The organism is Stenotrophomonas sp. WHRI 8082 (genome assembly GCF_040223995.2).
In the GTDB taxonomy this organism is placed as follows: Bacteria; Pseudomonadota; Gammaproteobacteria; order Xanthomonadales; family Xanthomonadaceae; genus Stenotrophomonas.
This window is the reverse complement of the sequence record NZ_CP167826.1, coordinates 57,672-115,342: the sequence shown is the minus strand read 5'-3', so window position 1 is coordinate 115,342 and position 57,671 is coordinate 57,672. Positions and strand designations below refer to the sequence as shown.

48 protein-coding genes (2 of these 48 cut by a window edge) are annotated in these 57,671 nt (G+C 66.7%); 28 read left to right on the top strand and 20 right to left on the bottom strand.

Translation table 11 applies throughout. The features are described from left to right. Together flgB and ABRP17_RS00480 are read right to left on the bottom strand one after the other, a co-directional pair. A protein-coding gene (flgB, locus tag ABRP17_RS00485) for a flagellar basal body rod protein FlgB (protein ID WP_188324092.1) crosses the window boundary here: on the bottom strand, positions 1-124 show its 5' portion. It extends 272 nt beyond the left edge of the window; 124 of the gene's 396 nt are visible here — the first part of the coding sequence; the start codon lies at positions 122-124; its stop codon lies beyond the left edge, outside the window. A gap of 253 nt (positions 125-377) precedes the next feature. Next, on the bottom strand, positions 378-1,316 hold the full coding sequence (locus ABRP17_RS00480; RefSeq protein WP_192079358.1) for a chemotaxis protein: 939 nt from the start codon (positions 1,314-1,316) through the stop codon (positions 378-380). A gap of 103 nt (positions 1,317-1,419) precedes the next feature. Here ABRP17_RS00480 and flgA point away from each other — a divergent pair, with 103 nt between their 5' ends. From flgA to ABRP17_RS00460, 4 genes are all read left to right on the top strand, one after another. Continuing rightward, complete coding sequence (gene flgA, locus ABRP17_RS00475; RefSeq protein WP_188324090.1) at positions 1,420-2,076, top strand: flagellar basal body P-ring formation chaperone FlgA; 657 nt, start codon at positions 1,420-1,422, stop codon at positions 2,074-2,076. 75 nt (positions 2,077-2,151) lie between these two features. After that, positions 2,152-2,454 carry a flagellar biosynthesis anti-sigma factor FlgM gene (gene flgM, locus ABRP17_RS00470; protein WP_188324089.1) on the top strand — a complete coding sequence of 101 codons (303 nt, stop codon included), beginning with the start codon at positions 2,152-2,154 and terminating at the stop codon, positions 2,452-2,454. Next, a complete protein-coding gene (locus tag ABRP17_RS00465) occupies positions 2,451-2,789 on the top strand; it encodes a flagellar protein FlgN (RefSeq protein WP_188324088.1) in 339 nt (112 codons plus the stop codon). The genes flgM and ABRP17_RS00465 overlap by 4 nt, the downstream gene beginning before the upstream one ends. A gap of 91 nt (positions 2,790-2,880) precedes the next feature. Next, positions 2,881-4,101, top strand: a complete 1,221-nt coding sequence (locus ABRP17_RS00460; RefSeq protein ID WP_349986565.1) for an ATP-binding protein — start codon at positions 2,881-2,883, stop codon at positions 4,099-4,101. 627 nt (positions 4,102-4,728) lie between these two features. On the opposite strand, the gene ABRP17_RS00455 is transcribed toward ABRP17_RS00460, so the two are convergent. Both ABRP17_RS00455 and ABRP17_RS00450 read right to left on the bottom strand, forming a co-directional pair. Further along, positions 4,729-6,504 carry an EAL domain-containing protein gene (locus tag ABRP17_RS00455; RefSeq protein ID WP_349984167.1) on the bottom strand — a complete coding sequence of 592 codons (1,776 nt, stop codon included), beginning with the start codon at positions 6,502-6,504 and terminating at the stop codon, positions 4,729-4,731. After that, complete coding sequence (locus ABRP17_RS00450; RefSeq protein ID WP_349984168.1) at positions 6,504-8,615, bottom strand: PAS domain S-box protein; 2,112 nt, start codon at positions 8,613-8,615, stop codon at positions 6,504-6,506. Before ABRP17_RS00450 ends, ABRP17_RS00455 begins: the two co-directional genes overlap by 1 nt. A gap of 160 nt (positions 8,616-8,775) precedes the next feature. Between ABRP17_RS00450 and ABRP17_RS00445 the strand changes: the two genes are divergently transcribed. Then, a complete protein-coding gene (locus ABRP17_RS00445) occupies positions 8,776-11,547 on the top strand; it encodes an EAL domain-containing protein (protein WP_349984169.1) in 2,772 nt (923 codons plus the stop codon). Positions 11,548-12,143: 596 nt separating this feature from the next. Here the strand turns inward: ABRP17_RS00445 and ABRP17_RS00440 are convergent. From ABRP17_RS00440 to ABRP17_RS00415, 6 genes are all read right to left on the bottom strand, one after another. Continuing rightward, on the bottom strand, positions 12,144-12,383 hold the full coding sequence (locus ABRP17_RS00440; RefSeq protein WP_188324086.1) for a hypothetical protein: 240 nt from the start codon (positions 12,381-12,383) through the stop codon (positions 12,144-12,146). A 6-nt stretch (positions 12,384-12,389) separates the two neighbouring features. Beyond that, entirely contained in the window at positions 12,390-13,580 is a 1,191-nt protein-coding gene (locus ABRP17_RS00435) for a methyl-accepting chemotaxis protein (RefSeq protein ID WP_188324085.1), read from the bottom strand. A gap of 285 nt (positions 13,581-13,865) precedes the next feature. Then, positions 13,866-14,480, bottom strand: coding sequence for a high frequency lysogenization protein HflD (hflD, locus tag ABRP17_RS00430; RefSeq protein ID WP_188324084.1), 615 nt, complete (start codon positions 14,478-14,480; stop codon positions 13,866-13,868). Beyond that, positions 14,477-15,616, bottom strand: a complete 1,140-nt coding sequence (gene mnmA, locus ABRP17_RS00425) for a tRNA 2-thiouridine(34) synthase MnmA (RefSeq protein ID WP_349984170.1) — start codon at positions 15,614-15,616, stop codon at positions 14,477-14,479. Before mnmA ends, hflD begins: the two co-directional genes overlap by 4 nt. Then, complete coding sequence (locus ABRP17_RS00420) at positions 15,613-16,074, bottom strand: NUDIX hydrolase (RefSeq protein WP_349984171.1); 462 nt, start codon at positions 16,072-16,074, stop codon at positions 15,613-15,615. The genes mnmA and ABRP17_RS00420 overlap by 4 nt, the downstream gene beginning before the upstream one ends. Position 16,075: 1 nt before the next feature. Then, positions 16,076-16,546 (bottom strand): hypothetical protein, encoded by a 471-nt coding sequence (locus tag ABRP17_RS00415; RefSeq protein WP_188324081.1) that lies wholly within the window; start codon positions 16,544-16,546, stop codon positions 16,076-16,078. 97 nt (positions 16,547-16,643) lie between these two features. Between ABRP17_RS00415 and clpS the strand changes: the two genes are divergently transcribed. Both clpS and clpA read left to right on the top strand, forming a co-directional pair. After that, a complete protein-coding gene (gene clpS / locus ABRP17_RS00410) occupies positions 16,644-16,970 on the top strand; it encodes an ATP-dependent Clp protease adapter ClpS (RefSeq protein WP_188324080.1) in 327 nt (108 codons plus the stop codon). 327 nt (positions 16,971-17,297) lie between these two features. Beyond that, complete coding sequence (gene clpA / locus ABRP17_RS00405; RefSeq protein ID WP_188324079.1) at positions 17,298-19,577, top strand: ATP-dependent Clp protease ATP-binding subunit ClpA; 2,280 nt, start codon at positions 17,298-17,300, stop codon at positions 19,575-19,577. A gap of 63 nt (positions 19,578-19,640) precedes the next feature. Here clpA and ABRP17_RS00400 read toward each other — a convergent pair whose 3' ends face one another. The 4 genes from ABRP17_RS00400 to ABRP17_RS00385 form a co-directional block, all read right to left on the bottom strand. Then, positions 19,641-20,549, bottom strand: a complete 909-nt coding sequence (locus ABRP17_RS00400; RefSeq protein ID WP_349984172.1) for a hypothetical protein — start codon at positions 20,547-20,549, stop codon at positions 19,641-19,643. Between the two features lie 131 nt (positions 20,550-20,680). Then, positions 20,681-20,899, bottom strand: a complete 219-nt coding sequence (gene infA / locus ABRP17_RS00395; protein WP_005409596.1) for a translation initiation factor IF-1 — start codon at positions 20,897-20,899, stop codon at positions 20,681-20,683. Between the two features lie 144 nt (positions 20,900-21,043). Then, positions 21,044-21,787: a leucyl/phenylalanyl-tRNA--protein transferase gene (aat, locus tag ABRP17_RS00390; protein ID WP_349984174.1), complete on the bottom strand. Its 744-nt coding sequence runs from the start codon at positions 21,785-21,787 to the stop codon at positions 21,044-21,046. A gap of 168 nt (positions 21,788-21,955) precedes the next feature. Then, a complete protein-coding gene (locus tag ABRP17_RS00385; protein WP_349984176.1) occupies positions 21,956-23,089 on the bottom strand; it encodes a GNAT family N-acetyltransferase in 1,134 nt (377 codons plus the stop codon). 287 nt (positions 23,090-23,376) lie between these two features. On the opposite strand from ABRP17_RS00385, the gene ABRP17_RS00380 reads away from it, so the two are divergent. Then, entirely contained in the window at positions 23,377-24,237 is an 861-nt protein-coding gene (locus ABRP17_RS00380; protein WP_349984177.1) for a hypothetical protein, read from the top strand. Between the two features lie 281 nt (positions 24,238-24,518). Then, on the top strand, positions 24,519-25,910 hold the full coding sequence (locus ABRP17_RS00375; RefSeq protein ID WP_349984178.1) for an N-acetylmuramoyl-L-alanine amidase: 1,392 nt from the start codon (positions 24,519-24,521) through the stop codon (positions 25,908-25,910). 53 nt (positions 25,911-25,963) lie between these two features. Here ABRP17_RS00375 and trxB read toward each other — a convergent pair whose 3' ends face one another. Next, positions 25,964-26,935, bottom strand: coding sequence for a thioredoxin-disulfide reductase (gene trxB, locus ABRP17_RS00370; RefSeq protein ID WP_188324074.1), 972 nt, complete (start codon positions 26,933-26,935; stop codon positions 25,964-25,966). A gap of 254 nt (positions 26,936-27,189) precedes the next feature. Here trxB and ABRP17_RS00365 point away from each other — a divergent pair, with 254 nt between their 5' ends. The 11 genes from ABRP17_RS00365 to fusA all read left to right on the top strand — a co-directional run bounded on the left by ABRP17_RS00365 (position 27,190) and on the right by fusA (position 42,258). After that, positions 27,190-29,547 (top strand): DNA translocase FtsK, encoded by a 2,358-nt coding sequence (locus ABRP17_RS00365; RefSeq protein WP_188324073.1) that lies wholly within the window; start codon positions 27,190-27,192, stop codon positions 29,545-29,547. A gap of 69 nt (positions 29,548-29,616) precedes the next feature. Then, positions 29,617-31,560 carry a DUF3857 domain-containing protein gene (locus ABRP17_RS00360; RefSeq protein ID WP_349984180.1) on the top strand — a complete coding sequence of 648 codons (1,944 nt, stop codon included), beginning with the start codon at positions 29,617-29,619 and terminating at the stop codon, positions 31,558-31,560. A gap of 79 nt (positions 31,561-31,639) precedes the next feature. Beyond that, positions 31,640-32,278, top strand: coding sequence for an outer membrane lipoprotein chaperone LolA (lolA, locus tag ABRP17_RS00355; protein ID WP_188324071.1), 639 nt, complete (start codon positions 31,640-31,642; stop codon positions 32,276-32,278). A 144-nt stretch (positions 32,279-32,422) separates the two neighbouring features. Further along, positions 32,423-33,718: a replication-associated recombination protein A gene (locus ABRP17_RS00350; RefSeq protein ID WP_349984544.1), complete on the top strand. Its 1,296-nt coding sequence runs from the start codon at positions 32,423-32,425 to the stop codon at positions 33,716-33,718. Next, positions 33,718-34,119, top strand: coding sequence for a fluoride efflux transporter CrcB (gene crcB, locus ABRP17_RS00345; RefSeq protein ID WP_192093655.1), 402 nt, complete (start codon positions 33,718-33,720; stop codon positions 34,117-34,119). The genes ABRP17_RS00350 and crcB overlap by 1 nt, the downstream gene beginning before the upstream one ends. A 271-nt stretch (positions 34,120-34,390) precedes the next feature. Continuing rightward, positions 34,391-35,386 carry an alpha/beta hydrolase-fold protein gene (locus ABRP17_RS00340; protein WP_349984182.1) on the top strand — a complete coding sequence of 332 codons (996 nt, stop codon included), beginning with the start codon at positions 34,391-34,393 and terminating at the stop codon, positions 35,384-35,386. 121 nt (positions 35,387-35,507) lie between these two features. Continuing rightward, complete coding sequence (locus ABRP17_RS00335) at positions 35,508-36,884, top strand: ATP-binding protein (protein WP_349984183.1); 1,377 nt, start codon at positions 35,508-35,510, stop codon at positions 36,882-36,884. Positions 36,885-36,938: 54 nt separating this feature from the next. Beyond that, positions 36,939-38,012, top strand: coding sequence for an ABC transporter substrate-binding protein (locus tag ABRP17_RS00330; RefSeq protein WP_349984184.1), 1,074 nt, complete (start codon positions 36,939-36,941; stop codon positions 38,010-38,012). Positions 38,013-38,065: 53 nt separating this feature from the next. Next, on the top strand, positions 38,066-39,070 hold the full coding sequence (locus ABRP17_RS00325) for an iron ABC transporter permease (protein ID WP_349984545.1): 1,005 nt from the start codon (positions 38,066-38,068) through the stop codon (positions 39,068-39,070). Beyond that, positions 39,067-39,828, top strand: coding sequence for a heme ABC transporter ATP-binding protein (locus tag ABRP17_RS00320; protein WP_188324065.1), 762 nt, complete (start codon positions 39,067-39,069; stop codon positions 39,826-39,828). The genes ABRP17_RS00325 and ABRP17_RS00320 overlap by 4 nt, the downstream gene beginning before the upstream one ends. A gap of 402 nt (positions 39,829-40,230) precedes the next feature. After that, on the top strand, positions 40,231-42,258 hold the full coding sequence (fusA, locus tag ABRP17_RS00315) for an elongation factor G (protein ID WP_349984185.1): 2,028 nt from the start codon (positions 40,231-40,233) through the stop codon (positions 42,256-42,258). Positions 42,259-42,392: 134 nt separating this feature from the next. Here the strand turns inward: fusA and ABRP17_RS00310 are convergent, their stop codons facing one another. Then, entirely contained in the window at positions 42,393-44,597 is a 2,205-nt protein-coding gene (locus ABRP17_RS00310) for a TonB-dependent siderophore receptor (RefSeq protein ID WP_349984186.1), read from the bottom strand. A gap of 275 nt (positions 44,598-44,872) precedes the next feature. Here ABRP17_RS00310 and ABRP17_RS00305 point away from each other — a divergent pair, with 275 nt between their 5' ends. Together ABRP17_RS00305 and ABRP17_RS00300 are read left to right on the top strand one after the other, a co-directional pair. Further along, positions 44,873-45,145 (top strand): hypothetical protein, encoded by a 273-nt coding sequence (locus ABRP17_RS00305; protein ID WP_188324062.1) that lies wholly within the window; start codon positions 44,873-44,875, stop codon positions 45,143-45,145. 115 nt (positions 45,146-45,260) lie between these two features. After that, a complete protein-coding gene (locus ABRP17_RS00300; RefSeq protein ID WP_188324061.1) occupies positions 45,261-46,007 on the top strand; it encodes a SapC family protein in 747 nt (248 codons plus the stop codon). A gap of 201 nt (positions 46,008-46,208) precedes the next feature. On the opposite strand, the gene ABRP17_RS00295 is transcribed toward ABRP17_RS00300, so the two are convergent. From ABRP17_RS00295 to ABRP17_RS00280, 4 genes are read right to left on the bottom strand one after another with little or no spacing between them, the layout of a single operon-like run. Continuing rightward, entirely contained in the window at positions 46,209-46,559 is a 351-nt protein-coding gene (locus tag ABRP17_RS00295; protein WP_349984187.1) for a DUF2894 domain-containing protein, read from the bottom strand. Next, complete coding sequence (locus ABRP17_RS00290; RefSeq protein WP_188327277.1) at positions 46,549-47,181, bottom strand: OmpA family protein; 633 nt, start codon at positions 47,179-47,181, stop codon at positions 46,549-46,551. The genes ABRP17_RS00295 and ABRP17_RS00290 overlap by 11 nt, the downstream gene beginning before the upstream one ends. A 2-nt stretch (positions 47,182-47,183) precedes the next feature. Then, positions 47,184-49,394, bottom strand: coding sequence for a hypothetical protein (locus ABRP17_RS00285; RefSeq protein ID WP_349984189.1), 2,211 nt, complete (start codon positions 49,392-49,394; stop codon positions 47,184-47,186). After that, on the bottom strand, positions 49,384-50,097 hold the full coding sequence (locus tag ABRP17_RS00280) for a DUF3348 family protein (protein WP_349984190.1): 714 nt from the start codon (positions 50,095-50,097) through the stop codon (positions 49,384-49,386). Before ABRP17_RS00280 ends, ABRP17_RS00285 begins: the two co-directional genes overlap by 11 nt. 155 nt (positions 50,098-50,252) lie before the next feature. Here ABRP17_RS00280 and ABRP17_RS00275 point away from each other — a divergent pair, with 155 nt between their 5' ends. From ABRP17_RS00275 to ABRP17_RS00250, 6 genes are all read left to right on the top strand, one after another. Continuing rightward, the gene (locus tag ABRP17_RS00275) at positions 50,253-51,755 is read left to right on the top strand and encodes an MFS transporter (RefSeq protein ID WP_349984191.1); all 1,503 of its coding nucleotides are present in this window, start codon (positions 50,253-50,255) and stop codon (positions 51,753-51,755) included. Between the two features lie 4 nt (positions 51,756-51,759). Continuing rightward, positions 51,760-52,311, top strand: a complete 552-nt coding sequence (locus tag ABRP17_RS00270; RefSeq protein ID WP_349984192.1) for a TetR/AcrR family transcriptional regulator — start codon at positions 51,760-51,762, stop codon at positions 52,309-52,311. An 81-nt stretch (positions 52,312-52,392) separates the two neighbouring features. After that, positions 52,393-53,136, top strand: coding sequence for an ABC transporter ATP-binding protein (locus ABRP17_RS00265; protein ID WP_372487037.1), 744 nt, complete (start codon positions 52,393-52,395; stop codon positions 53,134-53,136). Continuing rightward, the gene (locus ABRP17_RS00260) at positions 53,133-54,572 is read left to right on the top strand and encodes a DUF3526 domain-containing protein (protein ID WP_349984194.1); all 1,440 of its coding nucleotides are present in this window, start codon (positions 53,133-53,135) and stop codon (positions 54,570-54,572) included. Before ABRP17_RS00265 ends, ABRP17_RS00260 begins: the two co-directional genes overlap by 4 nt. After that, entirely contained in the window at positions 54,569-55,825 is a 1,257-nt protein-coding gene (locus tag ABRP17_RS00255; RefSeq protein ID WP_349984196.1) for a DUF3526 domain-containing protein, read from the top strand. The genes ABRP17_RS00260 and ABRP17_RS00255 overlap by 4 nt, the downstream gene beginning before the upstream one ends. Before the next feature lie 61 nt (positions 55,826-55,886). Next, positions 55,887-57,671, top strand: the 5' portion of a protein-coding gene (locus tag ABRP17_RS00250) for a TonB-dependent receptor (RefSeq protein WP_349984197.1). Its footprint extends 261 nt past the window's final position; only the first 1,785 of its 2,046 coding nucleotides appear in the window; its start codon is at positions 55,887-55,889; its stop codon lies beyond the right edge, outside the window.

The window sequence follows — 57,671 nt, the reverse complement described above, 5'->3', positions numbered from 1 at the left end:
CCTGGGCCTTGTAGCCCGGGGTGTCAGCATTGCCGAGGTTGCTGGCGATCAGCTTCATGCGCTGCTCGCGCAACGGCATGGCCTGGGCGTGGACACCCAGGTAGTCGGAAATCAGGTTGGACATGGCGCGCTCCCACGGAACAGTGCCGGGAAAGCTGCAAGCGCCGTGCCAAAGCGGAGCTGCGGTGAGCGTGGTTGCGCGCTTGAGTCGTGGGGCGGGCCCGTGCGGGACACGCCGTGAACCCATCCATGGGGGCTCGTTTCCGCCCGTCCGGGGCTCCAACGGTCCCGCACGGGCCCGCCCCACGCCTCAGGACGGCCCACGTGCGCGGTCAGGCAGGGCAGGGTGGCGCCGGGCCACGCTTGGGATGCCGGGGTCAGGCGGCTTGGGCGACCTTGCGCAGGCGATCCAGGACGAAATCGGCGAGTTCGTGCGGTGAGTACTTGGCGACGAAGGCGTTTGCGCCCACGCGTTCGACCATCGCGTTGTTGAACACGCCCGACAGGGAGGTGTGCAGCAGCACGTACAGGCCGGCCAGTCCCGGGTGGCGCCGGATTTCCGTCGTCAGGGTGTAGCCGTCCATCGCGGGCATTTCGATGTCGGAGATCACCATCGCGTACCGCTGGGCGGGATCTTCACCCGCCGCGTGGATCTGCAGCAGGTGGTCCAGTGCCTGCTTGCCATCGGACAGCAGGGTCGCGCCCACGCCGAGCTGGTCCAGCACGCTGCGGATCTGCTGCCGGGCGACGCGCGAGTCATCCACCACCAGCACCTGCATCTGCGGACCGTCGGCCGGCATGGCCAGGGCCGGGTCCAGCACCGCTTCGCTGCGGGTACCGGCAATGTCGGCCAGCACGCTTTCCACGTCGATCACCTGGATGAGCTCGCCCTGGAAGCGGGTGACGGCTGTCAGGTAGCTGGATTCGGCGCCCAGTTCCGGCGGCGGGTGGATGTCCTGCACGGCGATGTTGACGATGCGCTCCACCCCGCTGACCAGGAAGCCCTGGATCGAGCGGTTGAACTCGGTGACCACCAGATAGCCGGGGCCATCGGCATTGTCACGCTCGGGATGACCGATGGCCACGCCCAGGTCCAGCACGGGCACCGAGCGGCCCCGCACATCGGCCACCCCGGAGAACTCGCTGGGCAAGCCGGGTACCTGGAACAGCTCCGGTCGGCGCAGTACTTCCTGCACCTTGAACACATTGACGCCAAAAAGCTGGCGTCCGCCAAGCCGGAACAGCAGCAGCGCCAGGCGGTTGTGGCCAGCCAGGCGGGTACGTTGATCGATGCGGTTGAGCAGGTCATGTGACATGGGAGAGGTATCGGCGCTGGCGGTCCTTACTTGAGTCGTCGTGCGTGCGTGATCTGGCACAGCACTTGCAGCGGGCCTGTCGAACTTTGCCGTGGGGGGTTGCATGCCTACCTTTAAATCACTGTGCTGGCTGCTGGCCCTTGCCAGCGCGCCGGTCGCGGCCGCACCTTCGTGGCAGCCGGTGGACACCATCCGCACTGCAGCGCTGTCTCTGCTGGGCGAGGGGGCGCAAGGCGAGGCCGTGGTGGCCGATGCGCTGCGTTTGCCTGCCTGTGGCCAAGGGCTCACTGCCCAGCCCACCGCCAACACCACCGTGGAGGTCAGCTGCCCGGATGCCGGCGGCTGGCGCCTGTTCGTGCCGGTGAAGGTGCGCCGGGAGCAGACCGTACTGGTGCTGTCGCGCGGTATCGCTGCTGGAGAAACCCTGTCTGCGGCCGATATCGGGACGGCGCAGCGGGACGCCGCGCGGATTGCCGGTGCCGTGCTGGCCGATCCTGCCGCGGCCGTGGGGCGCGTGGCGCGGCGTACGCTGTCGGCCGGCAGCCTGCTGTCCGCGTCGGACCTGGTCGCGCAGCGGCTGGTCCGGCGTGGCGACAACGTAGCGCTGGTGTCACGCCGGGGCTCGGTCGAGGTACGGGTGGTCGGCAAGGCACTCGGTGATGCCGGCGAGAACGAGCGGCTGTCGGTGGAGAACCTGGCCTCCCGCAAGGTGGTACAAGGGACCGTGGCCGCCAACGGCGACGTTTTAGTGACGCGCTGAGAAAGTGCAGAAATCCCCTAAAGATCACGGTCGGGCGGCCGTTATCGATATTGAACGGCAACCCGAGGAGCTCCCATGAGCCAAAAAATCGACGGCACGATGCAGGCAGCGCAGACGCTGCGTGCGGTGGGCCCGACCAGTCGCGCCGGCGTCAGCGCCGATACGCCTGCGCGCCCGATTGAAGCAGCGGACAGCCTCAAGCTGACCGGTGAAGCGACCAACCTGCAGGCGCTCGAGCGCAGCCTGAGCAGCGCCCCGGCCATTGACGCCGAGCGGGTGCAGGCCGTGCGCGAGTCATTGCAGAACGGCAGCTACCGGATCAACCCGGAAGCGATCGCCTCGCGCATGCTTGATCTGGACCAGCAGCTGCAGGGATGAGCACGCTGATGAGCGAGCCGATGCAACGCCTCAGTGACGCGCTGGATGCAGAGCGTCTGGCCTTGGTCGCACATGACGTGCAGGCCCTGATCCGTGCCACCAGCGCCAAGCTGGATGCGTTGCGGACGCTGGACCGTGCGCCGCCGATGGGCGAATCCGCGCAGCTGGAAGTCCTGGCTGAGCGCAATCGCGCCAACGGCGTGCTGCTGTCGCGACGCCGTCGCGAGGTCAACTGGGCTCTGCGCCAGCTGGGCCGCAGCGAAGATGCACCGGCGTATGACAGCAAGGGCCAGTCACAGCAGTTGACCGCGCGCAGGCCGTTGGCCGTCGCCTGATCTGATGCGTGCTGGCGCTGCGCGCAGCGCGGCCGGCAGGTGCGCGCTCGTCGTATAGTGGGGGCCGTTTTCCGTAACGCCGGACGCCCCTGTGCCTGCAGCCGCCTCGAACGCCCCCGTCCCTTTCCCTTCGCCACAGCTGCTGCAGGTCCTGCTTGCGCCGGTACGCGAGGGACTGCTGCTGTTCACCGACGACGATGCGGTGGTGCTTGCCAATCCAGCCGTCGATGCACTGCTGGCCGGCAGCGAAACCGGCGAGGGCGGCGCGCCGCAGCGCCTGCGCGCCCTGCTGCCCCCCGATGCCATGGCCGTGGCCCGCAAGGAAGGCCAGTGGAGCGGCAGCCTGGTGATGGGCGAGGGCGTGGTTACGGCCCAGCTGTATCACCACCGCGATCAGGCCATCGGCTACTACCTTGGCCTGTTCCGTCGCATTGAAGGGCAGGAAGACTACGAGCGCGAACTGCAGCAACGGCATGCGGAACTCCGCCAGGCCTACCTGCGATTGAACGGGGCGCAGGAAAAACTGCTGCAGTCGGAGAAAATGGCCTCGATCGGCCAGCTGGCGGCCGGCGTGGCGCACGAGATCAACAATCCGATCGGCTATGTCCACTCCAACCTGGGCAGCCTGCAGGAATACCTGCGCAGCCTGTTCACGGTGATCGAGGCATACGAGCGCGCGTTGCGCGCACCGGACCCGAAGACGCTGATCCCGGAGATCGACGACATCCGTCACCGCCTGGATATCGATTTCATCAGCCGCGACCTGCCGCAGCTGATGGCCGAGTCGCGCGAGGGCATCGAGCGCGTCACCCGCATCGTCCGCGACCTGAAGGATTTTTCGTATTCCGGCCGTGATGAGTCGTGGAAGCTGGTGGATCTGCATTCCGGTCTTGAATCGACGATCAACATCATCTGGAACGAGCTGAAGTACAAGGTGGAGCTGCACCGCGAGTTCGGCCAGTTGCCGCTGGTGGAGTGCCTGCCCTCCGAGCTCAACCAGGTGTACATGAACCTGCTGCTCAACGCCGGTCACGCGATCGCCGACCGCGGGGTCATCACCGTGCGCACCGGCGTGGACGGCGAGCATGCGTGGGTGGAGTTCGAAGACAGCGGTGGCGGCATTTCGCCCGAGCTGCGCCAGCGGATCTTCGATCCGTTCTTCACCACCAAGCCGGTGGGCAGTGGCACGGGCCTGGGCTTGTCGATTTCCTACAGCATCATCAACAAGCACAACGGCCGCATCGACCTGGACAGCACGCCCGGCGTGGGGTCGACTTTCCGCGTGGTACTGCCGATCAAGCAACCGCGATAGCGGGGAGTATGCCGGGCTGCGCCCGGCACCTGCAGAGGCAACTGCAACTGCAACTGCGAGGGCAACTGCAACAGCAACTGCAACTGCCGAAGCAACTGCAAAGGCTGCAGAGCTGTGGGCTGGCGGGGCGGGGTAGGTTGGCGGGGGACGGCAAGGGCCGCATCCATGCGTGCCTCGTTTCGTGCCATCCATGGCACTCAACGCCCCCGCCAACCCACCCCGCCCCACCTTCGACAGGTCCATGGCGGCCATGGAACCGTTGGCATGCGGTCATCGGTAGCGCCGACCCATGGTCGGCGAGCGCAGCGGGCCGTGGGCGGGAACACTCCGCCGAGCACGGCTCGGCGCTACAGATGGCGGCAATCCGTCGGGTGGAGGGAGCCCCTGAGTCAGGGGCGGCCGCGAAGCGGCGGGGTGTGGGTGCTGGTGAGACGGGGCCCACGGTTTGCGAAGCAAAGCGTGGGAGCGGCAGCGCGAATGCGATGACGTGAACCCGCGCCATGGATGGCACGAAACGAGGCACGCATGGATGCGGCTCTTGCCGTCCCCCGACCAGCCCCACCGCCCGGCCCCAAGCACGTAGCCTTGAAGCAGCCCGCCGCGAGGGGGTCCCACCCGTTCGACCATCTACCGCAGCAGGCGATCTTCCGCTGGGTCCAGCACATCCGCCGCCGGTGCACCGCCGCCGTTGCCGCGCCGCTGCTCTTCGTAGGTGCGGAATGCCTGGTGGATGTGCTTGCGCAGCTCGTCGTCGTTCCAGGGCTTGGTCAGGAAACGGTAGATCGCGCCGCGGTTGATGGCGTCGGTCACCGTGTTGAGATCGGTGTAGCCGGACAGCACCAGGCGGATCGTGTCCGGGTACAGCATCTTCACCCGACCCAGGAACTCGGTCCCGCTCATGTCACTCATGCGCTGGTCGGACAGGATCACCTGCACGTCGTTGATCGCCAGCAGGTCGAATGCATCACGGACATTGCCGGCTGCCAGGATCCGATACCCGTCGCGGCGGAACAACCGCACCAGGGAGCGCAGCACGTTCTCTTCATCGTCCAGCAGCAGCAGCGTGCGGTCCGGGCGGGTCTCGGCGAAGGCTTCCGGACGCAGGTAGCGACGGCGCAGGGTCATGCCGGCCGCATCGGCTGACATGGGCTCACCGAACAGGTACCCCTGGAACACGTCGCAGTCATTGCGGCGCAGGAAACCCAGCTGTGCCTGCGACTCGACGCCGTTGGCGATCACCGTCATGCCCAGTTGGTGGCCCATGGCGATGATGGCGCGGGCGATGGCGGCCTCGCGGTTGCCGGCCGGCGCACTCTTGATGAAGCTGCGGTCGATCTTCAGCTTGTCCACCGGATAGCGCACCAGTGCACTCAGGCTGGAATCGCCGGTGCCGAAATTGTCCAGGCTCAGGCTGATGCCTTCGTTGCGCAGGTTGACCAGCGTTTCGTGGACGAAATTCACGTTGTTGGTCAGCGCGCTTTCGTTGATCTCCAGCGTCAGCATCGGCGCGGGAACGCCGGCGGCCTGCATCAGTCCCATCACCTCGGTGAAGAAATTGGGACGCAACAGCTGCAGGGTGGAGACATTGACGGCGATGGTGAAATCATCGAAGCCCTGGTCGCGCCACAGCTTGGCCTGCTTCAGGGCGCCCTCCAGCACCCAGGTGCCGATCTGCACGATGATGCCCAGCCGCTCGGCCGTGCGCATGAACCGCTCGGGCACCAGCATGCCCAATGTCGGCGACTGCCAGCGCAGCAGCGCCTCCATGCCCACCACATGGCCATCGCGCGAGCTGACCAGCGGCTGGTACCGCAACTTCAACTCGCCATTGGGAATGGCGTCGATGATCTGCCGCGCGATGATGCTCTCGCTGTGCGCGCTCGGCGGCGTATCGAGGGCGTGGATGCGCACGGCATTACCGCCTTCGCGGGCGGCTTGGTACAGCGCATCCTCGGCGTGGTCGAGCAGACGCGATGCGTTGCTTGCGTGCTCCGGACACAGGCTCACGCCGACCTTGCCGGTCATGAACAAGGTGTACGGCAGCACCGACAGCGGAAGCTCGAGCTGCTGGCGCAGCTCCTCGGCCAGATCTTCGGCCAGCGGCACTTCAGGAGTGCGCGGCACCGCCACCAGGAACTCGTCGCTGCCATGCCGCCACAGTTTTCCACGGCCGCGCAGCCACAGCTTCAGGCGCTGGGCCACCAGCACCAGCGCTTGGTCGCCGACTTCGGCGCTCATGTTCTCGTTGACCGATGCGAAGTGGTCGATGTCCACGTGCATCAACAGCAGCGGCACGCCGCCGCCGGCCGCCTCGGTGACCATCGCCTGCAGCTCCGGATTACCGGCACCCAGGCGATCCGGTGCGTCGTCGATGCTGACCTGGGGCAGGGAGTTGTTCCACATTACGGAAGGTGTTCCAAGGCGTGCGTCGAACGGGTGTCGACGCGATAGGGAAGATGCAGTTCGATCAGGGTACCTTCGCCGGGTGCGGATTGAATGCGCAACTGGCCGCCGACGCTCTGCGCCCGCTCGCGCATGACGATCAGCCCGAGCCCGCGCGGGCCGTGGGGATCAAATCCTTCGCCATCGTCGCGGACCTGCAGGTGCAGGCGGCCCTGGCCGATGTCACGCAGGTGCAACATCACCTGGCTGGCGCGCGCATGGCGCAGCGCATTGGTCAGGCTTTCCTGGGCGATGCGGAAGCAGGCCTGCTCGATGGCGTTGTCCGGCCGCTCGGGCAGGGTATCGATGTGCGCCAGCAGTTCGGTCTGCGACGCGCGGAACAACACCCCGGCCTGCCAGCGCAGCGCGGCCTCCAGCCCCAGCGCATCCAGCTGCGGCGGGCGTAGCAGCATGGACAGGTCGCGCAGCTTGCCCACCGTGCTGTCGGCCAGACCGACGATCTGCTGCAGGTCTTCCCGGCGCCGTGCGCCATCTTCTTCGTCCAGTGCAGCCCAAGCCGACAGCTTGATGGCGGTGATGGCCTGGCCGATGTCATCGTGCAGGTCGCGCGATATGGCCCGGCGCTCGTCCTCCTGCAGCGAGAACAGGCGCCCGGCCATCGCGTGCAGCTCACGGTTGCTGTTTTCCAGGGCGATGCGCGTGCGCTCGGTGTCGCTCAGGTCGCGCACGATCAGCAAGCGGCAGTCGCGTCCGCCGTAGCGCACTTCGCCAACCGACAGCCCGGCCTGGAAACCAGACCCGTCCACGCGCTGCATGCTGCTGACGATGGCATGGCCTGCGGTGTCCGCGGGCACCCGGTCCCGCAGCAGAGCGCGTACCGAGGACACCCCCGATTCGGCCACCAGTGCCTGCAGCGGTTCGCCCAGCAGCGTATGGCCGTCATAGCCGAACAGCCGCACCGCAAACGCATTGGCGTACAGCACATGCTCATCGGACAGGATCACCACGCCATCGGGCAGCACCCGCACCAGCTCGCGGAACTGTTCTTCGCGCTCGCGCAGCAGGCGCCGGGACTGCTCGCGTTCGGTCACATCCTGCAGCGTGCCGAGCACCCGGGGGCGGCCCGCATCGTCCAGGCCACTCTCGGCACGCAGGTGGGTCATCAATGGCCGGCCATCCATGCCGAGCAGCGGCAGCAGCACATCGACGTGCACCGGCTCGCCCGAGCTCATCCCCGCCAGCAGCTGTTCGGTCATCGCCGCAGTAACGGCGTCGGCCGGCACCAGCAGTTCATCGAAGCGGTGCCACGTGCGGGCCTGTGGCGGGCGCCGCCCCAGCAGCAGGTAGACCTGCCGCGAAAAGCTGGCCAGCCCGGTGGCCGGATCGAGCTGCCACGCGCCGATGCGCGCCAGCTCGTGTGCTTCTTCGACCCGCGCCAGCGCCTGGTCCCGTCGCGCCAAGGCTTCATCTTCAGCGGTACGGTCGATGACGATCAGCAGGCGGGCAGGGCGCTCGTCGACATCGATGGAATTGCTGCGCAGCTCCATCTGCCGCACCGTGCCGTCCCGCAACTGCAGCGCCGATCGCAGCACGCAGGTCTGCTCGGGGTGCTCGCGCAACTGCTCCAGCTTTGCATCCAGTTGCGCTTCGGCGCCGGGCGGCCACAGGCAGCCGATCGGCTGGCCGAGCAGCTGCTCGCGTTCCCAGCCGAACAGCGTGCAGGCGGAAGGATTGGCGTCCAGGATCCGTGCCGTCTGCAGGTCATAGATGAGCACCGGGCCGGGGTTGCCGACGAAGGCCTGGCGGTGTCGCTTGTCCGATGCGGCCAGCCGGGTGGTGACCTGTAGCAGGTTCGCGCCGAACGGGCGCAGCAGCAGGTAGAGCAGGGTGGCGCTGGCGAAGATGAAGAACAGGCCTTTCGCGGTCTGCAGCCATGCGGCCTGGCGCGGGTCGGCGACGATGGCGTAGACCGCCGCGTCGCTGCTGGCCACCCAGGCGATCGCCAGCAGCAGGTAGACCAGCACCACGCGTCGACGTTCACGTCGCAGGGCATCGCCCAAGCCGCTGGATGGGGTGGCCATGGGGGTGTCGCCGTTGGGTTGCAGGGGCATGGCAGCTCGGGACCTGGGCGCGGGGCACGCGTGGGCGACGACGGACCCCATCTTAACGCGGCCCGGACATCGGTACCGGCCACCGCTGCCTCAATTATCGCGGCAGTCCGCCGCTAACGATTTCGTGCCCGGATATCGGGAGGGTGATCGGAGCAAGTGCGTGGATCAAGGGATCATTGCCAGCCTGTTGCAGCACCCGCTCGCCTCGGCGCTGGTCATCCTGGATCGGCAGGGCCATCCGCTCGCGGCCAATCCGGTGGCGCGCGAACACGGCCTGCCTGCGGCGGTCACCGCCTACCAGCCCATGCTCGAAGACATCCGCTTGCTGGCAGCCGATGGGGGCATCATTCCCTGCAGCCTGCCCGGCGGGCCAGGTGGCCGCCATGACGGCTGGATGCGCGCCGTGCATGACGGCGAGGGGCGCCTGCTCGCCTTTACCCTCAGCATTCCCCGGCCCTCCGGCAGCCAGGCAGGCGATCGCTGGGAGCTTGCGCTGGAGAGTGCCGGACACGGGCTGTGGGACTGGGACGTCGCCAGCGACCGGATGCTGCGCTCGCCTTACGGCGAGGCGTCGGGCGCGGGCGAGCTGCAGGAAGGCGCCAGCGCGCTGATGGACCGTGTCCACCCTGAAGACTGCGCCCATGTCCGCGCCGCCATCCAGCGGCACCTGCGCGGCGAAGATGCGCAATACAGCGCCGAGTTCCGCTTCCGCCAGCCGGGCCGCCCGTGGCGCTGGGTGCTGGACCGGGGCCGGGTGGTCAGCCGGACGGCGGACGGCCAGGCGCTGCGCATGGTGGGCACGCATACCGACATCGAGCCGCAGAAACAGCTGGAAACGGTTCTGCAGGACCAGCAGGTCCACCTGCGGGAAGCGCAGCGCATCGCCAGCATGGGCAGCTGGTCCTGGGATCCGGTCAGCCGGCGGTTCTGGTGGTCGGCGGAGCTGCAGGCGCTGCTGGGTGTCAGTGCCGACCATCCCGCCAGCCTGCGCGGCTGGCTGCGTCGGTTGCAGCCGCGCTCCCGCGGCGCGCTGCGCATGGCATGGCGGCGCCTGTGGCGCGACGGCCATCCGGCCAGCGTGGAGCTCGAGCTGGCGGCCCGTGAGACATCGGCTGCAATGCAGCTGCGGCTGTGGATGCAGCCCTTGCAGGCCGCCGACGGCCTGGTCCAGCGCGTGCTGGGCCAAGTGCAGAACATCAGCGAACAGCACCAGACCGATGCCCTTATCCGCTGGCGCACCGAGCTGCTGAACCGCGTTTCCGCCCTGGGCCGGATCGGCGGTTGCGAGATCGAAGTTGAAACCCGCCAGATGCAGTGGACCGAGGAGTGCTACCGCATCCATGGGCTGCGCAAGGAGCCGATCAGCCTGGAACAGGCGATGGCGCTGTATACCGATGACTCCCGCGCTGCCTTTGCGGCGGTGCTCGACCGCATTGGTGCCGGCGGCCTGCCTGAGCAGCTGGACCTGTGCTTCTATCGCCAGTCCGGGATGCGCGTCTGGGTGCAGGTGCTGGTCGAGATGGACCGGCGTGATGGCTTGCCGGCGCGATTTGTCGTGCTGTTCCGGGACATCACCCGCGAACGCGAAGCCAACGAGCGCATCGAGCTGCTGGCGCACTACGACCTGCTGACCGGCCTGCCGAACAGGATGCTGCTGCGCGAGCAGACCGCCGATGCCATCGAAGAAGCGCGCGATCGCGGCACGCCGCTCGCGATGCTGTTCATCGACCTCGACGGCTTCAAGACGATCAACGACAGCTTCGGCCATGCGACCGGCGATACCCTGCTGAAAGCTGCGGCGAGCCGTCTCCACCAGGGGCTGCGCAACAGTGACCTGTTCGGGCGTTTCAGCGGCGATGAGTTCATTGTCGTACTGCGCGACCTGGCCGAGGCGGAGGATGCCGGGCACGTTGCACGCAAGCTGATTGCCTCGCTGGCCGAGCCGCTGCATCGCGGGCAGGACCTGTTGAAGGTGGGCGCGAGCATTGGCATCGCGATGCTGGAAAGCGGTCGAGACGACTTTGAATCCCTGCTGCGCGCGGCCGATGCGGCCATGCATGCGGCAAAGGAAGCGGGACGCAATACTTACCAGTACTACAGCCAGGACGCACTGGCACGCATCCAGCGCCGCCTGGACATCGAGCACGCCTTGCACGGTGCCATCGAGCGCGAAGAGTTCAGCCTGGTCTACCAGCCGCTGATGCATGCCGATGCCGAGCAGCCGCCCGCTATCGAGGCGTTGCTGCGCTGGCACCGGCCGGGCCTGGGCTACTGCAGCCCGGCCGAGTTCATTCCCATCGCCGAAAAGTGCGGTGAGATCGTCCGGATAGGTGATTGGGTGCTCAACGAGGCCTGTCGGCAGGCCTCGGCCTGGGACCGCGCCGGGCTGGTCTTTGATCGCATCGCGGTCAATGTGTCGGCGGTCCAGCTGCGCGAGCGCGGCTTCGCTGAGCGGGTCATCGAGGTCTGCCACGCGCAGGGCCTGTCACCCACACGGCTTGAGCTGGAGCTGACCGAGTCCGCCTTGATCCGTGACACGGAGATCCTGCGCCACTGCTTCGATGTCTTCGAGCGCCACAGTGTGCCGCTGGCGGTCGATGACTTCGGTACCGGTTTTTCCAACCTGCATTACCTCAACCGGTTCCCGGTGGGGCGGCTGAAGATCGACCGCAGCTTCGTGCAGGGAATGCTGGCCGATGCCGGCACGGCCGAGGTCACCCAGGCCATCGTCCATCTCGGCCACGCGCTGGGGATGAAAGTGGTGGCCGAAGGGGTGGAAACCGCGCAGGAAGACGCCATGCTGCGTCGCCAAGGCTGCGACGAGATACAGGGTTACCTGTACTCGCGCCCGTTGGTGCCGCGCGAGCTGGCGCAATGGTTGCGGCAGCCGCGTGATGCCGCCCATCGAGGCGTGGCGGCGGTTGTCGTCTGATCATCTGGTAGCGCCGAGCCACGCTCGGCGGAAAGCCAGGGCGCCGCGCGGTGCGCTCGCCGAGCGTGGCTCGGCGCTACAGATCCGCAGCGGCCTCGTCGACATCCCCGCGTAGGCGAGGGCGCCCTGATGCCGTTGTAGCGCCGAGCCACGCTCGGCGGAAAGCCAGGGCGCCGCGCGGTGCGCTCGCCGAGCGTGGCTCGGCGCTACAGATCCGCAGCGGCCTCGTCGACATCCCCGCGAAGGCGAGGGCGCCCTGATGCCGTTGTAGCGCCGAGCCACGCTCGGCGGAAAGCCAGGGCGCCGCGCGGTGCGCTCGCCGAGCGTGGCTCGGCGCTACAGATCCGCAGCGGCCTCGTCGACATCCCCGCGAAGGCGAGGGCGCCCTGATGCCGTTGTAGCGCCGAGCCACGCTCGGCGGAAAGCCAGGGCGCCGCGCGGTGCGCTCGCCGAGCACGGCTCGGCGCTACAGCTCCGCAGCGGCCTCGTCGACATCCCCGCGAAGGCGAGGGCGCCCTGATGCCGTTGTAGCGCCGAGCCACGCTCGGCGGAAAGCCAAGGCGCCGCGCGGTGCGCTCGCCGAGCACGGCTCGGCGCTACAGATCCGCAGCGTCCAGCCCCAGATCCCACGCTACGCTCGCATGCTCCGGGCAGGGCGGTGGCGCTGCCGGCTGGGCTGCGGCGCGCAGGGCCAGCAGGGCAAGCTCGGCCCGTGCCAGCTGCTCCAGCTGTTGCAGCTGCTCGCGTGCCGACGTGCGTGCCGCAGGGGGAGGCGGGCATGCAAAGGCCCCGGCAGTGCCGGGGCCTTCTTCACGCGCTTCTGCGACAGCCTGCATGCCGGGTCAGAACAGTTCGACGGTTCCAGCACCCATGCTCTGCTGGGTGACCGGCTTGTGCGGCGGTCGCTCCCACTCGTTGCGCATGTCACGCAGCCGGTTGCCGGTGCGCTGCAGCGCGGTCGCCACTTCCTCGTCCGCCGCGCCACCGTGACGGTGCAGCAGTTCCTGCAGCGCCAGTGCTTCGCGGTTGATCGCGGTCAGTCGGTCCAGGTGGACGTGCACGCCGCCCAGGGCCTGGGTCGCGATGTCTTCGAACTGCAGGGCACGCACCGCTTCCGCGACGCTGCCGTCGATGGCGCGCGCACAGTCGGACACTTCGCGCATGCCGTCGCCCAGCGAGGCATTGATCTGCGCCACGTTGTCGACCATGGACGCGGCTTCGATGCGTGCATCACGGGAGCGGTCCATGTCGCGCGAGGCCATGTGGGACACGGTTTCGCGGACCTTGGCGATGGCATCCTTCGAGCTGTGCGCCAGCTTGCGGATCTGCTCGTTGAAGGTGGTGGAGCGCTCGGACAGGTTGCGGACCTCGTCGGCTACCACGGCAAAGCCACGTCCGGCTTCGCCCGCACGGGCCGCTTCGATGGCTGCATTCAAGGCGAGCAGGTTGGTCTGGTCGGCGATGGACTTGACGTCTTCCAGCAGCGCGAAGATGCCATCCAGGTGCTGCGCCATCTGATCGATGTGCTGCACGGTGGTGCTGCTCTGGCCGCTGACCTGTTCCAGCGCCTCCACCAGTTGTTCCATCTGGTGGCTGGCGTGCTGTGCAAAGCGCGCCACGTCCAGCCCGGCCGAACCGTCTTCACCGGTGCGGTCGACGATGCGGGCGAGGGCCTGGTTCTGCTGGCGCGACTTGCGATTCATCGCTTCGAAGCTGCCGCCCAGGCCGGATACCGCCTGGCGGATCAAGTCGCGGGCACGCTCGACTTCGCTGCGCGAGCCTTCGATTTCGTTGCCGACGAAGCTGCGCAGTTCAGTCAGCAGCTGGTCCTGCTCACGCAGGACGCGATCCTGCTCCGGCGAGCGGTGCAGCGTGCTGCGGCTGCTCCACCAGGCAAACCCGAGCCAGCTGAGGGTCATCGTGGAAAGGATCGCCCAGCGCAGGGCCGCAGGCCACTCCAGTGCGAAGGCGAGGGGGAGCAGCAGGGTCAGCGCCAGCGGAGCAGCCAGGCGAATGATGGTGCGAGAGGACATGGACGTTCCCGGGAGAGTCACGAATGCAGTATCGGCCGTACCCCGGTTCTCTTTAACGCCGATGTGCACCGTCGTATGCCTTTTTTCGCACCAGCTGATCACGGCCGTGGTGGCACAGGCATCGCGGTAGAGCCGGCTTCAGCCGGCTGGGTGCAGAGATGGGTAGAGCCGGCTTCAGCCGGCTGGGTGAGGGGCAGCCGACTGAAGTCGGCTCTACCGGTCGGCTCTACCAGGGTGAGGCAGCCGACTGAAGTCGGCTCTACCTGTGGGCTCTACCCGTCGGCGTCAGCGGAGGGCGCGATCCACTGCTTCGAGCATCGCCTTGCGGGCGAACAGGAAATCCCAGTAGCTGCCGCCCAGCTGGCGCCACAGTACCGCCGAGCGCACGGCGGCCAGCAGCAGTGCGCGGATCTCCGCCACCACGCCGGCCTGGCCGAGGTAATGCGGATTGCCCTGCACCATCACCCGGGGCTTCAGGTGGCTGATGGTGTCTGCATAGACGCCGCCCAGCGTGGCCAGCACGTCCGGGTGACCGCTGTCGCCCAGTTCACGGCCTTGGCGGCTGGCGCGCTCGATGCCGGCGGTCACCTTGTCGATAGTGTCCGACTCGCTGACGAAGCGGCGCTCCAGCTGCAGTACGGCCAGTGCCAGCTTGGGCAGGATCGGGTCCTGGCCCTGGTTGCGGAAATAGTTGTGCAGCAGGCGCAGGCCGGGCTTGAGTGCCTCGCGGTCACCGTAAACGTCCTGCGGCGAGCCCGCATCGATGCGGAACACGCTGTCCATGGCCGTGCGCACGGCGGCGGCATCGGAATGGCCGGTATCGGCGATGCGGCGGACCTGCTGCAGGGCCTGGGCGATGCCAGCCAGGGCGAGGACGCGGTCGTCGACAGTAAAACTCATTCAGCAATTACCTTGAAAGGAGAAGAAGTAGGGCGCAGGCGCTGTTCCAGCGGTGCGTCGGTGGCTGCGATCACAGCGCCACCCAGGCAGACCTCGCCGTCGTACAGCACCAGCGACTGGCCGGGCGTCACCGCACGCTGGGGTCGCGGGAACGTGACCAGCAGGGTGCCATCATCGCGCACGTTGACGGTGCAGTCTTCATCGGGCTGCCGGTAGCGCGTCTGCGCGGTGCAGGTGAAGCGGCGCGTCGGCGGTGCGCCGGCTATCCAGTGTGCCGTCTCGCTGACCAGCGCGGTGGACATCAGCCACGGGCTTTCCCGGTCCTGGTCGACATACAGGGTATTGGTGTCTACATCCTTGCCCACCACGTACCACGGTGCCGCAGGTCGGCCGCGTACGCCGCCGATGTTCAGGCCTTCGCGCTGGCCCAGGGTGAAATAGAAGACGCCGGGATGCTCGGCGATCTCCACGCCGTCGGGGTCGACGATGCGGCCCGTGCGCGCCGGCAGGTACTGGCCAAGGAAGTCGCGGAAGTCGCGCTCCCCGATGAAGCAGATGCCGGTGGAATCTTTCTTCGCGTGGGTGGGCAGCCCGGCATCGCGCGCCATGCGGCGCAGATCGCTCTTGTTGAGGTCGCCGATCGGGAACACCGTGGCCGACAGTTGCGCCTGTCCCAGCTGATGCAGGAAGTAACTCTGGTCCTTGGACCGGTCCGCCCCGCGCAGCAGGTGCCATTGGCTGCCCTGCTGGGCGATGCGCGCGTAATGGCCGGTGGCGATGCGCTCGGCGCCCAGTTCCCGCGCGGCATCCAGGAAGTGCTTGAACTTGACCTCGCGGTTGCACAGCACGTCGGGATTGGGGGTGCGCCCGGCTGCGTACTCGGCCAGGAAGTGTGCGAACACTTCCTTCCAATAGGCGGCAGAGAAGTCGCGGAAGTGAAACGGGATGCCCAACAGGCCGCAGACCGCCACCGCATCGCGGCGGTCGTCTTCGGCGCGGCATTCGCCGCTGCCATCCTCGGCCCAGTTCTGCATGAACAGCCCGGCCACCGGTTCGCCCTGCTGGACCAGACGCCAGGCCGCGACCGATGAATCGACGCCGCCGGAGACGCCCACCATGACCCTCGGCGTGCTCAAGCGCCCAACTCCTTCACCGACTGCAACGGGTAGCACTGGCCGCACAGATAGTCAGCCAGCACCTGCCAGACCAGCGGGCTGCGCCAGCGGGCCTGCTCGCCCTGCAGCTCCGCCGGGCTGAGCCACAGCGCTCGCTCGATCCCCTCGTCCAGCGGCTCATCCGCGTGGTGCTGCAGGGGCCGTGCGGCATAGCAGAAGCGCAGGAAGGCGGTGCCGTCGGGTGCTGTCCACTGGTAGCAGCCGACGAACCCGGTCAGCTCGACATCCCAGCCGGTTTCTTCGCGTGTTTCGCGCAGGGCGGCGCTGGCCAGCGACTCCTCGGGTTCGAGGTGGCCAGCGGGCTGGTTCAGGACCAGGCGTCCTTCGATGCGTTCCTCCACCAGCAGCACGCGGCCCTGGTCGACGACGACCGTGGCCACGGTGACCCGGGGTGCCCAGCGCTGCGCGATACCGTTCACTTCAGAGTTCGTCCTGCTGGGTCAGTTCCAGTTCAATGGCATCGGCGGTGCGGCTGGCCGCGTCGATGGCATCACTGAGTGCCTCGGCCGAGGCGGCGGCATCGAGCTTCACCACGAACATCGCCACCTTCTGCTGCTTCACCCAGCCGCCCATTTTGGCGTCCTGGGAATCTTCCAGCAGTCGGTTCGCCACCGCCGCCGGGAACGCGTCGGTGCTGGAGTGATAGCCCGGCGACCACACTTCCCGCACCTGCTGGCTGCCGAACTCCTCCACCGTCGAACGGACATAGACCAGCTGGGTGCGATCACCTTCCACGTCGAAGACCATACGGTAATCGCCGTCGTCGTCGATCTCATAGGTGTAACCCAGCTTCTCCAGATGGCGGGCCACCGCCTTGTCGGCTTCCTGGGCAGTGGCCGGGGCACACGTGAACAGGGCCAGCAGGGCAGTGAGGGGAAGTGTCCGTTTCATGGGAATCCTGTGAAGGGGGTGCGGCGGAATGCGGCAGATTGTGAAGCCGACTGTGTTTGTCGTCCAATCCGCCGGGGTCAGCCACTATAATAAGCGGATGCCTCGCGAGACTTCCCACGAATCCCATTCCGACCACGGCGTGCTGCTTGAACCAGCGCGGCCGGAGGTCGTGCCGCCGCCGTTCTACCAGGTGATGCTGTTGAACGATGACTACACCCCGATGGATTTCGTGGTGGACGTCCTGCAGCAGTTCTTCAGCCTGGACCTGGACCGGGCCACGCAGGTGATGCTCCATGTGCACACCCGTGGCCGCGGCATCTGCGGTGTATTTACCCGCGAAGTGGCTGAAACCAAGGTCGCCCAGGTCAACGAGTACGCACGGATGAACCAGCATCCGCTGCTGTGCACGATGGAAAAGGCCTGACGCCCAGCGGGTCATCGGCCGCCTCCGCAGCGCCCCGGATGGGTTGCTGCGTTCCATTGGCAGCGCCGCAGCCGGCCTCCCCGGTCCAGACCGGCCCCTTGCGTCCATCGCTCGTTTCCGCCTGTCCGGGCCGCGCCGGGCCTGTTCCTGCGCGCGTTTGCGCATGACGGGGCGCACGCAGGGCGGGTTCGTTGTAGCGTATGGTCAAGTCGTGCTGACGGAGCGCATGCGCCCACGCTAACGCCGTATGAACGTGGGGTTCCGCTAGGGTGATGGAAAACGTGTGGTCAGGCCGCATATTGTCTTCAACTGCCGCCGGAGTAGAGCATGTTCAGCAAAGACCTCGAACACACCATTGGCCAGTGCTACAAGCGAGCACGGGAAGCGCGGCATGAATTCATGACCGTCGAGCACCTGCTTCTGGCGCTGCTCGACAATCCATCCGCCCAGGCCGTATTGAAGGCCTGCGGTGCGGATGCGGAGCGCTTGCGCCAGGAGCTGGAGCAGGCCATCGAGGCCTCGGTCTCGCGCCTGGCCGAAGACGATGGACGCGACACCCAGCCCACGCTGGGCTTCCAGCGGGTGCTGCAGCGCGCCGTCTACCATGTGCAGTCCTCGGGCAAGAAGGAAGTGACTGGCGCCAATGTGCTGGTCGCCATCTTCGGCGAAAAGGATTCGCACGCGGTCTACTACCTCAACCAGCAGGATGTGACCCGTCTGGACGTGGTGAACTACCTGTCCCACGGCATCGCCAAGCTGGGCGAAGACGGTGAGTCGTCCTCGCCGGCCGATCCCGAGGGTCGGCCCGAGGCGGGCGAAGGGGAGGGCAAGGGCGATGCGCTTGCCGAGTTCGCCAGCAACCTCAACGAGCAGGCCCGCAACGGCCGCATCGATCCGCTGGTCGGCCGTGCCGATGAAATCGAGCGCACGATCCAGGTGCTGTGCCGTCGACGCAAGAACAACCCGCTCTATGTGGGTGAGGCCGGCGTGGGCAAGACCGCGATCGCTGAAGGCCTGGCGCGCCGGATCGTGGAAGGCTCGGTGCCGGAGGTGCTGGCCGATGCGGTCATCTACTCCTTGGACCTCGGCGCGCTGGTGGCGGGCACCAAGTACCGCGGCGACTTCGAAAAGCGCCTCAAGGGCGTGCTCAGTGCCCTGAAGAAGGTGCCCAATGCTGTCCTGTTCATCGACGAGATCCACACCATCATCGGTGCCGGTTCGGCGTCCGGTGGCACGATGGATGCCTCCAACCTGATCAAGCCGGCGCTGTCGTCGGGCGAGCTGCGCTGCATCGGCTCCACCACGTTCCAGGAATACCGCGGCATCTTCGAGAAGGATCGTGCGCTGGCGCGACGCTTCCAGAAGATCGACATCGTCGAGCCTACCGTGGGCGAGACCTACGAGATCCTGCAGGGCTTGAAGCCGAAGTACGAAGCGCATCACGGCGTGACCTACGCTGACGATGCGCTGCAGGCCGCGGTCGACCTCTCGGTGAAGCACATCGGTGACCGTCTGCTACCGGACAAGGCGATCGACGTGATCGACGAGGCCGGAGCCCGCCAGCGCCTGTTGCCGGAAGGGCAGCGCAAGGAGCTGATCGACATCGAGGAAATCGAAGCGATCGTGGCCAAGATGGCGCGCATTCCGGCCAAGCAGGTCAGCGCCACGGACAAGGACGTGTTGAGGCACCTGGAGCGCAACCTGAAGATGGTGATCTTCGGCCAGGACCCGGCCATCGAGACCCTGTCGTCGGCGATCAAGCTGGCGCGCTCCGGCCTGGCCAATCCCGAAAAGCCGATCGGCAACTTCCTGTTCGCCGGTCCGACCGGTGTCGGCAAGACCGAGGTGACCAAGCAGTTGGCGCTGCAGCTGGGCATCGAGCTGGTTCGTTTCGACATGTCCGAGTACATGGAAGGTCATTCGATCAGTCGCCTGATCGGTGCGCCTCCGGGCTATGTCGGCTTCGACCAGGGCGGCCTGCTGACCGAGAAGATCGTCAAGACGCCACACTGCGTGCTGCTGCTCGACGAAATCGAAAAGGCGCATCCGGACATCTTCAACATCCTGCTGCAGGTCATGGACCGGGGCGTGTTGACCGATACGAACGGGCGCGAAGCGAACTTCAAGAACGTGGTGCTGGTGATGACCACCAACGCCGGCGCCACCCAGGCGTCGCGACGCTCGATCGGCTTCACCAAGCAGGACCATGCCACCGATGCGATGGAGGCCATCCGCCGCAGCTTCACGCCGGAGTTCCGCAACCGGATTGATGCAGTGGTGCAGTTCCAGGCGCTGGGCTTCGAGCACATCCTGCGTGTGGTAGACAAGTTCCTGATCGAGCTGGAGATGCTGCTGCAGGAAAAGCACGTCAGCCTGTCGGCCACACCGACCGCGCGCGACTGGCTCGCCCAGCATGGCTTCGATCCGTTGATGGGTGCGCGTCCGATGGCGCGCGTCATCCAGGACAAGGTGAAGCGTCCACTGGCCGACGAGCTGCTGTTCGGCAAGCTGGTCAACGGGGGCAGGGTCACCATCGATGTGCGCGACAACGAGCTGGTGGTGGAGGCGTTTGCCGAGCCGGAGCGGTTGTTGCCTGCTACGGTGTGACGGGTGCGATGACGGTGAATCACGGCGCAGGAGTGGCTTGGCTACTCCTGCGCCGTTTCTGTTTCAGATTCCGATCAAGGACACAATCCGATCAGTGACGCGCTGGTGGAAGCGAGTGCCTACCCTTCGTGCATCGGGGGATAGCTTCGACACATCATGCTTGACGTGGAAATACTGTGTCTCGTTGGCAACCATCGTCGTCTGGAAGTAGACGGCATCCACGGCCCGGCTCAGTTCCCGCACCGTCGGGCCGCCGATGTTGTCCGTCGCGCAGGGCATCGTGTCCACTGCATTATCTACGTCCGAGCTGATGAAGAGGTAGCGGTCTACCTGGTCCCACAGGTCGCACGCATCGATCACACGCTTTGCAGCATCGTCGATGCGGTCGGCCATTGCATCTGTGTCCAGCAGAATGCTTCCGGCATGGTCGATGATGTCTTGGTTGCTGTCGTCCCCCGGAATGCTGGCGTCCACGCGCATGCCGCGCTGTGCGAGCGCCACGTAGGGCCATCCCGGGGTGCCCGGGGCGGGCGGCTTTCCGCCTATGCTGGGGAACCGTTCCGGATTAAAGGGGCGATCGAGGGCCAGCGCGTATGCCACGTCGCCCAGGCAGGCGGGGGCGACCAGTGCGCGATCGATCCCTTTCCGCTGCCGCGCGTCGATGCAGGCGGCCACCTGGTCGCCGATATACCGGCCGTCGGTGCGCTTCACCGCTGGGGTTGTGCGCGCCATGGGGGCGGCGCTGACTGCATTGCCCACTGCCAGCAGGCCCATCAGGGCCGCCGCCGGATTCCGCAGCAGTGCGCGACGCAGGGTATCTGCGGTCGTCGCCGCCGACACCACGCCATCCAGCAGGCCATTGCCGATCCATCGCAGGGTGGCCGCCCACCCCGGCTTTGCGGGTTCAGGCGTGGGCGTGTTGCCCGGCGTTGGCAGCGTGCGGGCTGCGTCCACAGTGGCGATGGAGGGCATACAGGCGGGATCCTTCGAACGGGAAGGTCACTGTGCCTCCGCACCAGCATCCACGGCTTGCATATTCCACGCACGCCAAAAGGCCAGCTCGGTGGCTGGCCTTTCTTGTCGACGCAGATGCGCCGGACCGCTTACTTCATGCGGTAGGTGATACGGCCCTTGGTCAGGTCGTACGGAGTCATTTCAACCTTGACCCGGTCACCAGTCAGAATGCGGATGTAGTTCTTGCGCATGCGGCCGGAGATATGGGCAATGATTTCATGACCATTTTCCAGGCGGACACGGAACGTCGTGTTCGGCAGCGTCTCGCTGACGGTGCCTTCGAACTCGATGGAGTCGTCTTTCGACATGTAATCCTGTGCGGTTCAGAGAGCGGCCACGGGGGCCTAAGCCGCAGCATTTTACGCACATGTCGGCGGTTTTGCAAAGATTGCGTTAACCGACAGCAGCGTGGGTATCGAGACCGGTGCTGACGCGGGAACCACCGCCGTCGCTCAGTCGTGGCCGAGCATATCGGAGACAGCCACTGAGCCCATGGTGTGGGCCCAGCTTTCGTGCTGCCCGGGCCGCTGCACGGCCTCACGCACATGGGCGAGGAACCGGTCACGTGGCCAGTGTTCGGCGCCCATGCGCAGCAGGTGGGGATTCTCCACCTGTGCATCAAGGACGGCCACGCCTTGACGGCGCAGCAGCGTCGCCAGCGCCGACAACGCCACCTTCGAGCCGCCACTGAGGGCGCTGAACATGCTTTCGCCGAAGAACATCTGGCCAATGCCGATCCCGTAGATTCCGCCAGCGAGCGTGTCGCCTTGCCACACCTCCACCGAATGCGCGAAACCGAGCCGGTGCAGGTCGACGTACGCCTTCACCATCGGCTCGCTGATCCAAGTGCCCTCCTGGCCGGGGCGGGGCGCTTGGGCACAGGCCCGCATCACCTGTTCGAAGGCGGTGTCGGCGGTGACGATCCACTCCAGATGCCGCAGTTGGCGGACAAACCGGCGCGACAGATGGACCCGATCCGTCTGGAAGACCATGCGCGGATCGGGCGACCACCACAGCAGCGGCTCGTCGCCGCTGAACCACGGAAAGATGCCGCCGGCATAGGCATTGAGCAGGCGGACCGGCTGCAGGTCTCCGCCGATGGCCAGCAGCCCAGCAGGCTGTTGGAGCGCCGTCTCGGCAGGGGGAAACGGGCTGTCGGCTGGATCGGCCAGACGCCAAGGGAGCTGGCGACTCATTGGATCCCGCGCACCCTGGCATCTGTCGACCGGCCTTGCTCAACCATCGTGCACATGGGGTCGACGCACCTTTCTCTGCAACCAGCGGTCAGGATAGCCGTCGACCTGTTGACCGTCGAGCGCGCGGACCGCCTGAGCCGGCTGCTGCAACCGGGCCGCGGCCACTGCTCAATCCGCCGGCTCTTCGTGACGGAACGGCGCATGCTGCGCGAGATCGCGGTGGTAGCGGCTGACCTCGGCACGCTCCTGTGCGCACCACGGCCGCAGCGCATCGGCAAAATCGGCATCGGCCATCCAGTGACGGCTGCGCACCACGGTGGGCAGGAAGCCGCGCGCCAACTTGTGTTCGCCCTGCGCGCCGGGCTCGAAGCGGGTGAGGCCCTCCCGCAGGCAGTACTCGATGCCCTGGTAATAGCAGGCCTCGAAATGCAGGCCGGGCAGGGTGGCCCCGCCCCAGTAACGGCCATACAAGGTGTCGCGGCCGCGCAGGCAGAGCGCCCCGGCAATGGGCTCGCCCTCCTGCTCGGCCAGGAACATCACCAGCCCACGCCCCAGCGTGCTGGCCAAGTGACGCAGGAACGGCTCGGTCAGTGCAGGGGCATTGCCGTATTCCAGGAAGGTCTGCAGGTAGAAGCGATACATCGCCTGCAGGTCGGCGCGGCTGGCCTCATCGCCGTGCACCACGCGGAAGCAGATGCCCTGGCGGGCGACCTTGTTGCGCTCTTGGCGGATGTTTTTGCGATGCTTGTGGTTCATCGCGGCGAGGAACTGCTCGAAATCCTGCCAACCGCTGCTGTTCTGCCACTGGAACTGGATGTCTTCGCGCAGCAGCCACGCCGTGCCGAAGGCGGCCTCTTCGTCGGCGCGGTGGAAGTTGATGTGCGCCGAAGACACGCCGAGCACGGGCAGTGCTTCGACCAGTGCGGTCAGCAGGGTCGCGCGCGCGGCCGGGTCTGCGGCAAGCAGCCGAGGACCGGTCACCGGCGAGTAGGGCACTGCGCCCAGCCACTTCGGGTAGTAGTCGCGACCATGGCGCGCATACGCGTTCGCCCAGGCATGGTCGAACACGAACTCGCCGTGCGAGTTCTCTTTCAGGTAGCCCGGGATGGCGCCGACCAGTGTTTCGCCTTCCCACAGCGTGAGGTGCTGCGGCCGCCAGCCCCAGTCCTCGCGCAGGCAGCCGTGCTGCTCCATGCCGGACAGAAAGGCATGGCTGACGAAGGGGTTGCTGCCGTCGTGCAGGGCATTCCACTGCGTGGCGGGGAGCGTCTGGAGGTCTTCGAGGAAACGGATCTGCGGCATGCGCACAGGATAGAGCACGGGACTGGGCGTGGGATGCCTTGGCAGCGGTGGGTCAGGTGATGTGGCTGCCCGTTGATGCGTTTCTCTGCTCGCTTCCTACCGGTCACTCGGATTTCTGAAGTTTCGCGATCACGTGGCAAGCCAGAGACTGCAGATGCCACGGGTCCGCCGGGCAGAGGGGTGACGCGATGAAAAGACATGTTGAGGTTTTTGGGACGCTGCTGTGCGCTCCGTTGATGACGGGGGCGTCGATGGCGCCGCAGCCCCCACCTGACAGTGCCCACTCCATGGCCCGCAGCAGTCGGATGTCAGGGTTGGCGGTGGACATTGATGCGCTGCTGACCGAGGCAGCGCGGAACGGCGTGGCCAGCTTTCGCAGCGAGGAGCGCTCATTCGCCGACGTGCTGATCAACGTCCATCACGACGCAGCGGGTCGGCAAGTGGTCATTGACGTCTTGCGAGGCTACAGGCCGGATCACCCTGGCGCTGAGATGGAGGATTTTGAGCAGTGGGTAGGCAATAGCGTGCGGGTGCTTACGGAAAAATTCAGCCCCGCTCCGCAAATCGTGTTCCTATACGGGGGCAAGTCGTTCGAGGCGCTGTTTCCGCTCCAAGCGCGGAGAATGGACGCTGTCAGACACCACAGCCTGCGGCGTGGCGGGCCAGGGGCTGCGATACCGGCGGGCTCCGGCGGCGACGCCGGGCGCGGGAAGTCACCCCACGCCCCCGCGACTGATAGTGAGTTGGACGCTTTGCTGACGAGGGAAGCGTTGCGGGTCCTGCGACGACTTCAGCCACTCGAGGGGCAGCGTATCGGCGGTCCTGTGCGTGCCTCAATGGACGTTGATACGGGGGCCATCACCGTGTATTTCCCCCGCGATTTTCTTCCGGCGGACCCAGAGGGAGGATTTGAAGATCAGCTGGATAATTTCCGCCACGCAGCGCTCCCTTCGTTGACGCTACAGGCATGCAGTATCGCTATGGGGGAAGGCACCTCGACGCTTATTTTCCGAGACTCCAGCGGGAAGACGAAGCTGCCAGACTGGGCAGTCGCCGCCAGCGAGTCGTGTGGCAACTTGCTGACCCTCGCCCTGAAGCGAAAATGCGGGCGCAACGAGCGGCCTCCTTACCGGAGAAGTAACCCTTGATCGTCTGCGGGTGGCGATTGGAATGACGCTATCGATTTGGCAAATAGCGAGTGCCTGCGCACGTTACGAGTCGGCGGGTGCGCGCAAATTGACTTCAGAGCGCCGGCCGCGATGGCCGGCAGGAAGAGGGGATGGGGATGTGCATCAGGAAGAACAAGTGTGCGTTGGGGCTCTTGCTTGGGCTGGCCGCTGCGGCTGGGAGTTCACCCAGTGGGGCGGTCAACCCCCGGGCGCGGGATGCGGCGCTGGATGCAGTCCTGCAAAGAGAGGCCCAGCAGTACATGGACACCTTCCGCAGGAGGCGAGGGAGCTCAACCGACGTCACGATCCGGAGCTGGGCGGATCTGGAGGACAGCCTGATATACATGGACCTAGGGGCCGGAGCTCTTCCAGAGCAGGATGATGGCTCCAATGAACAGCTCGAGCAGGAGCTTGGGAGCCTGTTGCTCCATTACGCCTATCTCGCAGGCATGCCGCCGCACACGCAGATACGCGCGATGTATCAGGGACAGCCTTACAACTTTTACTTCCCTTACGTCCCGGGGAGCTGGGGTCCGGACGCGGCGCGCGCGACCCGTCAGGCAGGAGGCCTCGCCGTTGTCTCCTCAAGCCATGGGCAGTATCTGCACCATCCCGGGCAGGAGTGGCGTTACCAGCGCCCACTCCTGAATGACGTGCGGGAAGATCTGCTCACCCCCGCTTTTGGAGACGCGCTGCAGGAGTTGATCGAGCAACGGAGCGAGATGACGGTGACTCGGGTTCGAAGCCGTGATCTGGCCGAGCATGAGGCATCTGGTGAACCGTGGTGGAAAATAGCCGCGCGCTACCACTTGAAGGCCTTGTACCCGGAGCAGACAGCTATATGGAACAGTCTTCCCGGAAGCACCGCAAACGACCGGGAAATGCTGGAAGACATCAGAGCCCGCCCCTTGTTTGCGAATTTCATTCAGGCCGATGGGCTCATAAGTGTTCACACGAACGGTAGTGACAACCCGGCAGTTCGGGGAGTAGAGGCCTATTACCACAGAGACAAGCCAGAGGATCGCCCGCTTGCAGACAGCATTCTTTGCTACATGAAGGAGCTCGTCAGGTCGCAAGCTGGCTATGAAGAGTTTCCATTCAGGGGAGACGCGCGGCCCGGAGGGCATGGTGAAAACAGGATTGGCGTGATGCCATCGGTGATTGTGGAGGTCGCCTACCACTCAAGTCCCGAGGACGCCCTTGCCCTGCAGGACCCGGCGTTTCGCGACGCTGCGATGAAAGGTGTCGAAAAAGGATTCCGGTTGTTTCGCCAAGGCGCGGCATGCCAGCCTTTCGAGGCCGAGAACATCGAAGATGTCGATTTGGAGGATGGCGGGAGTGCCACGACGCTGGCGCCGTTCAAGGGTTATCCGCAGTTCCCGATCAGCTTGCGGGTGCGTGCCTTACGCTGCCCCGCTGGCTGGCGATGCACCGGGGGGACCCGTCAGATCGATGAACCTACGGAGGAGCCCATTCCCATCACGGCAAGCTGCCGTAACCAGACGGGCAGGGACGGCCAGATCACGTGGGAGATCGCACTCACCGACAGTGATGGAGTGGCAGCGGGAGAACGCACGTTCAATGCCATGTGCCGAGCACGACCCAGTCCGGCTTCAGCGCACCATCAAATGCCAAGCGCCTCGGCAGGATGACGGGTAGGCAGCCGGTGGAGTCGACTTGCGGTCGACTCCATCGGCGGCGTGCCTCAGCTCGCTTTACCCTGCGCGTCGAGATAACGCTCGGCATCCAGCGCGGCCATGCAGCCGAAGCCGGCCGAGGTAATGGCCTGGCGGTAATGCTGGTCGGCCACGTCGCCGGCGGCGAACACGCCTTCGACCGAGGTCTGCGTCGCGTTGCCGCCCAGTCCCGAGCGGATCTCCAGGTAGCCGTGGTTCATCGCCAGCTGGCCATCGAACAGGGTGGTGTTCGGGTGGTGGCCGATGGCGACGAAGAAGCCGTGGGCCTCGATGTCGCGGGTGCTGCCGTCCTGCACGGACTTCACCCGGACGCCGGTGACCCCGGCGTCGTTGCCCAGCACTTCGTCGATCTGGTGGTGCCAGACGGTCTCGATCTTGCCTGCAGCCACCTTGGCAAACAGCTTGTCCTGCATGATCTTTTCAGCCTTGAGCGTGTCGCGGCGGTGGACCAGGTAGACCTTGCGGGCGATGTTGGACAGGTACAGCGCCTCTTCAACCGCCGTATTGCCGCCGCCGACCACCACCACGTCCTGGTCGCGGTAGAAGAAGCCGTCACAGGTGGCGCAGGCCGATACACCGCGGCCCTTGAAGGTCTCTTCGGACGGGATGCCGAGGTACTTCGCCGTTGCGCCGGTGGCGATGATCAGCGCATCACACGTGTATTCGGCACTGTCACCGATCAGCTTGAACGGGCGCTGCGACAGGTCGGCGGTATGGATATGGTCGAAGATGACCTCGGTCTCGAAGCGCTCGGCGTGTGCCTGCATGCGGGTCATCAGGTCCGGGCCCATCAGGCCGTGGGCGTCGCCCGGCCAGTTGTCCACCTCGGTGGTCGTCATCAACTGGCCGCCCTGCTGCAGGCCGGTGATCACCACCGGCTTCAGGTTGGCGCGCGCGGCATAGACTGCGGCGGTCCAGCCGGCCGGGCCGGAACCGAGGATGACAAGCTTCTGATGGCGGGAAGGCAGCGTGGTGCTCATGTAGACTCGCGAAAAGGTAAGGGGATCAAGGCGCGGCGGCGGTTTGCGCGCGCTGGGGGCAGGTCATAGAGTGATGGCAGGGGCAGGGGGATTCAACCCGCTGGCTGGAACGCGGCGATGCGCCTGATGTCCTCCGCCTTGCAGGCGGCCCATCCCGACCCTGGCCACGCGTCCGTCAGCCGAGGGTGACGGAAAATCGACGCGCTTCGTTTATTATCAACCACTAACAGCGTATTCCAAAGGTAGTGTCCAAGGTGGCGAAGCAGGTCCCCGAACGCAGCCGATCGGCCGAAGGCAAGCCCCGTCGCCGCGATCCGTCTCCGTCTGAAAGCAATCCCACCCGTCAGCGCCTGTGGCGCGACCTGGGGCTGATCGCCGTGGCGCCGGCGTTGCTGTATCTGGTTGCCAGTCTGTTCACCTACTCGGCAACTGATCCGGGCTGGTCGCATACGGGCAGCATCGTGGCGCCGGTGCACAACATGGGCGGCCGCGCCGGGGCGTGGATCGCCGATGTGCTGCTGCAGCTGTTCGGCTACATGGCGTTCCTGCTGCCGTTGCTGCTCGGCGCGCTGGCCTGGTTCGCGATGTTCGGTCTCAAGCGCGAGGCCAAGGGCGAGAACGACCTGGATCCCGCCCTGCGGCTGGTCGGCCTGGTCGGGTTCCTGATCGCCGGCACCGGATTCCTGCACATGCGTCTGTTCAGTGCGGAAGTAGCCTCGGCCGGCGGCATCCTCGGCAAGCTGGTCGCCAGCTCGCTCAGCGTGGGCTTTGGGGCATTGGGCGCCAACCTGTTCGTGCTGGTGCTGCTGCTGGCCTCGATCACCCTGGCGACCGGGCTGTCCTGGCTGTCGGTGATGGAGAAGATCGGCAAGGGCGTGATGTCGCTGGCACCGCTGCTGGAAAAGAAGAAAGAGCAGGCCACCGAGTGGAAGCAGACCCGCGATCTGCGTGAGGAGCGCCAGGAAGTGCGCAAGGTCGACGCCGAGGTGCGCGCCAAGCGCGAGCCGGTGAAGATCGAGCCGCGTCCGGAGCCGGTGATCGAGAAGAGCGATCGCGCCAAGCGCGACAACCAGATTCCTATGTTCCAGGGGGTCAATGGCGACGGTTCGGATCTTCCGCCGCTGGCGCTGCTGGATGATCCCAAGCCGCAGCCGAAGGGCTACGACGAAGAGACGCTGGAGACGCTGTCGCGGCAGATCGAGTTCAAGCTCAAGGATTTCCGCATCGATGCGGTGGTGGTGGGGGCCTATCCGGGCCCGGTGATCACCCGTTTCGAGATTGAACCGGCGCCGGGCATCAAGGTCAGCCAGATCAGTACGCTGGACAAGGACATTGCCCGCGGCCTGTCGGTGAAGTCGGTGCGCGTGGTCGATGTGATTCCGGGCAAGTCGGTGATCGGCCTGGAAATCCCGAATGTCACCCGCGAAATGATCTTCCTGTCCGAACTGCTGCGTTCGAAGGAATACGACAAATCGCCCAGTCCGCTGACCCTGGCGCTGGGCAAGGACATCGCCGGTCGCCCGACGGTGGCCGACCTGGCGCGCATGCCGCATCTGCTGGTCGCCGGTACCACCGGTTCGGGCAAGTCGGTGGCGGTCAACGCCATGGTGCTCAGCCTGCTGTTCAAGGCCAGTCCGAAAGACCTGCGCATGCTGATGATCGATCCGAAGATGCTGGAGCTGAGCGTCTACCAGGGCATTCCGCATCTGTTGGCGCCGGTGGTCACCGACATGAAGGAGGCCGCCAACGGCCTGCGCTGGTGCGTGGCCGAGATGGAGCGCCGCTACAAGCTGATGAGCGCGGTGGGCGTGCGCAACCTGGCCGGCTTCAACAAGAAGGTCAAGGACGCACAGGACGCCGGACAGCCGTTGATGGATCCGTTGTTCAAGCCGAACCCGGAGCTGGGGGAGGCGCCGCGACCGCTGGAGACGCTGCCGTTCGTGGTCATCTTCATCGACGAATTCGCCGACATGATGATGATCGTCGGCAAGAAGGTCGAAGAACTGATCGCCCGGCTGGCACAGAAAGCGCGTGCCGCCGGCATCCACCTGATCCTGGCAACCCAGCGCCCGTCGGTGGATGTCATCACCGGTCTGATCAAGGCCAACATCCCGACCCGCATCGCCTTCCAGGTCAGCTCGAAGATCGACTCGCGCACCATCCTCGACCAGTCCGGCGCGGAAACGCTGCTCGGGCACGGCGACATGCTGTACCTGCCGCCGGGTACCGCCCTGCCGGACCGCGTGCACGGTGCGTTCGTGTCCGACGAAGAAGTGCACCGCGTGGTGGAGCACCTGAAGGCGATGGGCCCGGCCGACTACATCGACGGGGTGCTGGACGAAGTGCAGACGATGGGCGATGGCGTGGTCGTCGGCGCCGGCGGCCTGCCGGAAACCGCATCGTCCGGCGATGAGTCCGATCCGCTGTACGACGAGGCGTTGCGCGTGGTGACCGAGACGCGCCGCGCCTCGATTTCCGGTGTGCAGCGTCGCCTGAAAATCGGCTACAACCGCGCCGCGCGCCTGATCGAGGCGATGGAAGCGGCCGGCGTGGTCAGTTCGCCCGAGCACAACGGCGACCGCACCGTGCTGGCGCCGCCGCCGCCGAAATGATCCCGGCGGGGTGACGACCAAGGTCGGTCACCCCGTCCCTCTTTCATCCTTCTGTAGACGGGTAATTCGATGGCACTGCTCCGCAACGGACTGCTGGCAACCTTGCTGCTGCCTGCCTGCTGCGCCTTCGCGGCAGACGCGCCGGTCGTGCCAGCGCCCGCTTCGCGCGCGGCTGATGCACCGGGTGCCGCGCCGGCCGAGGCCAGCAACAATTTCAGCTTCGCCCGCTACCGCGCCGATTACGTGGTGAGCGCCGACGCCAGCAACACGCAGACCGAGCACTACGACATCCTGCTGAAGACGCGCAGCGCGGTCGATCAGTTCAGCCAGGTGCGGCTGAGCTACAGCGAAAAGATGGAAAGCCTGGAGGTGCTGGAGGCTTACACCTTGACCGCGGACGGACAGCGGCGCGATGTGCCGGCCGACCGCATCTATACCCAGGAAAGCTACTCCAGTGCGTCGGCCGCGATGTATGCCGACCGCAAGGTGCGGGTGATCGTGTTCCCCAACCTGGCACCCGGCTCACGCGTGGTCTATGCCACCCGCCGCACGCAGCAGAAGCCGTATTTCCCCGGTTACTTCGGGCTGTGGGAGACCTTCAGCGTGTTCAACCAGTACGACGACGCGCGGGTCACCCTGAGCGCTCCGGCCGGCCTGGCGATGAAGGTGCGCAGCGACGGGGTGCGGGGCAGCGACCGGCCGACGGTGCGCGCCGGGCTCGCGCGCTGGGAGTGGAGCTACGCGCGCAGCGACTCACTGCCGGCACAGAACTGGACGGCATCGCCATGGGAGTTCAGTCCCACCATCATGGCCAGCACATACGCGGACTGGCCGCAGATGGCGCGGGCTTACCAGCTGAAAGCGGGCAGTGCAGCGACGGTGACCCCGGCCCTGCAGGCGCTGGCCGACGAGCTGACGACCGGCATCGATGACCGCCGCGCGCAGGTGGATGCGCTGTACCGCTGGGTGGCACAGAACATCCGTTATGTTGCCGTCTACCTCGGCAACGGGGGCCTGGAGCCCAACAGTGCGCAGAGCGTGCTGGACAACCACTACGGTGACTGCAAGGACCACGTGGTGATCCTGGAAGCGCTGTTGGCTGCGAAGGGCATCGACAGCACGGCCGTGCTGATCGGCGCGTCCGGCGGCCCGACCCTGCCGGCGGTGCCCACCTTGGGGCGTTTCAATCACGCCATCACCTATGTGCCCTCGCTCGATCTCTATCTCGATTCCACCAGTGCGTGGGCCCGCTCCGGGCAACTGCCCAATGGCGACCTCGGTGCGCCCGTGCTGTTGACCCGCCCGGCCACGCTTGCGCGTACGCCGGCCAACGACGACGTGCGCAACGGCATGGCGTTCGAGGCGGATTTCGTGTTCGACCGAGCTGGAAACCTGCGTGGCCAGACCCGGCTGCAACCCGGCGACAGTGCGGAAATCGGCATGCGTGCGTCGTTCGTGCGCTTGAACGCACAGAACCGCGCGCGCGCCGAAGCCACGATGATGGCCGCCTCTGGCTTCGACGGGCAGGGCCGTCTGCAGTTGCAGGGTGACCCACAGGACCTGCAGCAGCGATTCAACTACGTCTTCGATTTCAGCGCCAGCGACTACGTGGATTTCAACCTGGTCGGCGGCATGACCTTGCCCGACCCGCCGGGGGCCGAATCCTTCCGTGACGCCTACACCGCGACGTCGGCGCCGGACAACGCCACGCCGTTCCAGTGCGACGCCAGCCTGCGCGAAGAGACCTACCGCGTGCGGCTGCCGGACGGCGTGCCCCTCATCGCACTGCCTGCCGCGCAGGACTTCAGCAACGCCGCCGGACGCTATTCGGTGCAGTGGCAGCGCGATGGCCAGCAGGTGGTGGCCCGCCACCGGCTGCAGCAGCATGCCGTCCGTGGCGACGAGGCGCTGTGCCAGCCCGCAGACTACGCCGCGTTCCGCGAGCTGTTCCAGCAGGTACGTCGCGGCTTCCGCGGGCAGATCGTCTACGGTCGGGTGCCGGCCGCAGGCTGACCACGACACCATGGATCGCCCATTCAGCATATGCCGGGCACACTCCACCTCATCCTTCCACGTTCTCCTGGAACTCGACATGCACGCCAAGATCCGACGCTCCCTTGCCACCACCGTGCTTGCCGCTGCGTGCCTGGTCTCGACCAGTGCTTGGGCAGGTGCGCGCGATGAGCTGAAAACCTTCACCACCGGCCTGAAGGGTCTGGATGGGCAGTTCAGCCAGCAGGTATTCGACACGCGTGGCAAGGTGAAGGAAACCACCAGTGGCCGCGTCGCATTGTCCGCGCCGCGCCTGTTCCGCTGGGAGTACCAGCGCCCGCACGTGCAGCAGATCGTGGCCGATGGCAGCAAGGTGTGGATGTATGAGCCCGATCTGGAGCAGGCTACCGTGCGCGCGCAGGGCAAGGAAGAACAGAACAGCCCGCTGACTGCGCTGATCAATCCGGCCCTGCTGGATCAGCAATACGATGTCAGCGAAGAAGCGGCGCCGCGCGATGGGCTGCAGTGGCTGTCGTTGACGCCGAAGCGTGAAACCGAGGCCAGCTTCCAGTTCGCCGCCCTGGGCTTCAATGCACAGGGGCTGGCGCGGATGGAAATCACCGATGCCGTCGGCCAGCGCACGCAGATCAGCTTCAGCGGCTGGAAGCGCAACCCGACGTTCGCACGCGGCACGTTCACCTTTACGCCGCCCGCTGGCACCGACGTCATCGGCGAATGATGGCGCCCGCGCGCCGGGCCCTGCTCGGCGCGTGCAGGGTCGTGGCTTTACAATAGGCGTGTGGCCAGACAACGTACCTCTTCATTTCCCGGCCCTGATCTACTGAGCGTGGATCGGGATCACCTGCGCCCGCTCGCCGAGCGGATGCGCCCACGCACGCTCGATGAGATGGTCGGGCAGAAGCGCCTGCTGGCGCCGGACAGCGCGTTGCGTCGTGCGGTCGAGTCCGGACGCGTGCACTCGATGATCCTGTGGGGGCCGCCGGGCTGCGGCAAGACCACCTTGGCCTTGTTGCTGGCGCAGTATTCCGACGCGGAGTTCCGTGCCATCTCGGCGGTGCTGTCCGGCCTGCCCGAGGTGCGCCAGGTACTGGCCGAAGCGGCGCAGCGGTTCGCCGAAGGGCGCCGCACCGTGCTGTTCGTCGACGAAGTGCATCGCTTCAACAAGACCCAGCAGGACGCCTTTCTGCCGCACATCGAGCGCGGCACGATCCTGTTCGTGGGCGCGACCACGGAAAATCCGTCGTTCGAACTGAACTCGGCGTTGCTGTCGCGGTGTCGCGTGCACGTGCTGGAAGGCGTGTCGCCGCAGGACATCGTGGAGACACTGCAACGTGCGCTGGCCGACAGCGAGCGTGGCCTGGGCACCGAGGGCATCGAGGTCGATGACGCGCTGCTGCTGCAGATCGCCACGGCGGCTGACGGTGACGTGCGACGTGCGCTTACCTTGTTGGAAATCGCTGCCGAACTGGCCGTGGACGAGGGCGGCCGGATCACCCCGCAGACCCTCTTGCAGGTGCTGGCCGACCGCACCCGTCGCTTCGACAAGGGCGGCGAACAGTTCTACGACCAGATCTCGGCGCTGCATAAATCGGTGCGCTCATCGAACCCGGATGCGGCGCTGTATTGGCTGACGCGGATGCTGGATGGCGGGTGCGATCCTGCGTATCTGGCGCGTCGCCTGACCCGCATGGCGATCGAAGACATCGGCCTGGCCGACCCGCGTGCGCAGTCGATGGCGCTGGAAGCGTGGGATATCTACGAGCGCTTGGGTAGCCCGGAAGGCGAGCTCGCCTTTGCGCAGTTGGTGCTGTATCTGGCCAGCACCGCCAAATCCAATGCCGGCTATGCCGCCTTCAACCAGGTGCGCGCTGACGTGCGTGCATCGGGCACGCTGGAGGTGCCCCTGCACCTGCGCAATGCGCCGACCAAGCTGATGAAGGACCTGGGCTATGGCGCGACGTACCAGTACGACCACGATGTGGAGGGCGGCATCGCGCTGGACCAGACGGGTTTCCCGGATGCGATGGGCGAGCGCGTCTATTACCAGCCGGTCGCGCGCGGGCTGGAGATCAAGCTGAAGGAAAAGCTGGACCGGCTGCGCGCGCAGCGCGAGCAGGCGCGGGCGGGCAAGCAGGACGTGGGGCAGGGCGACAGCTGATGGGCAGTGGCCTGTGGTGGCAGCAGCTGGGACTGGTGATGGCCGGCGGCGCACTGGGGTCGGCGCTGCGGTTCCTGATCGGTGATGCCCTGCTGCGCAGTGTGGGGCAGGGATTTCCGTGGGGCACGTTGACGGCGAACTTCATCGGCGCGTTCGTTGCCGGTTACCTGTTGGTGTGGCTGCAGCAGCGTGGGGGCAACGTGGTGTTGTTGCGCGCGTTCCTGGTGATCGGGTTGCTGGGTGGCTTGACCACGTTCTCGTCACTGATGCTGGAAACCCTGGTGTTTGCGCGAAATGATCGGGCTGCGTTGGTGCCGCTGTACCTGGGCGTCAGCGTGGTCGGCGGCATGTTCCTGGTGTGGCTGGGTGCACGCTTGGCGGAGTCCGCGCGGGCGCTGTGAGGGCGCAATCGTGGGGCACGTCGCCCTGGTAGCGCCGAGCCGTGCTCGGCGGAGAAACAAAGGCGCCGCGCTGCGCGCTCGCCGAGCGTGGCTCGGCGGTACCGGGTGCAGGCCGTTTCACCGGTAGTGACGGCCGCTGGCCGTCAGACGTGCTCGGGCGTTGCGGAAGCGAAAGCGAGAACCATTCGCATTTGATAGACTGGCGTACGAGGCGTTCGATGCCTTGTCGGACACCGGCCGGTGCCGGCGCACCTGTTGCGAGCCTTGTCCCATGTTCCACCGCACGTCCTTCCTCAAACGCGCTGCACTGCTCACCGCATGCTGCCTGTCCGGCCTCGCTGCCGCGATGTCCGTGCAGGCGCAGCAGCGCAATCCCGATCAGATGATGGGCCGGACCGTGCTCGATGCTCCCTCTTCCAGCTACCGTTTCGAACGGTTCGTGGTCCACAGTCCGGACGGGGAGCGCCACTGGCGCGTCAATCTCGCGATCCCGTTGAAGGCCAGTGCGACTCCCGCTCCGGTGCTCTATGCCCTGGATGGCAATGCCGTTGCGATGGTGCTCGACCCGCCGCTGCTGACCGAGCTCGCCGCCAGCAAGGCGCCGCCGGTGCTTGTGCTGGTCGGCTATGACAACGAGCGCCGCATCGATTCGCTGCAGCGCACCCGCGACTACACCGTCTGGATCGACCGCGCCGACGATGAAAACGGCACCGCGCAGGTCGTCGGCGGCGGCGCGTTCGCGTTCCAGGAAGTCATCGAGCGCCAGATCAAACCCGAGGTCGCGCGGCGCGCCAACGTGGATGCGCAGCAGCAAGCGCTGTGGGGCCATTCACTGGGCGGGCTGTTCGTGCTCAGCAGCCTGTACACCCGGCCCGCGGCGTTCCAGCAGTACATCGCGGCCAGTCCGTCGTTGTGGTGGAGCCAAGGTGCACCGCTGGGCGACATGGAAACCCAGTTCAGCGAAAACCGCGCCGGCCAGTCCGCCCAGTTGTGGGTGATGCTGGGTGGGGATGAGCGCACCGGCAACCGCGGGGTGCGCGACATGGGCAACCCGCGCGTGGTCGCGCACCTGCGCCGTATCGGTGGCGCACCGCCGGATGCCGCGCATGCACTGGCCGGTCGGCTTGCCACGCAACCGGGTCTTGAAGTGCGCTATCGCGAGTTTCCGGGCTTGGGCCACGGGCCGATGTTGCCGGCCTCGTTCAAGGCCGCGCTGTCCGCGCTGTACGGTATCGCCGATCACAGCGGTGACCCCGCACGCCCCTGATTTCCGGCCTGCGGCGACCCCGTCGCAGACCACCCTACCCAGGCATCCTGCGCATGGCAGGCGAACCGCCCAGGCAATGACACCCTGCGCCCAGACGGCGCACCCCTGCAAGGAGCCTGTCATGACCCTCTGTACTCCGCTTCGCACCAGCATCCTCGCCGCCGGCATCCTGTTCGCCGTCGCTGTATCCGCACAGCCCGTGTTCGATGCACCGGCCAATGGCTTCAAGGGCAAGCTCACCGCCCGCAGTGAAAACCCCGTAGCGGGCGGCAAGGCAGAGATCATCGGCAGCGATTTCGTCCCAGGCCAGCGGGTGGATCTGCTGCGTGGCGACACGGTGCTGACCCCGGTGCCGTTCACGGTGGATGACAACGGCCAGTTCAAGACGGAGCTGCTCATTCCAGACGACGCCGTGCCGGGCCAGCATCCCTTGGTCGCACGCGCAACGGGTCCGGCGGCCGCTGCGGTCGCCACGCTGCGGGTGTCACCGCAGTTGGCACTGAGCGGGCAGGATCGCTTCAGCTCGGCGTCCAACAAGCTGGTGCAGGGCCTGTACCAGAGCGCGTACAGCGCGGCCAGCAACGCGATCTTCGTGACCTCTGCCGTGGGCCGCCCGCCGGTGACCCAGTCGCAGTTGTTGAAGGTGGATCCGGCTTCACTGAAGGTACTCAAGACCATCACCCCGGCGAAGGTGCCCGGCGGCAAAGGGGACAGTGTCTACGCGGTGTACGGCGTCGGCGTAGATGATGCCAACGGCACCGTGTGGGTGACCAACACGCGGCAGGATACGGTCGCCGTGTATCGGCAGGCCGATCTGTCGCTGGTCCGCCAGTTCGATGTCGGCGCGGTGCCGCACGCGCGCGATGTCGTGGTCGATAGTGTGCACGGCAAGGTCTTCGCGTCGGCAACCGGCGAGGACCATCTGTCGGTCTTCGATGCCAGAACGCTCGCGTCGCTGCCCCCCATCACGCTGGCCTCCGGCGAAGACGAGGGCAAGTTCGTGCCGATGAGCCTGGTGCTCGACGAACACGCCGGCAAGTTGTTCACCGTCAGCATCGGTACCGCCGAAGCAGCGGTGATCGACGTGGCCAGCGGCAAGGTCGACAAGGTGATCGCACTGGGCAATGCGGCCAGTGCGTCCGGCGTGGCCTACGATGCGAAGACAGGGCGTCTGTTCGTCGCTTCGCAGGGCAGTGACAACCTGCTGATCGTCGACGTGGCGGCAGGCAAGGTGCTGCACGATGTCGCCGTGGGTGCCGGCGCCCTCAACGTCGCCTTCGATCCGGTGTCCGCGCTGGCCTACGTCAGCAATCGCGGTGCGGGCACGGTGACGGTGGTGGATGTCGATGGAAAGGTAGTCGGCAATCTCGATGGCGGTACGTTCCCCAACCACGTGCGTGCCGACGGGAAGGGCAATGTCTTCGCCGTGAACAAATCCAAGGGCGCCGACGATCCGAACGGTGACCGGATCACCCGTATCGCGCTGCGCCAACCGTAACCTGCACCCGTATCGACGGGGCGGCCATGTGTCGCCCCCTCCAGGAGCCCCTGCATGAACCATCCGATCACCCGATCCGCTTCGACGCTGGCCATGGCGATGGCAGTCGCCCTTGCCGTGAGTGGCTGCAGCGGAAGTGGCGAGCCGGCGAAGGCCGACGTGGCCGTACAGGCTGCTGCAACGCCTTCCGCCGCACCGGAAAAGCAGGCGGACCCTTCCGCCGTGCTGCCGCCCGGCTGGCAACGGATCGGCGGCGAGCGCGTGCCGTCGGTGGCGGCGGGCGAGGCAACGTTGCCGGCCCGGGTCCGGTCCGACGACGGCGTGGAGGTGGAGGTCGACGATGCCAGCCGCATCATCGCGGGCGGCGATGACATCATCGCGGTGATCGAGGCATTCGGGCAGGGCGCGCAGATCTTCGCCGCACCGACCAACGCGACGACCGATGCGGGCCGGTCTGCGCCCCATCGCTTCCTGTTCAATCGCACTACGGGCGTGGAAGGCGTGCTCAGCCTCGGCGGGTCACTGTTCCTGGGCAACAGCCTGCGCCGTCATGGCGATCTGGCGGACAAGCTGCGTGCGGTGGGGCAGGATGCGGTGATCATCGACGATCTGCAGCCGGCGCCTGACAAGGTGCGCAAGGTGGCCGCCGCGGTGGGGCGCGCCGAGGCCGGTGCAGTACTGGCGCGTGCGGTGGAAGAACAGCTGAAAGAAGCCGCCGCGATCGCTGCGGCCAGCACGCGTCGGCCCCGGGTCATCCACGTATCAGCCACGGGCGCTGGCGGCAATCCGACCGTGGCCGGTGCAGACAGTGCCTCCGGCACGCTCATCGCGTTGGCGGGCGGTCTGAACATCGGGACCGAAGCGGGTGTGGCCAATTTTTCCGCGCTGAGCAACGAAGGTGTCCTGGCGTCTGCGCCGGAGGTGATTCTGGTCACTGCGCATGACCTGCAGTTGTTCGGCGGTGCCGACGGTCTGTGGAAGGCCTATCCGACGCTCAAGCAGACGCCGGCCGGGCAGGCCGGACGGGTGTGGGTGATGCCGGACCTGCAGTTGAAGTACACCAGCGTGGGCTCGGGGGCGGGCGCGCTGGCACTGGCGCGGGCACTGGCGGCGCTTCCGCCGGCATGACCGTGATGTCGTTCCAGCTGCCACCGGACCGGCGACGCCGACGTGGCCAGCTGATGCTGCTGGTGGTGTTCATCGCCCTGCTGGCGGCGGTGCTGGCGTCGTTCGCTGTCGGGCCGTTGCGCCTGCCGCCGATGGAGGTCCTGCAGGCGCTGGGGGTGAAGCTGGGCCTGGTGGATGCCGCGCAGGTAAGCGCGCGCGATGTGGCCGTGGTGTGGCAGTTGCGGATCCCGCGCGTGCTGCTGGGTGCCATCGTGGGGGCGTCGCTGGCGATGGCCGGTGCCAGCCTGCAGGGCTTGTTCGGCAATCCGCTGGCCGATCCGGGGATCGTCGGTGTCAGCCAGGGCGCGGCCCTGGGCGCGGTCGCGGCCATCGTGCTCGGCGCGGCCACCGTGGGCGGATGGGTGATCCCACTGGCTGCGTTCACGGGGGGCGCGGTGGCGATCAGCATCACGTACGCGCTTGCCCGGCCCGGCCGGGGTGATGGCAATGCGACCCTGCTGTTGGTCGGTATCGCGATGGCAGCGTTCTGCTCGGCGTTGATCGGCTTCTTCACGTATATCGCCAGCGAGGCGCAACTGCAGTCGCTGGTGTTCTGGCAGCTGGGTTCGCTGGCCAGCGCGGACTGGGCCGATGTGGCAGCGGTGGTGCCGCTGTTCGCCATCGGAGTGGTGTGCCTGCTGCGGCTTGCCACGCCATTGGACATGCTGGCGCTGGGGGAGCGACAGGCGCAGCATCTGGGTCTGGATGTGGCGCGGACGCGTCGCCGGCTGGTGGCATTCAGTGCGCTGCTGGTCGGTGCCGCCGTCGCGTTCGCCGGCTCGGTCGGCTTCGTCGGCCTGATTGTTCCGCACGTGGCACGGCTGCTGGTGGGGCCGGGACATCGCTGGATGCTGCCACTGTCCGGCGTGCTGGGTGCATTGCTGATCGTGGTGGCCGACACCATCGCGCGGACGTTGGATCCGCCATCTGAAATTCCACTTGGCCTGTTCTCCGCTGCGTTGGGGGCGCCGTTTTTCCTGTGGCTGGTGATGCAGCGGCGCAGCAAGGGAGGCGTATGAGCGTGCTGTTGACCCTTCGCAACGTGGGCGTCGTGCGCCAGCAGCGGGCCATCCTCGCGGCGGTCGACCTGGGGTTCATGGCCGGCACCGTCACGGCGCTGGTCGGGCCGAACGGGGCAGGGAAGTCCACCCTGCTCGGCGTGGCATGCGGCGACCTGCAGGCCGATTCGGGCGAGGTATTGCTGCATGGCAGGCCGCTGCAGGCGATGCAGGCCGGCGCGCTGGCGCGCGAGCGTGCGGTGATGCCACAGGAGCATGCCGTGCGCTTTGCCTTCAGCGTGGAAGAGGTCGTGGCGATGGGGCGCCTGCCGCATCCGCCCGAGCCTGCTCACGATGCACGCCAGGTAGAGGCTGCACTGGATGCGGCCGAGCTGCAGCCGCTCCGCCAGCGCGAGGTGCAGCAGCTCTCCGGCGGGGAGTCCGCACGCACGACGTTCGCGCGCGTGCTGGCTCAGGCCACGCCGGTGCTGTTCCTCGATGAGCCGACGGCCGCGCTCGACCTTCGCCATCAGGAGCGCACGCTGCGAACCGTCCGCGGCCTGGCCGATGCCGGGGCGTGCGTGATCGTGGTCCTGCATGACCTCAATCTGGCCGCAGGCTATGCCGATCGCATCGTGCTGCTGGAGCAGGGGCGCGTGGCGGCGGATGGGCCGCCTGCCGATGTGCTGACCGAATCCACGTTGCGCCGCGTGTACCAGCAGGACGTGCTGGTGCTGCAACACCCACGGCGGCCGGTGCCGCTGGTCGTGGTGGTGTAGCCAGATCGATCGAATGCCCTGTAATCCGTTGCAGTGTTCTGCTGGTGCATTCAATCAGCGCTTGTTTCCAGCGCGAACAAGCGCACACTAGCGCCTCTCTTCCATTTCATTCGCTGGCCCGTCCAATGAACGCTGTTCCGCTGCTGACGTTTCACCTGCTGCTCCGCGCCTGCGCGGAACGGGGGCGTCTGCCCGGTGGACTGCAAGGCCGCTGACCGCATACCGGTCGCCCTTGGACCCCCAGCAGAGCGCCCAACCGGGCGCTTTTTTTGTTTTCAACCGCCGCACCCACGAAGGAGAACGTGCCATGCACCAGATCGCCGAGACCGAACGCTAGCCGCGTGTCCTGCCGCCAACCGGGACACGCGGTTCCTTGTGGTTGGCATCAGCAGGAGCTCCACCATGAACACCCACACCCTTTCGCTGCGCCGCAACCTGGGCATCATCGCGCACATCGACGCGGGCAAGACCACGCTCACCGAACGCCTGTTGTGGAAAACCGGGCAGATCCACCGCGTCGGCGAAGTCCACGACGGGGCGGCCACCACCGATTTTTCGGCGATCGAGCGCGAGCGCGGCATCACCATCGGCGCGGCCGCCGTGCAGGCGCACTGGGCGCCGCGCGATCTGCCGGCACATCGCCTGACCTTGATCGACACCCCCGGACACATCGATTTCGCCATCGAAGTGGAGCGCTCATTGCGCGTGCTCGACGGTGCGGTCGCCGTGTTCTCGGCCGTCGACGGTGTGCAGCCGCAGTCTGAAACCGTATGGCGGCAGGCGCGTCGGCATGGCGTGCCGCTGCTCGCGTTCGTCAACAAGATGGACCGAGTCGGCGCGTCCTTTGATCGCGTGGTGCAGCAGCTCGCCGAGCGCCTGCACGCACGTCCGTTGCCCCTGGGCATCCCGGTCGGCACTGAAGGCGACTTCGCTGGCTGGGTCGATCTGGTGGATCGCCAGCTGCTGCACTGGGACGCTGCAGGAACCTTGCAGCGGCGACCCTGGACGGACGTGGAGGCCGTGGCGTGGCGGGCAGCGCGCGATGCGTTGGTCGAGGCCGTCGCGGAGCTCGATGACGGCGTGGCCGATGCGTGGCTGGAGGGCGCTGCGGTGGACGATGCAGCGCTGCGCGCGGCGCTGCGACGGATCACCGTACGCGGCGCTGGGGTGCCGGTGCTCGCCGGTGCTGCGTTCAAGGGCAAGGGCATCGAGTCGCTGCTGGATGCGGTAGTGGATTACCTGCCTTCGCCGTTGGACCGGCCTGCGGTGACTGCCCGCCAGGGCGAATCGGTGGTGGACGTGCTACCCGACGCGCAGGCGCCGCTGGCCGCGCTGCTGTTCAAGGTCACGCATCCGCAGCAGGGCGCGCTGGCGTTCGTGCGCGTGTACGCCGGCACGCTGCGGGTGGGCGACCGTGTCGCCAGCTCCCGCGTCGGTTCACGACGTGTAGGGCGGCTGGTGCGGGTGCAGGCTGACCAGCTGCACGACATCGACCATGCGCAGGCCGGCGATATCGTCGCGGTGATGGGCTGGAAGGACGCCAGCAGCGGCGAGACGTTGTCGGCGGTGAAGCAGCCGCTGGTGCTGGAAGCCATCCAGACACAGCCGGCGGTGCTGGCATGGCGGCTGGAAGCGGTGCAGGCCAGTGACTTGCTGCGCATCAGCCAAGGGCTGGCCAGCTTGGCCCAGGAAGATCCGTCGTTCCGCGTGGAAACCGATCAGGACAGCGGTGAAACGCGGGTATGGGGCATGGGCGAGTTGCACCTGGAGGTGATGATCGAACGCCTGCGCAGCGAGTGGAAGGTGGACGTGCGGGTGGGCCAGCCCCGGGTGGCCTACCTGGAAAAGCCGGCCGCCGAGGTGCTGGGCATGGTGGGCCGTGTGGTCAAGCAGAGTGGGGGGCAGGGCCAGTTTGCCCACGTGGTGCTGGACCTGCGTCCCCGCGACGACGATGCCGTGGTGTTCATCGACCGCGTGGTCGGCGGCGCGATACCGCGTGGCTTCATCCGGGCAGTGGAGCAGGGCGTGCGCGTGGCGCTGGAAAGCGGGCCACAGGGTCACCCGGTGGTGGGGGTGGACGTCGTGTTGCTTGACGGCCAGACCCATGCGAAGGACTCGTCCGAGCAGGCGTTCCATCGCGCTGGCGCAGAGGCGGTGAAGTCCGCCCTGTTGCAGGCCGGCACGCAACTGCTGGAGCCGCTGATGGCGCTTGAGGTGCTGGCACCTGCCACGACGGTCGGCGACGTGGTCGGTGACCTGCAGCGGCGCCACGGCCGGGTGCAGGCGATCGACGAGCAGGACGGTCGATCGCAGGTCAGCGGATTGGTCCCACTGGCCCGATTGGTGGGCTACAGCAACGCGTTGCGCTCGCTCAGCCAGGGGCGCGCCAGCAGCACGATGCAGCTGCATGGCTACGCGCCGGCAGCATGAGGAAAGGAAGTGAGGGGCGGCCACGGCCGCCCCTTTTTTGTGCCCGGCGGGTAACGCCGACCCAGGGTCGGCGAGCGCGCAGCGCGGCCTGTGTCCGGCATCGCGGGGCCGGAACGAACAACCGGCTTCTGCTGTTACCAACCCACACGTGCGGTCGCCATCACCGTGCGGCCGCTGCCGTAATAACACGATGACACCGTGGTGCAGGTGGAAACGTAGCGGCGATCCGCCAGGTTGCTCAGGTTCAACGCCAGCTGCAGATCGCTGTTGCCGATGCGGCCCACGTCGTAGCGGATGGCCGCGTCGAACAGGGTGTAACCGGGAATGCGGTACAGGTTCGCGCTGTCACCGTAGCTGCGCCCGTTGTAGCGCGTGCCCGCAGCAAGGCTGAGACCATCCAGCGCGCCGCCGCGGAACGTGTAGTCCGCCCAGAACGAAGCGGTGTAGTCCGGCACCATGATCAGCTGTTTGCCTTGGTACTGGTCGGAGCGGGTCATCTCCGAATCCATCCACGTAGCGGCGCCGATCAGGCTGAAGCCTTCGAAGGGCGTCACGCGTCCCTCCAGTTCCACGCCACGCACCCGCCCCTCACCGTCCTGGATCGAACAGCGCGCATCGGCGGTGGCGCCACAGGTGTTGTGGCTCGGGTCCGGATCCTGGGTGAGCAGGTTCTGCTGGCGCAGGTCGAACGCAGACAGCGTGACCAGGCCATCGATCGCAGCGGGCTGGTACTTGATGCCCGCCTCCCACTGGGTGCCCGTCACCGGATCGAATGCAGTCCCGGCGAAGTTGTTCAGCGGGCTGGTGGAGGAGGGCTGGAATGATTCGGCATAGCTGACATACGGCGTCAGCCCGTTGTCGAACACGTACAGCAGGCCCGCGCGGCCGGTGAATGCTTCATTCTTGATCACGCTGCGCGGTTGCGTGACCGTTGCGCCGGTGACCGGATTGCGTGTCGCGCTCGATGCGTCGTCCTTGGTCCAGTCGTAGCGCCCTCCCAGCGTTAACCGCCAGTTGCCCAGCGCAAGCTGGTCCTGCAGGTAGACACCACTCTGCCGATTGCTGCCCTCGGTGGGACTGAGTGAGGTGACCTGCGGCACGTAGCCGGTGTAGACCGGGTTGAAGATGTCGATCGGGCGCGGACTGCTCATCGCGCCGCGCACGCCCTCCCAGTCCGCACGCTGCCAGTCCCAGCCCAGCAGCGCGACATGGTCGACGTTGCCCGTCGTGAAGCGCGCCTGCAGGCGCGTATCGAAGGTGTCCCCATCGGAATCGCCGGTGCCGTAGGTGGCGCGTCGTGCCTGCGTGCGGCCGTCGGCGTTGAGTGCGCCATTGGTCACTACGCCGCGATAAAGGGAATCCACGTGCGTGCGGCGCGCGCTCTGGCTGAAGGTCACCTGGTCATTGAAGGCGTGCTCGAACATCCAGCCTGCTGTCCACAGGGTGCGGTTGAAGGTGTTCCAGTCCGGTTCGCCGATGAAGGTCGTGTTCTTCATGTGCCCCTGCGACGTGGCGCGCAGCGTGCCGTCCATCGGCAGGAACTGGTAGGTCGACCCGCCGTCGTCCTTCTGATACATGCCCAGCAAAGTGATGCGCGTGCGCTCGGCCATCTGCCAGGTGTAGCTCGGCGCCAGGAACCAATGCTGCTGCTCGGTGTACTTGATCTGCGTGTCGCCGTCGCGATACAGGCCGACCAGGCGCACCAGGTGCGCATCATCGTCGGTGCCGGTGCCCACATCGAACGCTGCACTGTACTGACCGTGCGCATCCAGCCCCAGTCGCAGTTGCTGACGTTGGTCCGGCTGCGGCGTCTTGCTGACCTGGTTGACCATGCCGCCGGGTGCGACCTGGCCGTACATCACCGCAGACGGTCCCTTCAGCACTTCCACGCGCTCCAGGTTCCAACTGTCGAACATGCTGCGGTTCCACTGGCTGCCCTGCGGTGCACGCATCCCGTCCAGGGTCACGTTGTTCGCCCAGCTACCCGCATCGAAGCCACGGATGCGGAAATCGTCGACGCGGTTGTCGATGCCCGAGCTCTCAAGGCTGACGCCGGCCACGTAGCGCATGGCATCGTTGAGCGACTGCACCCCGCGCGCATCCAGCTCGGCGCGTTCGATCACCGACACGGACTGCGGTGTTTCGGCAACCGACGTGCTGGTTTTCGTGGCACTGCTGACACTGTTCGCCGCGCGGTACGCGTTGACACGGACTGCATCCAGCTCGGTAGCGCTGCCGTGCTGCGCGTGGACAGCGGGTGCGAACGCGGCGAGCGCGCAGGCGAGGGCGAGCGGGTGGCATGAAAGAGAGGAGAGCGGGGCGCGTGCGGTCTGGGTCATGGGCGTGCGTGTGCCGGCCGGCGCCGCACGGATCAGGCAGATCCAGGTGCGCGGGGCCCTGCGGTTGATGAAGGTGACAGCCAGCGTAACGCCACCGAGCCAGAGATGCAATCAAGAAGCATTCGCATCAATAACAGCTGGCGATGGGTGACGTATGTGGAGGCGATTGAAAAACAGTGGCGAGACGCCTGAAATCAAGCGGATTCGTGACGAAAAAGCTGGATTAAAGTGATGCCTCACGATAAAGTGCGCGGCCGTTTCATCTGTCCCCCCGCATGCGCGACGATAAAGACCCCGGCACCTTTGAACTGTCCCTGCCGCGCAAGCGGGGCAGGCCGCCGAAATTCGGGTATGCGATGAGCGATGCGCAGCGCGCGGCGCGCTACCGTGCACGTCGGGCGGGCCAGGCCAATCATGCTGACGTGCGCAAGTGCAGCGACATGGTGCTGCTGGACAAGATCCGCTCGTCCATCCGCGGCAAGGATGCCGAGCTCACCGGCTTCCTCGTGCACGTGTTGTGGCAGCGTTATCCGCTGCAGCTGAAATGAGTCATTCGTGACGGGGTGGTGATTGCAACACGGCTTGTTGATAATGCGGGATTGAAGTTCCACCCGCATGCGCGCCCGGGATGGCTGGCGCGACGAGTAGAGATGGCATTCCACGATGACGACCGGCAACGACACCCCGCCCGCAGAAGGCAGCAACATCCTGTTCTACAGCCGCCCGGTGCCGCTGCAGTCCGATATCCACGGTGACCTGCGCATTCTGCCGGGCAAGCTGGATTTTGCGGCGAAGAGCAATGCGATCCCGCTGATCGTCGGCGAGTTCTCGCTGGCGCTGCATCACTTCCCGATCCTGTTCGCTGGCCCCGGCGCGGTGCCGATGGCCGCCACGGGTGTCACGGAAACCAACCTCTTCATCACCGATGGCAAGTGGGAGCCAGACACCTACGTGCCCGCTTACGTGCGCCGTCATCCCTTCATCTTCATCGACACCGACGGCAGCCAGAACTTCGTGCTCGGTGTGGACGAAGACAGTGATCGCCTGGTCAAGGGCGGCACGGAAGGCGAAGCGCTGTTCGTGGACGGCAAGCCGAGCGAACTGCTGCAGCAGGCGATGGAATTCTGCGGCCGTTTCACGGGCGAGCATGATCGCACGCAGGCGTTTTCCAAGGCGCTGATCGAACACGACCTGCTGGCCGTGCGCAATGCGAATGTGCGCCTGCCGAACGGTCGCGAGCTGACCCTGCAGGGCTTCAGTGTGGTGGACGTGGAAAAGCTGCAGGCGCTGCCCGATGCAGTGGTGCTGGAATGGCACCGCAATGGCTGGCTGGGCCTGGTGCACCAGCACCTGATGTCGCTGTCCCGTTTTGCTGACCTGACGCGTTTGCAGGCCCAGCGCGACGCGTGATCGCGGGACGGCGCGGGCGTCCCGATGGACGGGGCGCCCGGATTGTAATGCTCCCGGGCATCCACGGTGCTGCTGATGCGTGGGTGGGATACATGCGGCGCGGCGCGGCGCTGTTCTGCTCCTGGTAGAGCCGACTTCAGTCGGCTGCTGTCCGTAAGCCGACTAAAGTCGGCTCTACCACACGGCTCTGCCGCTCGGCGCTTACCGGCGCTTGCGGGGCGGGCGTTTGGTGGCTGCTGCGTTGGCCGGTGGCAAGCGTTCCAGCCAGGCCAGCGTGTCGGCGTGGGCGATGAAGTGGCGCAGGTACGCCGGCGACAGCGCGTGCATCGTGTCCAGCATCCGGTGCACCAGGACGGCCGAATTGAGCGGGCCGCCTTCGGCGGGGGTCTGCTGCAAGGCGATGCGCAGGCGGCTGTCCGCGTGCAGTTGTTGCCAGGCATCGCGCAGCGGCTGCAAGGCAGGCAGGTGCGGATAGTGCGCGGCGGACGCTGACGCTTCGTCCAGCCGCCTGACCAGGCCCGCCAATCCCTGTACGTCCTGCTCAGTGGCCATCGGTGGGCGCCTTCGCGCCGGGTCGCGGCATTGGTGCGATTTCCACCCGGCGATTGCGTGCGCGGCCGGCTTCGTCCGCATTGGAGCTGACCGGCTGCTCGGCGCCGAAGGCCGCGGCGAACACCGCAGATGCGGGCAGGCCTTCGGCGATCAGCGTCCGGGTAACCGTAAGCGAGCGCTGCGCCGACAGCTCCCAGTTGTCGGCGAACTGGCGGTTGTGGGCGTGGACCGGCTGGTCATCGGTGAAGCCGCTGACCATCAGGATGTCCTGGCGCTGCGCCAGCCAGCCTTTCAGCGGTCCGGCCAGGCTGCGCAGCACCTCGCGTCCTTCGGGCTGCAACTGATCGGAGTTCAGTGCGAACAGGACGTTCCCGCTGATGCCGATGCGCCCATCCACCAGCGTCACCCGCCCGCCCGCCAAGGGGCCGGCCAGTGCCTGCTCCAGCGTCTGCTCGGCGGCTTCGCGCTGCTTTACCTCTGCGTCCAGCCGGCTGGTGAGTTCCAGTTGCATCGCGACCACGCCGACCAGGATCAGGACGAACGCGCCCAGCAGCACCGACATCAGGTCGCCGAACGCCGCCCAGATGGGGGTGCTGCTTTCGTCTTCCAGTTCGTCATGCAGGCTCATGCCGAACCTGCTGCGCCACGTGCATCGCCCAGCTGGCGAAGCTCCTCGGTGATCTGCTTCTGCGACAACAGGCTGAGGTCAACGACTTCACGTGCCTGCGCCACGTAGTACGCCAGTTGCTCATCGCTGCGCGCCAGCGAGGCATCCAGCGCACCGGCGAGCTGCTGCAGGTGGGCGGACAGTGATGTGCTGCTGTCGGCAAACGTGGTCACCGCGCCTTCCAGCCCGCTGGCCAGCGTGCGGGTGCCGGTGGCGGCATCGTTGACGCCGGTGATCACGGCCTGCAGGGTCTGCGCTTGTGCGTCGACCTGTTCGGCAAAGTGCTCGCCGGTGCGCTGCATCAGCCCCTGTGCGTTCGTGATCAGGTCATCGACGGCACCGCGCTGGGCCAGCGAGGCAGACTGGATCGACTCCATCAACGTGCCCAGCGTGCCCAGCAACTGCGCGCGCTCTTCCAGCAGGGCGGTGTCGCGCACCAGGCTGTCGGACAGGCGCTGGCGCAGCTCGGCAACCACGTCGGCGGCGGCACGCGGCGCCTCGCTTGCCGTTTCCAGCAGGCGCGCAATCTCCGTGATGGTCGCGCTGGATTGTGCGCGCGCTTCTTCGCTGATCCCGCGCGCGGCCGCTTCAAGGGTGGCGATGATCTGCTGTTGCTGCTGGCGCGCCTGCTCGCTGCTGTGTTCCCACCGCAGGGCAGTCTGTTCGGTGATCGTGGCAAAGGCCTCCGACCACTGTGTCAGCCGGGCGGCGTCGCCTTCGCCAGCGCGCTCGATCAGTGCTTCCTGGCGCTGCTGCAGGTCGGTCAGCGTGTCGCGGACCAGGTGCTGCTGGGCAAGCAGGGACGCCTGTGCGGAATGGCTCGCGTGTTCTGTCACGGCCGCGAGCGCCTGTTGCTGGCGCTCCGCAAGCGCCGACCATTCGCTGCCCAGCCGTTGCTGCTGTTCGCGCTGGCGCGCATCGATCTGCTGCAGCAGCTCTTCGTTGCGCTGCTGCTGCCGCTCGATCACTTCGTCATGCGACCCACGCAGCGCATCAAGCAGCGCCCGACTGGACTGCTGCTGGTCCTGCAGCGCGCTGTCCACGCGACGATCCGCCTCGGTGGATACGCGGTCGATGGCGGCCTGCACGCCGTCCAATTGCTGCTGTACGGCGGAGGTCACGCTTGCCTGTGTACGCGTAGCGGTATCTTCCAGGCTGCCCAGCGTTTCCTGCAGCAGGGGCTGCAGGGCGCTGCCGATGGCTTCACTGCCGCGGGTCACGGCACGCTCAAGCGACGTACTCAGCGCATCGGCCAGTTGCACCTGCGCCTCGGTGTTGCGGGTCAGGAACGCCTCCTGGCGCGCGGCAAGCTGATCGTGGCTGGCCGCGCTTGCCTGCTGCATGCCGTCCACGACGGACTGGATCTGCTGGGTCAGCTGCTGCTGTGTCTGCTCGTGGCGGATCAGGAACGCGTCCTGCCGCGCATCCAACTGCGCGTGACTGGCTTGGTTCGCCTGCTGCACGCTCTCTACCAGTGCGTGCATCTGCTGCACGAGGGTGGGCAGCAGGTCGGATTGACCCTGCAGCAGGCGCAGGCTTTCATTGCGCTGCCATGCCTGTCCGTGGGCCTGCAGGTCGCTGCCGATGCGCAGGTCCAGCGCCTGCACGGCTGCGTGGCGTTCGCGGCGCAGCAGTGCCGACAGCAGGCCGAGCATGGCCGATGCCGCGACGCCGGCGATCGAGGTGCCGAACGCCACCGCAAGTCCTTCGACCGGCGAGGCCAGCGAGCCGCGGATGGCCGCAAGATCGGTCGCGCTCTGCAGCGCCACACCGGTGCCGCGCAGGGTCGCCATCATGCCGAGCAGCGTGCCGAGCATGCCCAGCAGCACCAGCAGGCCGACCAGGTAGGGCGTCAGCGCCGGGCCGGGCAGGGCGGCGCGGCTTCCTTCGATACGCAGGCGGGCACCGGTGCGAAGCCCCTCCGGCAAGCGCAGCAGCCAGCTGCCGAGGTCATCGCGTGCACTGCCTGCGTCGGCCACGGCGGTGGCAAGCGCTCGGGTGGCGCGATGGAACTGCAGCAGCTCCATCGCGCCCACGCAGTAGCAAGCTGCAATGAGGAAGGCGACTGCCGCGCCCACGGCGTGGTGGCCGATATAGCCGATGCCGATCCACAGGGCGGCGCTCAGGCCGAGGACGAAGATGATCAGGTGCAAAGCGTTACGCAGCATGGGGTCCTGCTCGGTGCGGATGAAGGGCCGCAAGCAGCCCCTCGATCGGGTGGAAGCGGAGGTCGAGCTCGGCCAGCAGCAGTTCGCGCACATCGTCGCGTAGTGCCGCCGGCCAGGGCGCGGAAGGAGGGGAGGCCGTGCCGGGTGCCGTGTCTTCACCGGTTTCCGGATCGGCGGGTGCCAAGGTGGCCTTGGCATGGGCGGCCAGGCGCGCACCGAGCGCGTCCAGCAAGCGGAACTCACGCGGCGCCAGTGCCTGTTCCATCACCGCATCGATCTCGGCCAGGCGCGCGCACTGGGCGTCCCCTTGCGCCAGCAGATCGCGCAGTCGGCCGCGCAGTCGGCCGGTGCTCGTGAGCTGCCCGCGCTGCAGGGAGGCGTGGCGGCGTTGCAGTTCCGCCGCGTCGAGTGAATCGTCGAGCGCCTCAACCAGCGCGTGGACCGCATCGCGGTGGGCGCTGTGCGCACGCGCACACTCCTCCTCAATGGCTTCACGCGTCAGCGTCGCGGCGACGTCGGGAGCCGGTGGCAGTGCGCCGTCCAACGCGCGCGCCAGGGCGACCGCGCGGTTCCAGTCGACCCAGTTGCCCAGCGCGGCGGGCAGGGCAGGGCTGTCGGAGGAGAGCGGCGGGTGGCCGAAGCGGGCCAGGGTGCGGATCAGGGGAGGCCCTGCGACGGGCGGCCGGTGTGACGGTTTCGCCATGTTCGGAAGGGCCAAAAGACGCGATTTTACACGCTTGCGTTCGTTGTCGCCTGACCGGCGCGGCAGGGCGCTGATAGCGGCTGCAGCGTGCAGCGTTCACAAACTATACCGGACGTCCGGTATAGTTTGATTATTCCTCGTTTCGTGCCGCCCTCATGACCCTCCTTTCTCCTGCCCGTCGTTGGAGTCTGCTGTTCACCGTGGCGGCCGGCCTGTTGCTGGTCACCCTGGACAACTCCGTGCTCTATACGGCGCTGCCCACGCTGGCCAGCGAACTGGATGCCAGCGACAGCCAGCAACTGTGGATCATCAACGCCTATCCGTTGGTGATGGCCGGCCTGTTGCTCGGTGCCGGCACGCTGGGTGACCGTATCGGACATCGCCGCATGTTCCTGGCCGGGCTGGTCGCCTTCGGCGTGGCCTCGCTGGGGGCGGCGTTCTCGCAGACCGCTGGCCAGTTGATCGGTGCGCGCGCCGCGTTGGCGGTGGGGGCTGCGGCGATGATGCCGGCGACGCTTGCGTTGATCGGCCTCACCTTCCACGAAGAGCGCGAGCGCAACCTCGCCATCGCGATCTGGGGCTCGGTCGCGATCATCGGCGCAGCCCTTGGGCCGATCATCGGCGGTCTGCTGCTGCAGCACTTCTGGTGGGGTTCGGTGTTTCTCATCAACGTGCCGGTGGTGGTGCTGGCGATCATCGCCACCCTGGTGCTCGCGCCAAAGGGCGTGCCCGATGCCAGTCGCACGTGGGACGTCGCCTCGTCGTTGCTCGCGCTGGTCGCGCTGTCCGGGCTGGTGCTGGCCATCAAGTCCTGGATCGCGGTGCCGCCCGCCTGGGTCACCGGCGCGATCGCGCTGCTGGTGGCGGTGATCGCAGGTGCTGCCTTCGTGCGCCGTCAACAGACCTTGCCGTATCCGCTGCTCGATTTTGCGATCTTCCGTAACCGCGCCTTCCTGTCGGGCACGCTGGCGGCCGTGTTTACCTTGTTCGCGTTGGCCGGCCTGCAGTTGGTGACCACGCAGCGCTTCCAGCTCATCGCTGGATTCAGTCCCCTGCAGGCGGGCCTGTTGGTATCGGTCGCGGCATTGGGCAGCCTGCCCAGCGCCCTGCTGGGCGGCAGCATCCTGCATCGGGTGGGCCTGCGACCGTTGATCAGCGGCGGCCTCGCCTGTGGTGCCGTGGGCGTGGCGGTGATCGTGTTCGGGTTCCCGCACGGACTGGGCTGGGTCATCGGCGGCATGGCGCTCACCGGGATCGGAATGGGCGCCACGATTTCGGTCGCCTCCACCGCCATCATCGGCAATGCGCCGTCCCACCGCGCCGGCATGGCGTCCTCGGTGGAAGAGGTGGCGTACGAGTTCGGCGGCCTGCTTGCCGTGGCGATACTCGGCAGCCTGGGTGCCGCACTGTATACGGCGTTCCTGCCGGTGGATGCGTCGTTGCCGGCTGCCGCGCGCGATGGCATCAGCCACGCTCTGCAGGCGGCAGGCAACACCGCACCGGCGTGGCTGGACGATGTGCGCGTGGCCTACGACCGCGGCTACCAGACGGTGCTGGGCGTGATCGCACTGGTGCTGGCGGCGGGCGCGATCCTCACCGGCGTGCTGCTGCGCCGCGCGCCGACGGTGGCCGAAGCGCGCAACCATCCCGTACATTGAGCCGATGAGAGCCAGCAACAAAACCCGCATCCTCGACGCCGCTGTCCGCGTGATCAACCGCGAGGGCGTGCGCGCGGTGACCTTCGAATCGGTATCCAGCGAGGCGGGGCTTACCCGCGGTGGACTGCTGTATCACTTCCCCTCGCGCGAGGCATTGCTGCGCGGCATCGATGCGCATCTGGTGCAGGGTTGGGAAGCGTCCATGCAGGCGATCGCAGGCAAGCCCACTGCGCAGACCACCGCCGTGGAGCGCTACGAGGCCTACATGCGGGTGTCGGCACAGAGCGCTACCCGGGCCGAGCTGTTGTTCATGCTGGAATCGATGGATCCGGAGACCGGCAGCGCGCCGTGGAACGAGGCCATGCTGCGATGGGCACCGTCGCCGCCCGCAGCGGGCACTGTCGCGCCTTCGGCATGGGATCCCTTCATTGCACGCCTCGCTGCCGATGGCCTGTGGATCTACGAGGCCATGTACAACGGCACCCTCGATGCAGCCGAGCGCGCGATCATCGTAGCGAGGCTGGCGCAACTGCTGAAATCGGAACCGGCGAGCTGACCCGGCGCGAGGAGAAGCCCAGCGGCCTGCGCCTCATGACAGTAATGTTATGTAATATCATATCGTGATAGGCTGCGCGGCCTGCTTTCAAAGGGACTGCCTGTGCCTGCCGATACGCCTGTTGTCGAGATCCGCGACCTTTCCATTTCCTTTGCCGGCAAGTCGGTGCTGTCCGGCCTCGACCTGACGGTTGATCGCGGGCATATCTATGCATTGCTGGGGGGCAACGGGGCCGGAAAATCCACCACGCTGTCGGCGCTGCTCGGTTTCGTGCGGCCCACCGCAGGGGATGTGCGGGTGGCAGGCCTGACGCCATGGGCCGATCCGGAGCGCGCCCGTGCACAGCTGGCCTATTTGCCGGAGAACGTGGCGTTGTACGACCACCTCACGGCGGTGGAGAACGTCGACTACCTGCTTTCGCTCAGTGGTCGCCGCCAGCCTGCAAGCGCAATCGCCGACGCACTGCGTGCGGCGGGCCTGCAGGAAGCCGCGTGGTCGCAACGTCTTTCCGGCTTCTCGAAAGGCATGCGGCAGAAAGTGGCCATCGCGCTGGCGCTGATGCGGGAGGTGCCTCTGTTGCTGCTGGACGAGCCGACGTCCGGCCTGGATCCCGGCGCGAGTGCGGATTTCCACGCGCTGCTGCAACCGGTCCGGGCACGTGGGACCGCGGTGCTGATGGTGACCCACGATCTGCTGGGGGCGGTGGAGATCGCCGATCGCATCGGCGTGCTGGACAATGGCCGCATCGTGTATGAAGCCGAGCGCAGGGATTTTGACCTGCGCACGCTGCATGCGCACTTCGTGGGCCGGGAACGCGCCGCATGAGCGCACTGCTCTCGGTGATGCGCAACGAACTGCGCGCCTTGGTCAGGCAGCGCACGGCGCTGGCCGGCATTGTGCTGATGGTCGCGTTGACCGTCACCGCGACGGTCGTGTCGCTCCACCATGTGGCGGCAGCGGCCGAGCACCGCACTCGCCAGCAGGCGGAGGCGCAGGCCGCGTTCGATGCGCAGCCGGACCGGCATCCGCATCGTGTCGTTCACTACGGTCACTTCGTCTACCGGCTGCCGTCTGCGCTGGCCGCCTTTGATCCCGGCGTCGACCCCTTCACCGGCAGCAGCATGTTCCTCGAAGGCCATCGGCAGAACACGGCCAACTTCGGTGATGTCATGCAGAGCTCGATCCTGACCCGCTTCGGACAGCTCACCCCGGCCTTCGTGCTGCAGATCCTGGCGCCGCTGGTGCTCATCTTCCTCGGCCACGGCCTGCTGGCGCAGGAGCGCGAGCGCGGGACACTGCGCCAGCTGATGCTGCAGGGGGCAAACCGCCGCGCGATTGTCGGTGGCAAGTTGTTGGCCTTGCTGATCATCGCGGCGGCGTTCCTGTTGCCCGCCGCGCTGGGCCTGGGGTGGCTGGCCGTGGGTGCGCCAGCGTCGGCGCTCGTGGCACTGGGGGTGCTGGCGGGATACACGCTCTATCTCGCGGCATGGTGCCTCGTGATCACCGCCGTATCGGCGCTGCTGCCGCGTCGACGCGATGCCTTGCTGGGCATGATCGGTGGCTGGGCCGTGGTGGCACTACTGGTGCCGCGCATCGCACCGGACGTGGCCTATACGGCCTTCGCGCTGCCCGACCGGCTGCAGACCGAGGTCGGCATCGCGCGCGACCTGCGCGCCATGGGCGACAGCCATGATCCAGCAGATCCGTACTTCGCCGGCTTTCGCCAGCGTGTGCTGGACCAATATGGGGTGGAGCGGATAGAGGATCTGCCCGTCAACTACAAAGGGTTGCTGGCGATGGAAGGGGAGCGGCTGACCTCGACGCTGTTCAATCGGTACGCCGAGCACAGCGCCCACATCCAGCACGAGCAGAATGCCCTGGTCAGCCGCTTCGCGCTGTTGAGCCCGGTCATCGCCATCCGACAGCTGTCGATGGCCGCAGCGGCCACCGATCTGCGCGCCCATCTGCGCTTCATGGACCAGGCCGAGCAGCATCGCTATGGACTGGTGCAGCAGCTCAACCAGATGCAGGCGGATGCGGTGTCCTATGCGGACGACACCGCCAGCGACGCCGGAGCGGACCAGCGCAAGCGCGTTGATCGCGCACAGTGGCAGGAAATCCCCACGTTCCATTACACGCCGCAGCCGCCCGACGGCGTGTTGCGATCCCTGCTGTGGCCGCTGCTCAGCCTGCTTGGCTGGGCGCTGGCCGGTGCGCTGCTGATGGGTGGGTCCATCCAGCGGCTGGGAGGTATGCGATGAGCCTCTGGCGGTATGAGCTGCGCATGATGCTGCGCTCGCGGGTTGCCGCTGCCGCGCTGGTGCTGCTCAGCCTGCTTGCGCTGGCCAGCCTGGTGGCGGGCGTGCAACGCATGGACAGCCAACGCGAGGCGATCGCACGCATCAGTGCCCTCCACGCGGAGGATCTGGCCGCGGTGTCCGCCGGGCACGGCGATTCCACCGATGCCGGGCGTGCGGCGTACTACAGCTTCCATCCCACGTGGAATCCGCCGTCGCCACTGGCCTTCGCCGCGGTAGGTATGCGCGATGTGGCGCCCTACATCCTGCGCGTGCGGGCCCTCGGCCTGGAGGCGCAGATCCACGATGGCGATACGTTCAATCCAGAGCTTGCACTGGCCGGTCGCTTCGACTTCGCCTTCCTGTTGACCTTCCTGCTGCCGCTGTTCGTGATCGCCCTGATGCACGACATCCGCTCGGCCGAAACCGAGACCGGTCGCGAACGCATGCTGCGCAGCCTGCCACTGCGGATGGGCCGGCTTTACGCGCGCCGTGCGACGGTGCGGATGGCGGCGCTGTGGATCTGCGCAGGGTTGCCTTTCCTGATCGTGGCACTGCAGCAGCAGGTGGCGGCGAGCCAGATACTGGCCGTGCTGGGCCTGACGGCGGGCTACCTGCTGTTCTGGGCGGTACTGTGCCTGCTGGTGGCGTGGCGCGGCTGGAACTCCGGGGTCAATGCGGCAACCTTGGCCTCGCTGTGGGTGGTGGTCGCGCTGGTCGGGCCTGCCTTGGCGAACGTGGGCATCGAGCGGGCCATTCCGGTGGAGCAGGGTGCCGGCATCGCCCGCGCGCAGCGCGAGGCGGTCAATGGCGCGTGGGATATTCCGCGCGAGGACACCATGCGTCGCTTCTACGCGGCGTATCCCGAATGGCGCGACTCGCCGCCATTGGGTGCCGACTTTCATTACAAGTGGTATCTGGCGTTCCACCAGAACGGCGACGATGCGGTGGCACACCTGGTTGCCGGTTACCGGCAGGGCATCGAGCAGCGGACCGCCGCGGCGTCCGCTTTAGGGTGGCTGTTGCCGCCGGTGGGGTTGCAGGTGGCCTTGACCCGCATGGCCGACACGGACATGCAGGCGCACCTGGCCTACCAGGATCGCGTGCGCGACTACCACGCGCAGCTGCGTCGCTATTTCTACGGTTTCCTGTTCACCGATACCCCATTCCATGAGCCGGACTACGACAAGGCGCCGCGCTTCGACGCGGATCGCTGATCGTTCTCCTGCCTGTTCACCCCCTTTCCCTTCACCGATGAGTTGCCCGATGAGTTCCCTGATGAAGATCCACGTCCTGGCCGCCGCGATCACCGCGGTGGTGTGCACGCCGGACGCGCACGCGCAATCTGCTGGCTCCGCCCTGACCCTGGGCAAGGTCGATGTCCACCAACACGGCGAAGCCCAGCTGACAGCGCACCAGGTGCTGACCTCGGTGGACGTGCTGGGCGCTGACCAGATCGAAGACAAGAATGTCCAGCACAGCTGGGAGCTGCTGGGCCAGATGCCCGGGATACAGCTCACCGAGACGCGCCAGGGTGCCGAATCAGGCAAGGTCAGCTTCCGTGCGTTCAACGGCGAGGGCTATCTCAACGCCATCAAAACGCTCATCGACGGCGTGCCGAGCAACGTCAACAGCGGCAACCAGCGCTTCATCGACATGCTGTTTCCCCTTGAGATCAGCTACATCGAAGTCGTCAGGGGGACCAACGATCCGCGCTATGGCCTGCACAACATCGGCGGCAACGTCAATTTCGGCACGCGCCAAGGCGGCAACTACACGGACGGTCGGCTGTCCTATGGCAGCTACAACACCCGCGATGCCCAGCTGGCCGTGGGGCGTGAGTCGAACGGCTTCGCGCAGAACTATTTCATCGGCACGCAGGCCTCGGACGGCTACCGCGACCACGACACCTCGCAGAAGTATTCGCTGGGCGGCAAGTGGTTCTACGGAAGCCTGGATGAGGGCATGCGCATCGGGCTGACGGCCAGGGCCTACCGCCATGAGGCGGACGAACCCGGCTTCATGACGGCCGAAGAGCTCAAGGCAGACCGCCGATCCTCGCAGCGCCGCAATGCCAACGACGGCGATGACCGTGACATGCGGACGCTCGGTGTGCACGTGGACCTGAAACTTGCGGACGATCTGCTGGCCAGCACGAAGCTGTATTACAACCGGTATGAAGACGACCGCAAGGTGACTTTCAGCGACCTGCCCACCGGCAACGCGCCACGCCAGCGACGTGTATGGAACGAAACACAGGTGGGCATGCTCAGCACGCTGACGTGGCAGGCACGCAGCAACCTGACCGTGGAAGGTGGCATCAACTACGAGCACCAGGACAACGCCTACCTGCGCCAGCGTTTCAATTACAGCGAGTCCACTGATTTTGACGCCCCGCCTGCACGCGTGCAGAGCGACGACCGGCATACGCTGGACAACTGGGGCGCCTATGTACAGGCCATCTACCAGCCCACCGACGCGCTGAAGATCGTACCGGCCTTCCGCGTGGACCGCTTCGACGGAAACACGCGCCTGCCGGGCGGCATCACCGGTGAGCTGCAGCGTTACGGCACCATCAACCAGCCCAAGCTGAGTGTTGTCTACGCCCTCAGCGCGGACACCAACCTCTACGCCAACTGGGGCCGTACCTTCCAGGTGCTGACCGGACCGACCGCGCCGGCCTACCTGACGCCGGGACAGGCCGCGGTGGAGCCGTCCACCAACACCGGGATGGAGCTGGGTCTGAAGTTCAGCCCCTTCGCCCGCTCGCAGGCCCGCGTGGCGGTGTGGCAACAGGATGCGGAAAACGAGACGTCCAACATGCCGGCCACCGGCACCACCATCACGCTCGGCAAGACGAAGCGGCGGGGCGTGGATGCGCAGATCAGTGCGCAGATCGCGGATGCGTGGACCGTGTGGGCCTCGCACGCGTACCAGGAAGCCAAGATCACGCGGGATGGCCGTGGCCCCGCGCTGTCATTGCAGGGGCGCGAGGTGGCAGCGGTTCCGCGTCACATCAGCACCCTCGGCATCGATTACCAGGCGACCGAGGCCTTGCAGCTG

Excerpts from the sequence above, each read along its gene's own strand:
- ABRP17_RS00480 (WP_192079358.1), bottom strand. The coding sequence starts at position 1,316 with ATGTCACATGACCTGCTCAACCGCATCGATCAACGTACCCGCCTGGCT.
- flgA (WP_188324090.1), top strand. The coding sequence starts at position 1,420 with ATGCCTACCTTTAAATCACTGTGCTGGCTGCTGGCCCTTGCCAGCGCG.
- flgM (WP_188324089.1), top strand. The coding sequence starts at position 2,152 with ATGAGCCAAAAAATCGACGGCACGATGCAGGCAGCGCAGACGCTGCGT.
- ABRP17_RS00465 (WP_188324088.1), top strand. The coding sequence starts at position 2,451 with ATGAGCACGCTGATGAGCGAGCCGATGCAACGCCTCAGTGACGCGCTG.
- ABRP17_RS00455 (WP_349984167.1), bottom strand. The coding sequence starts at position 6,504 with ATGTGGAACAACTCCCTGCCCCAGGTCAGCATCGACGACGCACCGGAT.
- ABRP17_RS00450 (WP_349984168.1), bottom strand. The coding sequence starts at position 8,615 with ATGCCCCTGCAACCCAACGGCGACACCCCCATGGCCACCCCATCCAGC.
- ABRP17_RS00440 (WP_188324086.1), bottom strand. The coding sequence starts at position 12,383 with ATGCAGGCTGTCGCAGAAGCGCGTGAAGAAGGCCCCGGCACTGCCGGG.
- ABRP17_RS00435 (WP_188324085.1), bottom strand. The coding sequence starts at position 13,580 with ATGTCCTCTCGCACCATCATTCGCCTGGCTGCTCCGCTGGCGCTGACC.
- hflD (WP_188324084.1), bottom strand. The coding sequence starts at position 14,480 with ATGAGTTTTACTGTCGACGACCGCGTCCTCGCCCTGGCTGGCATCGCC.
- ABRP17_RS00415 (WP_188324081.1), bottom strand. The coding sequence starts at position 16,546 with ATGAAACGGACACTTCCCCTCACTGCCCTGCTGGCCCTGTTCACGTGT.
- clpS (WP_188324080.1), top strand. The coding sequence starts at position 16,644 with ATGCCTCGCGAGACTTCCCACGAATCCCATTCCGACCACGGCGTGCTG.
- clpA (WP_188324079.1), top strand. The coding sequence starts at position 17,298 with ATGTTCAGCAAAGACCTCGAACACACCATTGGCCAGTGCTACAAGCGA.
- ABRP17_RS00400 (WP_349984172.1), bottom strand. The coding sequence starts at position 20,549 with ATGCCCTCCATCGCCACTGTGGACGCAGCCCGCACGCTGCCAACGCCG.
- infA (WP_005409596.1), bottom strand. The coding sequence starts at position 20,899 with ATGTCGAAAGACGACTCCATCGAGTTCGAAGGCACCGTCAGCGAGACG.
- aat (WP_349984174.1), bottom strand. The coding sequence starts at position 21,787 with ATGAGTCGCCAGCTCCCTTGGCGTCTGGCCGATCCAGCCGACAGCCCG.
- ABRP17_RS00385 (WP_349984176.1), bottom strand. The coding sequence starts at position 23,089 with ATGCCGCAGATCCGTTTCCTCGAAGACCTCCAGACGCTCCCCGCCACG.
- ABRP17_RS00380 (WP_349984177.1), top strand. The coding sequence starts at position 23,377 with ATGGCCCGCAGCAGTCGGATGTCAGGGTTGGCGGTGGACATTGATGCG.
- ABRP17_RS00375 (WP_349984178.1), top strand. The coding sequence starts at position 24,519 with ATGGACACCTTCCGCAGGAGGCGAGGGAGCTCAACCGACGTCACGATC.
- trxB (WP_188324074.1), bottom strand. The coding sequence starts at position 26,935 with ATGAGCACCACGCTGCCTTCCCGCCATCAGAAGCTTGTCATCCTCGGT.
- ABRP17_RS00360 (WP_349984180.1), top strand. The coding sequence starts at position 29,617 with ATGGCACTGCTCCGCAACGGACTGCTGGCAACCTTGCTGCTGCCTGCC.
- lolA (WP_188324071.1), top strand. The coding sequence starts at position 31,640 with ATGCACGCCAAGATCCGACGCTCCCTTGCCACCACCGTGCTTGCCGCT.
- ABRP17_RS00350 (WP_349984544.1), top strand. The coding sequence starts at position 32,423 with ATGCGCCCACGCACGCTCGATGAGATGGTCGGGCAGAAGCGCCTGCTG.
- crcB (WP_192093655.1), top strand. The coding sequence starts at position 33,718 with ATGGGCAGTGGCCTGTGGTGGCAGCAGCTGGGACTGGTGATGGCCGGC.
- ABRP17_RS00340 (WP_349984182.1), top strand. The coding sequence starts at position 34,391 with ATGTTCCACCGCACGTCCTTCCTCAAACGCGCTGCACTGCTCACCGCA.
- ABRP17_RS00335 (WP_349984183.1), top strand. The coding sequence starts at position 35,508 with ATGACCCTCTGTACTCCGCTTCGCACCAGCATCCTCGCCGCCGGCATC.
- ABRP17_RS00330 (WP_349984184.1), top strand. The coding sequence starts at position 36,939 with ATGAACCATCCGATCACCCGATCCGCTTCGACGCTGGCCATGGCGATG.
- ABRP17_RS00325 (WP_349984545.1), top strand. The coding sequence starts at position 38,066 with ATGCTGCTGGTGGTGTTCATCGCCCTGCTGGCGGCGGTGCTGGCGTCG.
- ABRP17_RS00320 (WP_188324065.1), top strand. The coding sequence starts at position 39,067 with ATGAGCGTGCTGTTGACCCTTCGCAACGTGGGCGTCGTGCGCCAGCAG.
- fusA (WP_349984185.1), top strand. The coding sequence starts at position 40,231 with ATGAACACCCACACCCTTTCGCTGCGCCGCAACCTGGGCATCATCGCG.
- ABRP17_RS00310 (WP_349984186.1), bottom strand. The coding sequence starts at position 44,597 with ATGACCCAGACCGCACGCGCCCCGCTCTCCTCTCTTTCATGCCACCCG.
- ABRP17_RS00305 (WP_188324062.1), top strand. The coding sequence starts at position 44,873 with ATGCGCGACGATAAAGACCCCGGCACCTTTGAACTGTCCCTGCCGCGC.
- ABRP17_RS00300 (WP_188324061.1), top strand. The coding sequence starts at position 45,261 with ATGACGACCGGCAACGACACCCCGCCCGCAGAAGGCAGCAACATCCTG.
- ABRP17_RS00295 (WP_349984187.1), bottom strand. The coding sequence starts at position 46,559 with ATGGCCACTGAGCAGGACGTACAGGGATTGGCGGGCCTGGTCAGGCGG.
- ABRP17_RS00285 (WP_349984189.1), bottom strand. The coding sequence starts at position 49,394 with ATGCTGCGTAACGCTTTGCACCTGATCATCTTCGTCCTCGGCCTGAGC.
- ABRP17_RS00280 (WP_349984190.1), bottom strand. The coding sequence starts at position 50,097 with ATGGCGAAACCGTCACACCGGCCGCCCGTCGCAGGGCCTCCCCTGATC.
- ABRP17_RS00275 (WP_349984191.1), top strand. The coding sequence starts at position 50,253 with ATGACCCTCCTTTCTCCTGCCCGTCGTTGGAGTCTGCTGTTCACCGTG.
- ABRP17_RS00270 (WP_349984192.1), top strand. The coding sequence starts at position 51,760 with ATGAGAGCCAGCAACAAAACCCGCATCCTCGACGCCGCTGTCCGCGTG.
- ABRP17_RS00260 (WP_349984194.1), top strand. The coding sequence starts at position 53,133 with ATGAGCGCACTGCTCTCGGTGATGCGCAACGAACTGCGCGCCTTGGTC.
- ABRP17_RS00255 (WP_349984196.1), top strand. The coding sequence starts at position 54,569 with ATGAGCCTCTGGCGGTATGAGCTGCGCATGATGCTGCGCTCGCGGGTT.